Origin of the sequence: Nocardioides sp. (genome assembly GCF_030149505.1) — a bacterium.
GTDB lineage: Bacteria > Actinomycetota > Actinomycetes > Propionibacteriales > Nocardioidaceae > Nocardioides.
The window spans coordinates 1-56,112 of sequence record NZ_JASBRN010000035.1 but is presented as its reverse complement, the minus strand read 5'-3'; the positions used below and the strand labels follow the sequence as shown (position 1 = coordinate 56,112).

58 protein-coding genes (1 of these 58 only partly in view) are annotated in these 56,112 nt (G+C 71.3%); 30 read left to right on the top strand and 28 right to left on the bottom strand.

Translation table 11 applies throughout. From position 1 onward, the window contains the following. Positions 1 to 919, bottom strand: partial view of an IS256 family transposase gene (locus Q1V71_RS06600; RefSeq protein ID WP_300641973.1) — the 5' portion only. The gene continues 329 nt to the left of window position 1, outside the view; only the first 919 of its 1,248 coding nucleotides appear in the window; its start codon is at positions 917 to 919; the stop codon falls past the left edge of the window. A gap of 1,059 nt (positions 920 to 1,978) precedes the next feature. Between Q1V71_RS06600 and Q1V71_RS06595 the strand changes: the two genes are divergently transcribed. From Q1V71_RS06595 to Q1V71_RS06545, 11 genes are all read left to right on the top strand, one after another. Next, positions 1,979 to 2,242, top strand: a complete 264-nt coding sequence (locus tag Q1V71_RS06595; protein ID WP_300641971.1) for an SHOCT domain-containing protein — start codon at positions 1,979 to 1,981, stop codon at positions 2,240 to 2,242. 95 nt (positions 2,243 to 2,337) lie between these two features. Then, positions 2,338 to 2,496 (top strand): hypothetical protein, encoded by a 159-nt coding sequence (locus Q1V71_RS06590; RefSeq protein WP_300641969.1) that lies wholly within the window; start codon positions 2,338 to 2,340, stop codon positions 2,494 to 2,496. Beyond that, positions 2,493 to 2,915, top strand: coding sequence for a DUF305 domain-containing protein (locus Q1V71_RS06585; RefSeq protein WP_300641967.1), 423 nt, complete (start codon positions 2,493 to 2,495; stop codon positions 2,913 to 2,915). The genes Q1V71_RS06590 and Q1V71_RS06585 overlap by 4 nt, the downstream gene beginning before the upstream one ends. 58 nt (positions 2,916 to 2,973) lie before the next feature. Further along, positions 2,974 to 3,318, top strand: coding sequence for an NADH-quinone oxidoreductase subunit A (locus Q1V71_RS06580; RefSeq protein ID WP_300389076.1), 345 nt, complete (start codon positions 2,974 to 2,976; stop codon positions 3,316 to 3,318). Between the two features lie 95 nt (positions 3,319 to 3,413). Further along, entirely contained in the window at positions 3,414 to 4,553 is a 1,140-nt protein-coding gene (locus Q1V71_RS06575; RefSeq protein ID WP_300641965.1) for a hypothetical protein, read from the top strand. Continuing rightward, on the top strand, positions 4,546 to 5,511 hold the full coding sequence (locus tag Q1V71_RS06570; RefSeq protein ID WP_292608315.1) for an NADH-quinone oxidoreductase subunit H: 966 nt from the start codon (positions 4,546 to 4,548) through the stop codon (positions 5,509 to 5,511). The genes Q1V71_RS06575 and Q1V71_RS06570 overlap by 8 nt, the downstream gene beginning before the upstream one ends. Before the next feature lie 2 nt (positions 5,512 to 5,513). Further along, entirely contained in the window at positions 5,514 to 6,077 is a 564-nt protein-coding gene (locus Q1V71_RS06565; RefSeq protein WP_300641962.1) for an NADH-quinone oxidoreductase subunit J, read from the top strand. Continuing rightward, positions 6,074 to 6,376: an NADH-quinone oxidoreductase subunit K gene (locus tag Q1V71_RS06560; RefSeq protein WP_300641959.1), complete on the top strand. Its 303-nt coding sequence runs from the start codon at positions 6,074 to 6,076 to the stop codon at positions 6,374 to 6,376. Before Q1V71_RS06565 ends, Q1V71_RS06560 begins: the two co-directional genes overlap by 4 nt. Positions 6,377 to 6,384: 8 nt before the next feature. Then, positions 6,385 to 8,310: a proton-conducting transporter membrane subunit gene (locus Q1V71_RS06555; RefSeq protein ID WP_300641956.1), complete on the top strand. Its 1,926-nt coding sequence runs from the start codon at positions 6,385 to 6,387 to the stop codon at positions 8,308 to 8,310. A 2-nt stretch (positions 8,311 to 8,312) separates the two neighbouring features. Continuing rightward, positions 8,313 to 9,803 (top strand): NuoM family protein, encoded by a 1,491-nt coding sequence (locus tag Q1V71_RS06550; RefSeq protein WP_300641953.1) that lies wholly within the window; start codon positions 8,313 to 8,315, stop codon positions 9,801 to 9,803. A 4-nt stretch (positions 9,804 to 9,807) separates the two neighbouring features. Next, a complete protein-coding gene (locus Q1V71_RS06545) occupies positions 9,808 to 11,226 on the top strand; it encodes a proton-conducting transporter membrane subunit (protein WP_300641950.1) in 1,419 nt (472 codons plus the stop codon). A gap of 43 nt (positions 11,227 to 11,269) precedes the next feature. Here the strand turns inward: Q1V71_RS06545 and Q1V71_RS06540 are convergent, their stop codons facing one another. Beyond that, entirely contained in the window at positions 11,270 to 12,196 is a 927-nt protein-coding gene (locus Q1V71_RS06540) for a cation:proton antiporter (protein WP_300641948.1), read from the bottom strand. Between Q1V71_RS06540 and Q1V71_RS06535 the strand changes: the two genes are divergently transcribed. Further along, positions 12,180 to 12,515 (top strand): class I SAM-dependent methyltransferase, encoded by a 336-nt coding sequence (locus Q1V71_RS06535; protein WP_300641945.1) that lies wholly within the window; start codon positions 12,180 to 12,182, stop codon positions 12,513 to 12,515. The two genes, Q1V71_RS06540 and Q1V71_RS06535, sit on opposite strands and share 17 nt — an antisense overlap. Positions 12,516 to 12,767: 252 nt before the next feature. Here Q1V71_RS06535 and Q1V71_RS06530 read toward each other — a convergent pair whose 3' ends face one another. From Q1V71_RS06530 to Q1V71_RS06485, 10 genes are all read right to left on the bottom strand, one after another. Beyond that, positions 12,768 to 13,712, bottom strand: a complete 945-nt coding sequence (locus tag Q1V71_RS06530) for an ATP-binding cassette domain-containing protein (RefSeq protein ID WP_300641942.1) — start codon at positions 13,710 to 13,712, stop codon at positions 12,768 to 12,770. After that, positions 13,709 to 14,806: an ABC transporter permease gene (locus Q1V71_RS06525; RefSeq protein ID WP_300641940.1), complete on the bottom strand. Its 1,098-nt coding sequence runs from the start codon at positions 14,804 to 14,806 to the stop codon at positions 13,709 to 13,711. The genes Q1V71_RS06530 and Q1V71_RS06525 overlap by 4 nt, the downstream gene beginning before the upstream one ends. A 71-nt stretch (positions 14,807 to 14,877) precedes the next feature. Next, a complete protein-coding gene (locus tag Q1V71_RS06520; protein ID WP_300641937.1) occupies positions 14,878 to 15,939 on the bottom strand; it encodes an ABC transporter permease in 1,062 nt (353 codons plus the stop codon). Between the two features lie 102 nt (positions 15,940 to 16,041). After that, positions 16,042 to 16,365 carry a hypothetical protein gene (locus tag Q1V71_RS06515; RefSeq protein ID WP_300641935.1) on the bottom strand — a complete coding sequence of 108 codons (324 nt, stop codon included), beginning with the start codon at positions 16,363 to 16,365 and terminating at the stop codon, positions 16,042 to 16,044. After that, the gene (locus Q1V71_RS06510) at positions 16,362 to 16,607 is read right to left on the bottom strand and encodes a YgaP-like transmembrane domain (RefSeq protein WP_030485949.1); all 246 of its coding nucleotides are present in this window, start codon (positions 16,605 to 16,607) and stop codon (positions 16,362 to 16,364) included. The genes Q1V71_RS06515 and Q1V71_RS06510 overlap by 4 nt, the downstream gene beginning before the upstream one ends. A 167-nt stretch (positions 16,608 to 16,774) precedes the next feature. After that, positions 16,775 to 17,419, bottom strand: coding sequence for an ATP-binding protein (locus tag Q1V71_RS06505; RefSeq protein WP_300641931.1), 645 nt, complete (start codon positions 17,417 to 17,419; stop codon positions 16,775 to 16,777). An 11-nt stretch (positions 17,420 to 17,430) separates the two neighbouring features. Next, on the bottom strand, positions 17,431 to 18,063 hold the full coding sequence (locus Q1V71_RS06500) for a hypothetical protein (RefSeq protein WP_300641929.1): 633 nt from the start codon (positions 18,061 to 18,063) through the stop codon (positions 17,431 to 17,433). Between the two features lie 54 nt (positions 18,064 to 18,117). Continuing rightward, positions 18,118 to 18,576 (bottom strand): hypothetical protein, encoded by a 459-nt coding sequence (locus tag Q1V71_RS06495; protein WP_300641927.1) that lies wholly within the window; start codon positions 18,574 to 18,576, stop codon positions 18,118 to 18,120. A 2-nt stretch (positions 18,577 to 18,578) separates the two neighbouring features. Then, positions 18,579 to 20,117, bottom strand: a complete 1,539-nt coding sequence (locus Q1V71_RS06490) for a multicopper oxidase family protein (protein WP_300641925.1) — start codon at positions 20,115 to 20,117, stop codon at positions 18,579 to 18,581. Between the two features lie 63 nt (positions 20,118 to 20,180). Further along, positions 20,181 to 20,426, bottom strand: coding sequence for an SHOCT domain-containing protein (locus tag Q1V71_RS06485; protein ID WP_206051916.1), 246 nt, complete (start codon positions 20,424 to 20,426; stop codon positions 20,181 to 20,183). A 237-nt stretch (positions 20,427 to 20,663) separates the two neighbouring features. Here Q1V71_RS06485 and Q1V71_RS06480 point away from each other — a divergent pair, with 237 nt between their 5' ends. From Q1V71_RS06480 to Q1V71_RS06440, 9 genes are all read left to right on the top strand, one after another. After that, positions 20,664 to 21,347, top strand: a complete 684-nt coding sequence (locus Q1V71_RS06480; protein WP_300641982.1) for a response regulator transcription factor — start codon at positions 20,664 to 20,666, stop codon at positions 21,345 to 21,347. Then, the gene (locus tag Q1V71_RS06475) at positions 21,344 to 22,468 is read left to right on the top strand and encodes a cell wall metabolism sensor histidine kinase WalK (protein ID WP_300641921.1); all 1,125 of its coding nucleotides are present in this window, start codon (positions 21,344 to 21,346) and stop codon (positions 22,466 to 22,468) included. Before Q1V71_RS06480 ends, Q1V71_RS06475 begins: the two co-directional genes overlap by 4 nt. A 131-nt stretch (positions 22,469 to 22,599) precedes the next feature. Then, positions 22,600 to 22,926 (top strand): hypothetical protein, encoded by a 327-nt coding sequence (locus tag Q1V71_RS06470; RefSeq protein WP_051707258.1) that lies wholly within the window; start codon positions 22,600 to 22,602, stop codon positions 22,924 to 22,926. Next, a complete protein-coding gene (locus Q1V71_RS06465; RefSeq protein WP_300641916.1) occupies positions 22,919 to 23,302 on the top strand; it encodes a hypothetical protein in 384 nt (127 codons plus the stop codon). Before Q1V71_RS06470 ends, Q1V71_RS06465 begins: the two co-directional genes overlap by 8 nt. 22 nt (positions 23,303 to 23,324) lie before the next feature. Next, a complete protein-coding gene (locus Q1V71_RS06460; RefSeq protein WP_300641914.1) occupies positions 23,325 to 23,948 on the top strand; it encodes a peroxiredoxin in 624 nt (207 codons plus the stop codon). Between the two features lie 133 nt (positions 23,949 to 24,081). Further along, positions 24,082 to 24,366 carry a metal-sensitive transcriptional regulator gene (locus Q1V71_RS06455; RefSeq protein ID WP_179530457.1) on the top strand — a complete coding sequence of 95 codons (285 nt, stop codon included), beginning with the start codon at positions 24,082 to 24,084 and terminating at the stop codon, positions 24,364 to 24,366. Between the two features lie 191 nt (positions 24,367 to 24,557). Next, positions 24,558 to 24,773 (top strand): heavy-metal-associated domain-containing protein, encoded by a 216-nt coding sequence (locus Q1V71_RS06450; protein WP_030485937.1) that lies wholly within the window; start codon positions 24,558 to 24,560, stop codon positions 24,771 to 24,773. 53 nt (positions 24,774 to 24,826) lie between these two features. Then, a complete protein-coding gene (locus tag Q1V71_RS06445; protein ID WP_300641911.1) occupies positions 24,827 to 27,172 on the top strand; it encodes a cation-translocating P-type ATPase in 2,346 nt (781 codons plus the stop codon). After that, positions 27,169 to 29,658, top strand: coding sequence for a heavy metal translocating P-type ATPase (locus Q1V71_RS06440; RefSeq protein WP_300641909.1), 2,490 nt, complete (start codon positions 27,169 to 27,171; stop codon positions 29,656 to 29,658). Before Q1V71_RS06445 ends, Q1V71_RS06440 begins: the two co-directional genes overlap by 4 nt. A gap of 109 nt (positions 29,659 to 29,767) precedes the next feature. On the opposite strand, the gene Q1V71_RS06435 is transcribed toward Q1V71_RS06440, so the two are convergent. The 5 genes from Q1V71_RS06435 to Q1V71_RS06415 form a co-directional block, all read right to left on the bottom strand. Next, positions 29,768 to 30,493: a DUF3152 domain-containing protein gene (locus Q1V71_RS06435; RefSeq protein ID WP_300641907.1), complete on the bottom strand. Its 726-nt coding sequence runs from the start codon at positions 30,491 to 30,493 to the stop codon at positions 29,768 to 29,770. A gap of 118 nt (positions 30,494 to 30,611) precedes the next feature. Next, entirely contained in the window at positions 30,612 to 31,448 is an 837-nt protein-coding gene (locus Q1V71_RS06430; RefSeq protein WP_300641905.1) for a F510_1955 family glycosylhydrolase, read from the bottom strand. Positions 31,449 to 31,521: 73 nt separating this feature from the next. Continuing rightward, positions 31,522 to 32,076 (bottom strand): DUF305 domain-containing protein, encoded by a 555-nt coding sequence (locus Q1V71_RS06425; RefSeq protein WP_300641903.1) that lies wholly within the window; start codon positions 32,074 to 32,076, stop codon positions 31,522 to 31,524. Between the two features lie 123 nt (positions 32,077 to 32,199). After that, positions 32,200 to 34,209, bottom strand: coding sequence for a fatty acid desaturase (locus tag Q1V71_RS06420; protein WP_300641901.1), 2,010 nt, complete (start codon positions 34,207 to 34,209; stop codon positions 32,200 to 32,202). Positions 34,210 to 34,388: 179 nt separating this feature from the next. Beyond that, the gene (locus tag Q1V71_RS06415; RefSeq protein ID WP_300641899.1) at positions 34,389 to 35,180 is read right to left on the bottom strand and encodes a hypothetical protein; all 792 of its coding nucleotides are present in this window, start codon (positions 35,178 to 35,180) and stop codon (positions 34,389 to 34,391) included. Positions 35,181 to 35,386: 206 nt separating this feature from the next. Here Q1V71_RS06415 and Q1V71_RS06410 point away from each other — a divergent pair, with 206 nt between their 5' ends. After that, a complete protein-coding gene (locus Q1V71_RS06410; RefSeq protein WP_300641897.1) occupies positions 35,387 to 36,634 on the top strand; it encodes an IS256 family transposase in 1,248 nt (415 codons plus the stop codon). Positions 36,635 to 36,812: 178 nt separating this feature from the next. On the opposite strand, the gene Q1V71_RS06405 is transcribed toward Q1V71_RS06410, so the two are convergent. After that, positions 36,813 to 38,414: an ATP-dependent DNA helicase RecQ gene (locus tag Q1V71_RS06405; protein WP_300641894.1), complete on the bottom strand. Its 1,602-nt coding sequence runs from the start codon at positions 38,412 to 38,414 to the stop codon at positions 36,813 to 36,815. 84 nt (positions 38,415 to 38,498) lie between these two features. Beyond that, positions 38,499 to 39,551, bottom strand: a complete 1,053-nt coding sequence (locus tag Q1V71_RS06400; protein ID WP_300641891.1) for an alcohol dehydrogenase catalytic domain-containing protein — start codon at positions 39,549 to 39,551, stop codon at positions 38,499 to 38,501. Between the two features lie 81 nt (positions 39,552 to 39,632). On the opposite strand from Q1V71_RS06400, the gene Q1V71_RS06395 reads away from it, so the two are divergent. From Q1V71_RS06395 to Q1V71_RS06380, 4 genes are read left to right on the top strand one after another with little or no spacing between them, the layout of a single operon-like run. Continuing rightward, positions 39,633 to 40,631 carry a metal ABC transporter substrate-binding protein gene (locus tag Q1V71_RS06395; protein WP_300641889.1) on the top strand — a complete coding sequence of 333 codons (999 nt, stop codon included), beginning with the start codon at positions 39,633 to 39,635 and terminating at the stop codon, positions 40,629 to 40,631. A 17-nt stretch (positions 40,632 to 40,648) separates the two neighbouring features. Further along, the gene (locus Q1V71_RS06390) at positions 40,649 to 41,449 is read left to right on the top strand and encodes a metal ABC transporter ATP-binding protein (protein ID WP_300641886.1); all 801 of its coding nucleotides are present in this window, start codon (positions 40,649 to 40,651) and stop codon (positions 41,447 to 41,449) included. An 8-nt stretch (positions 41,450 to 41,457) separates the two neighbouring features. Beyond that, positions 41,458 to 42,315, top strand: coding sequence for a metal ABC transporter permease (locus Q1V71_RS06385; RefSeq protein ID WP_300641883.1), 858 nt, complete (start codon positions 41,458 to 41,460; stop codon positions 42,313 to 42,315). Then, entirely contained in the window at positions 42,312 to 42,782 is a 471-nt protein-coding gene (locus Q1V71_RS06380) for a Fur family transcriptional regulator (RefSeq protein WP_300641880.1), read from the top strand. Before Q1V71_RS06385 ends, Q1V71_RS06380 begins: the two co-directional genes overlap by 4 nt. 9 nt (positions 42,783 to 42,791) lie before the next feature. Here Q1V71_RS06380 and Q1V71_RS06375 read toward each other — a convergent pair whose 3' ends face one another. The 5 genes from Q1V71_RS06375 to Q1V71_RS06355 form a co-directional block, all read right to left on the bottom strand. Further along, entirely contained in the window at positions 42,792 to 43,994 is a 1,203-nt protein-coding gene (locus Q1V71_RS06375) for a HAMP domain-containing sensor histidine kinase (protein ID WP_300641877.1), read from the bottom strand. Between the two features lie 18 nt (positions 43,995 to 44,012). Continuing rightward, a complete protein-coding gene (locus Q1V71_RS06370; protein ID WP_300641874.1) occupies positions 44,013 to 44,753 on the bottom strand; it encodes a response regulator transcription factor in 741 nt (246 codons plus the stop codon). Positions 44,754 to 44,769: 16 nt separating this feature from the next. Then, complete coding sequence (locus tag Q1V71_RS06365; RefSeq protein ID WP_300641871.1) at positions 44,770 to 46,575, bottom strand: Ig-like domain-containing protein; 1,806 nt, start codon at positions 46,573 to 46,575, stop codon at positions 44,770 to 44,772. 156 nt (positions 46,576 to 46,731) lie between these two features. Continuing rightward, positions 46,732 to 47,373: a signal peptidase I gene (locus tag Q1V71_RS06360; RefSeq protein WP_300641869.1), complete on the bottom strand. Its 642-nt coding sequence runs from the start codon at positions 47,371 to 47,373 to the stop codon at positions 46,732 to 46,734. Between the two features lie 115 nt (positions 47,374 to 47,488). Next, positions 47,489 to 48,091, bottom strand: a complete 603-nt coding sequence (locus Q1V71_RS06355) for a hypothetical protein (protein ID WP_300641866.1) — start codon at positions 48,089 to 48,091, stop codon at positions 47,489 to 47,491. A 188-nt stretch (positions 48,092 to 48,279) separates the two neighbouring features. On the opposite strand from Q1V71_RS06355, the gene Q1V71_RS06350 reads away from it, so the two are divergent. After that, positions 48,280 to 48,615, top strand: a complete 336-nt coding sequence (locus Q1V71_RS06350; protein WP_300641863.1) for a YnfA family protein — start codon at positions 48,280 to 48,282, stop codon at positions 48,613 to 48,615. A gap of 174 nt (positions 48,616 to 48,789) precedes the next feature. On the opposite strand, the gene Q1V71_RS06345 is transcribed toward Q1V71_RS06350, so the two are convergent. Then, positions 48,790 to 50,511, bottom strand: coding sequence for an N-acetylmuramoyl-L-alanine amidase (locus tag Q1V71_RS06345; RefSeq protein WP_300641860.1), 1,722 nt, complete (start codon positions 50,509 to 50,511; stop codon positions 48,790 to 48,792). 392 nt (positions 50,512 to 50,903) lie between these two features. Here Q1V71_RS06345 and Q1V71_RS06340 point away from each other — a divergent pair, with 392 nt between their 5' ends. Together Q1V71_RS06340 and Q1V71_RS06335 are read left to right on the top strand one after the other, a co-directional pair. After that, a complete protein-coding gene (locus Q1V71_RS06340; protein ID WP_300641857.1) occupies positions 50,904 to 51,800 on the top strand; it encodes a DUF1295 domain-containing protein in 897 nt (298 codons plus the stop codon). Continuing rightward, complete coding sequence (locus Q1V71_RS06335) at positions 51,793 to 52,917, top strand: FAD-dependent oxidoreductase (protein ID WP_300641854.1); 1,125 nt, start codon at positions 51,793 to 51,795, stop codon at positions 52,915 to 52,917. Before Q1V71_RS06340 ends, Q1V71_RS06335 begins: the two co-directional genes overlap by 8 nt. Positions 52,918 to 52,925: 8 nt before the next feature. On the opposite strand, the gene Q1V71_RS06330 is transcribed toward Q1V71_RS06335, so the two are convergent. From Q1V71_RS06330 to Q1V71_RS06320, 3 genes are all read right to left on the bottom strand, one after another. After that, positions 52,926 to 53,267 (bottom strand): STAS domain-containing protein, encoded by a 342-nt coding sequence (locus Q1V71_RS06330; RefSeq protein ID WP_300641851.1) that lies wholly within the window; start codon positions 53,265 to 53,267, stop codon positions 52,926 to 52,928. Between the two features lie 90 nt (positions 53,268 to 53,357). Continuing rightward, the gene (locus Q1V71_RS06325; protein WP_367280129.1) at positions 53,358 to 53,843 is read right to left on the bottom strand and encodes a gluconokinase; all 486 of its coding nucleotides are present in this window, start codon (positions 53,841 to 53,843) and stop codon (positions 53,358 to 53,360) included. 29 nt (positions 53,844 to 53,872) lie between these two features. Continuing rightward, positions 53,873 to 54,145, bottom strand: coding sequence for a hypothetical protein (locus Q1V71_RS06320; protein WP_300641849.1), 273 nt, complete (start codon positions 54,143 to 54,145; stop codon positions 53,873 to 53,875). Between the two features lie 160 nt (positions 54,146 to 54,305). Here Q1V71_RS06320 and Q1V71_RS06315 point away from each other — a divergent pair, with 160 nt between their 5' ends. Further along, complete coding sequence (locus Q1V71_RS06315; RefSeq protein ID WP_300641846.1) at positions 54,306 to 56,081, top strand: ABC transporter ATP-binding protein; 1,776 nt, start codon at positions 54,306 to 54,308, stop codon at positions 56,079 to 56,081. Positions 56,082 to 56,112 lie beyond the last annotated feature (31 nt).

Genomic DNA, 56,112 nt, shown 5'->3' with positions numbered 1-56,112 from the left:
GGAGCTTCTCGGCGACGTAGTCCAGGAGTCGGTCGAACTGGGCGTGCACGGCTGTGGCGTCGGGCTGGTCGTAGACGCTGTGCAGCATCGCTTTGACCGCCGGCCACATCGACTTCGGCGTCACGGCCATGAGGTTCGCTGCGTAGTGGGTGCGGCAGCGTTGCCAGGCCGCGCCAGCCAGGTTGGCTGCGACCGCCTCGACCAGACCGGGGTGGGCGTCGCTGGTCACGAGCCGTACCCCGGACAGGCCGCGGGCGACCAGGTCGGCGAAGAACTCGTTCCACGCCGCACCGGTCTCGGATGTGGCTACGCGCATCCCCAGGACCTCACGGTGCCCGTCGCCGTTCACGCCGGTGGCCAGCAACACCGCGGCGTTGATCACCCGTCCGCCCTCGCGGACCTTCATCGTCAGCGCATCAGCTGCAACGAACGTGAACGGGCCAGCGGCATCGAGGGGACGGTGGCGGAACTGCTCGACGTGCTCGTCGAGCTCGGCGGCCATTCGGGAGACTTGCGACTTCGACAGCGAGTCGATGCCGAGGGTCTTGACCAGCTTGTCCATCCGCCGCGTGGACACCCCGGCGAGGTAGCAGTCGGCGACCACGGTGATCAGCGCGGTCTCTGCTCGCTTGCGGCGCTCGAGCAGCCACTCGGGGAAGTAGGTGCCCTTGCGGAGCTTGGGGATCGCGACGTCGATGGTGCCGACGCGGGTGTCGAGGTCACGGTGGCGGTAGCCGTTGCGCTGCGCTGTCCGGCCCGGGGTGGGGCGGCCGTACTCGGCGCCGACCACGGCGTCGGCATCCGCGCACAGCAGGGCGTTGATCATCGTCTGCAACAGCGAGCGCATCAGATCCGGCGACGCTTCGGCGAGGGCTTCACCAAGCAGGCGTGCAGGGTCGACAATGTGAGGAGCGGTCATCGTGATGACTCCGTTCGAGAGTGCTGTGAGAGGTTCGCTCGAAGGATCACGCGGTGGCCGCTGCTTCGTCATCCGTACACACCGGTGACGATCTCGGCGACCGCGCTACACCACTATCGGGGACTCAACTTGGGCGCCCGAGTCTTCCCCGTTTCGGGCGCCCACCACTCGGTCGGACAGCCCGCGAAGCACAGGGTCTCTTCTGGAACGTGCATCGCAGTGACGTCGTAACAGGTGGCTTTGGGAGGTTGCTGTGCGCACGGTCGAGACGCGGTACGCCCTGCCTGCTCGTGTCGGCCCATGTGTTCGGAGACCAAGTGGAGTCGGTTCTGGGGGCGCTGGTTCGACCGCCGCCCTCAGACTGTGCGCGACGCGTGTCTCTCTCCCCCCGACTCTCACACCCGTACAGGCGTGCCGCGCTCGTGATGGCGCTGATGCTGCGCCTGATCTCCAGGGTAGGAGGCGCGTACGTGGAGGCAATTCCTGGATCTCGGCGGCCGCGGAGCGTGCCGTTCAAACCCGCACGTTCGCTCGATGCAGGCCGAGTCGCCGCAGAGTTGCAGTTGCGTCGAATGGGTCTGCATGACCTCCAGTCACCCCCTCACCACGCGAGGCTGACGTCGAGTGCTGACTGACGTCGAGTACTGCCATGGGTTTGCCATGCCCCTGGCCCTGTGGGCTCCTGTTCAACGGCCTTCGTGGCAGACCGCGAACACCCCGAACATCCGTGCAGTCGTACGGGTGAACTGGAACGTGGTGGGTACTGCTCGAAGGATGCCGCCGGCGTCCGCGCCGCATGCGAGCGGCGTCTCCGATCGCGACCAAGTAGGAGGATCAGTGACACATCGGGAGATGCTCAAGGCCTATCCCGGGGACGTAGGGAGGACTTCGGCGGCGGTCGGACCGTCTACCACTGTCACATCCTCGACCACGAGGACCGGGGAATGACGGGCACCGTCCTGGCCAATTGACCACGTCGGCGGGTCGCCGCGTAGAGCGGGCCGCCGGCCAACAGAACGGAGCCCTCGGGGCTCCAGAATCGGAAGAGGGGTGAGACGCATGTACGGCAACGGAGGGGGCATGGGCTGGATGTGGTTCATCTGGCCGATCATGATCCTGGTCCTCGTCCTCGTCGTTGTGCTGCTGATTCGCGGCAGCGGCGGAGGCACGAATCGCAGCAGTGGCGGCGCGCCACCGCCTGGACCAGGGACCGGGAGAACTCGAGCGCAAGAGCTCCTCGACGAGCGCTACGCCCGGGGCGAGCTCACCGACGAGGAGTACCAGGACCGTCTCCGTCAGCTCCGAGGCGACAGCGACCAGTAGGCACAGACGGAACCACTCCGCCGGATCGCCGACGACAAGCACTGGTGCCACAACCGGCGATGCGGATGCGTACCCCGGATGAGAGGAGTCCCAGCATGACCACGAAGTCCGAGAAGAACCAGTCCTCCGAGCACGAGCAGCACACGAAGCACGAGCGCAAGATGTACCTCATCTTCGCGGCCATGATCAGCACGTCGACGGTGACGATGTTCCTGCTCACCTACACCAACGCGCGTTCACCTGGTCGCACATGACGTTCAGCGAGGAGCGGGTCTACATGGCCATCCTCATGGGGTCGGCGATGGCGCTCATCATGCTCGGCTTCATGTGGGGGATGATGTACAAGAACGTCGAGGTCAACGTCGCCATCATCGTGGCCGCGCTCGTGATGGGGGGTTCTGCGTTGTGGCTGTCCCGGTCGCAGACCTTCGTGCAGGACGAGTCCTACATGAAGGGCATGATCCCGCACCACTCGATCGCGATCCTCACCAGCGAGCGGTCCGAGATCGAAGACGTGCGTGTGCGCAAGCTGGCCGACGAGATCATCAAGGCTCAGCGCATCGAGATCGCCGAGATGAAGTGGCTGATCGAGGACATCGAGAAGAACGGTGCCGCCACCACCGTGGAAGAGGCCAAGCAGCGCCCCGTCCCGGACTTCGAGGCGAGCCGCTGAGCACGGATTGCCGTCCATAGCCAGCCAGTGGCGAGGATCTGAACGCGAGAGGAGAGTCATGTACGCAGGGGTTGTCGTGATGGCGAGCGCGGTCGGGGTGCTCGTGCTCGGGCTGTACGCGCTGAACAGGCTCACCGCCGTAGCGCCGGACTCGCTAATCGTGCTTCCGTTCGAGTCGGGCTGGGCCCCCGAGCAGCACGCACTGTCGCGATACCACGTGCGCTGGTACCTCGCGACGCTGCTCTTCCTCGCCTTCGACGTCGAGATGCTGTTCATGTATCCCTGGGCGGTCGTCGTCGCACAGGTCGGCGTGACCGCGGTCGTCGAGATGTTCCTCTTCTTGGCCGCCTTGTTCGTCGCCGTGCTCTGGGCATGGCGGGAGGGGGCACTGCGTTGGGTCTGAGTGACGCGATCGCACGGAGCGCTTCCCGGCACGCTCACGCTCTGGTCGTCGAGGTGCCGGGCTCGTGGCGCACGCGAGTGGCGGCGGAGCGCAACGTGGCCGCCCGTGGATGGCGCCTCGCCATCTCACCCGCGGACGCCGACGTGCTCGTCGTGTGCGGCGAACCCGGGCCGGGGCTCGCGGAGGCGATCGAGGGCATCTGGCACCAGATGCCGGGACCTCGGGTGCGCGTTCACGTGCACGCGGGCGACGAGGTGGGTGCTCGACTGGACGAAGCACACACCGGCCTGCTCGACACCCACCGCCACCGCCGTGACGCGCAGCAGCGTCCCACCGCCTCCGAACTCCTCGCCGAGCAGGCCGGATCTCGAGCCGAGAGTCATGGTGGCCATGGAGACACGGACCACGGTTCAGCCGGCGGCCACGAAGGCATGGACCACGAGGGCCACGAGGGCATGGACCACGGCAGCCATGAGGGCATGGAGCACGGCAGCCATGAGGGCATGGACCACGGCGGCCACGAGGGCATGGACCACGGCGACATGGAGATGTCACCGGGAGGCATCCCTCTCGCGGAGGGCGGCGAGGACCGAGATGGGCTCGAGATGGACGTCTTACAGGTGCGTCTCGGGCCTGTGCTGCGGGACTGGCCGGCCGGTTTGGTGTTGCACTGCTCGCTTCAGGGCGATGTCATTGTCGAGGCACAGGCCGAGCTCGTCGACGGGCGTGCCCGCCAGGATGACGACGTTGTCGGGCCGGCCCGCGGCATCGACAACATCGCCTCGCTGCTGGCGTTGGCGGGGTGGGACGACGCCGCGGCAGAGGCCCGAAGGATCCGCGACACCGCCCTGGAGTCCGGAGAGGGGGCGGCGGGGTCGGAGCTCGAGCGTCTGCGCCGGAGGGTCCGTCGTTCGTGGACGTTGCGCTGGTCGCTGCGAGGCGTCAGGCGGCTGAGCGACAAGGAGGCCCACGCCCGGAGGTTGCCGGCCGACGCGGTCGGTGACACCTACGACCGGCTGATGGGCATGTTGGACCGGGCGGTCGCCGGTGTTGCCGCGACCGCCGCCGGTGACATCGGCACTCGGACGAACGACGCCGGCCGCACACTCTCGACCGACCACCTGGCACATCTGGTCATGGGTCTTGATCTCGCCACGGCGCGACTGGTCCTCGCCAGCCTCGACATCCACGAGCTGCTCGCCGGACAGGCGGAGCACGAGGTGTCCCATGGATGACCCGACCTCAATGACCGACTCGCCGATCACCACCGTTGCACCCGGCTGGGCGATCGTCGCGTTGGGGATCCTGGGCGCGCTGGCCGTGACCGCTGCCGTGCTGGACGGTGCCCTCGCCGCGCGTGCGCGGGGCGGCCCGGGCGGGAAGATGGGCGGGCCGGTCCGGCCGTTCGGTGAGGCGGCCCGGCTGATGCGGCAGCGACGTCGTACCACCGTCGAAGCCGACCGCCTGCTGTGGCGCATCGGGGGGGCCGGGCTGCTGGTGACGGCGGCGCTGATGGTGACGGTCGTGCCGTTGGGGGAGTGGACCATCTTCGACCTCGACGTGGGCGTCATGTGGTTCAACGCCATGGACGTGATGGTCTGGGCGCTGGTGTGGTTGACCGGGTGGGGTGCGAACTCGGCACACTCGCTGGTCGGCGGCTACCGGTTCCTGGCGCACGGACTGGGCTACGAGCTTCCGTTGATGTTCGCCCTGGTCGCTCCGGCGATCGCCGCGGAGACCCTGAACGTGGGCGCGGTCGCGGCGGCCCAGGAGGGCCTCTGGTTCGCTGTCTGGATGCCGGTGGCGTTCCTGGTCTACCTGCTCGGGGTCGCGGCCTTCTCCGTGTGGGGGCCTTTCGCCCCGGCGATCGGCACGGACGTCTCCGGTGGCGCACGGGCGGAACTGTCGGGCGTGGACCGGTTGGTGTTCGAGGCGGGGCGATACGCGCTGCTGGCCGCCGGCGCCGCGTTCGCGGTTCCGATGTTCCTCGGCGGCGGCGCCGGTCCGCTGCTGCCGGGCTGGGCCTGGGTGTTGGTGAAGACCGTTGCCCTGCTCGCGGTCCTGGTCTGGCTGCGGCGGCGGCTGCCGGCCTTCCGCCCCGACAAGTTCATGGAGGTGGGCTGGATGCTGCTGCTCCCGGCCGTGCTGCTGCAGGACCTGGTCGTCGCCGTCATCGCCGTCTGGAGGTCGTGAACGTGCTCACCGACATCGCCTTCTGGGGGATCGGGCTCGTCGCGGTGCTCGGCGGCGCCGCGGTCTTCTACGTCGATTCGATGGCTCGAGCGACGTACGCCCTCGCCCTGTCCTTCGTCGCGGTCGGCATGCAGGTGCTCTTCCTGCAGCAGAACTACGTCGGCGTGGTGACGATCCTGATGATGGTCATGGAGATGGCGATCATGGCCGTCTACATGGTCATGTTCATGGGGATGAACCCCGCTCTGATGCCGATGAGCATGGTGCACAGCAACAAGACCGCCATCGCCGTCGCCCTGACCACGTTCCTGGCGCTCGCGACGGGCGTCCTGATGGTCGACTGGCCCACCCGCCGGGGCAGTCCACCGCCGGACGTCACCATGGCGCTGGGGGAGTCGTTGATGGGCCCGAAGATGCTGGTGATGGCCGTGATCAGTCCGGTCATGGTGGCCACCATCGTGGCCGGGGTGGTGCTCGCGGCGCACCGCACCCGCTACGACCGGTTCGGCGATGACCTGAAGCAGCGCCCCGCAGACGACCCCCAGCCCGGAGGTGTCGGCAGATGACCTTGGAGGCGACCCTGCTCCTCGCCGCGGCGATCTTCAGCGTCGGGCTGTACGGCGCGATCTCCCAGCAGGTGGTGGTGATGGTGATGATGGGCCTTGAGCTCATGATCAACGCTGTCATCCTCGCCGCTGCCGGCGTCTGGTGGTTCCTCGCTCCCGCCCCGACCGGGCAGGTCCTCCTCATGGTGATCATCGCCGCGATGACGGTTGAGATGGCGATGGGCTTCGCGGTCGCCACGCTGCTGCATCGTGAGCGTGGTGCCGACATGACCGACATGGCCACGGACCTGTCGGGGTGACCATGTCCATGTCCGAGACTGCTCTCTGGCTGCTCGTGCTGCTGCCCGCCGTGGTGGGAGGCGGCCTCGCCCTCTCCCGCCTCGAGCGGGCGGCGGCCGCCGTGTCGCTGGCCACGGCCTTCACCACAGCCGCACTGTCGGTGGTGGTTGCCCTCGAACGGCCGAGGGTGTCGGTCCCGTTCATGGCCGGCAGCGATCTCGCCCTCGGGGTCGATGCGCTGTCGGCCTTGGTCGCACCGACCGTGGCGGTCGTGAGCCTGCTCGTGCTCGTGTTCTCGGCCGGCGAGATCCGGGAGTCACAGGCCCGGTTCCACGGACTCATGCTGCTCTTCGCCTCCGCCGCTCTCCTGACGGCTACTGCCGAGACGCTGCCCGCGCTGCTGTTCGCCTGGGAGGTGATGGGCGCGACGTCGTTCGCACTGATCGGGTTCTGGTGGCGCGACGACCACCGGGTCTCCGCCGGCATCACGGCGTTCGTGACCACGCGCACGGCGGACGTCGGCCTGTACGTCGCGGCCGGAGCAGCGCTCGCCGGTGGAGCCGGTCTGGCACTGGCTGACCTGCCCGCAAGCAGTGAGGGGTGGCGGCACGTCGTCGCGGCGGGTGTCCTGGTCGCAGCTCTCGGCAAGGCGGCGCAGCTGCCGTTCTCGTTCTGGCTGTCGCGGGCGATGGAGGGTCCGAGCCCGGTCAGCGCGCTGCTGCACTCCGCCGCCATGGTCGCCATGGGCGGCTACCTGCTGCTGCGCACCGAGCCGCTGATGGCCTCGACGGGCTGGGCCGCGCCGGCTGCTGCCTGGGTGGGCGCGCTCACCGCGCTGCTGCTCGGCGCGGTCGCCGTGGCGCAGCAGGACCTCAAACAACTGCTTGCCGCCTCCACGTCCGCCCAGCTGGGGTTCGTGGTCATGGGCGCCGGGCTGGCCTCGGTGAGCGGGGGAGCGGCACACCTCGTCGCCCACGCCTCGACCAAGGCGCTGCTCTTCCTCGCCGCCGGGGCCTGGCTCACCGCGCTCGGCACCAAGCAGCTCGTCGGCCTGCGGGGCGTGGCTCGGCGGTGGCGGCTGGTCGGCTGGGCCGCCACTGCCGGTGCGCTGTCCCTCGCGGGCGTCGCCCCGCTGGCGCTGTGGGCTACCAAGGACGCGGTCCTCGCCGCGGCGCTGGCGGACTCACCGTGGCTCTACGCCGTCGGTCTCGCCGCGGCCGCGCTCTCGGCGGCCTACGCCGGCAAGATCCTGGTGATCCTGTGGCGACCGCTTCGCGAGCGGGAGCACGCCGAGGTCGAGTCGCATCTCGACGAGGAGGAGCGGGGCACCCGCCACGTCGGCATGCTGGAGCAGGCGCCGCTGGTCGCACTCGCGCTCGGCGCAGTGGTCCTCGGAGTACTTGCGCTGCCGCCGTTCGGCGACACGGTCGCGCGCGCTCTCGGCGAGGAGCCGCTCCACCCGACATGGGCGGAGATGGCCGCGTCGGTCGTGATCGCACTAGGGGTGCTCGCGCTCGTGTGGTGGCGTCCCGTGCCGGAACCGGGCTGGGCCCTGGCCTGGCTGGGTCTCGAGCGCGCAACACAGGCCCTCGTCGTCCGCCCGAGCCTCTCGCTGGCAGAGGCGCTGGCGCGTTTCGACGACCGCGTCCTGGACCGTGGCGTGGCCGGGTCCGCCGCGGCCGCGCTCGGTCTGGCGCGTCGGGCAGCGACGTTCGACGACCGAGTGCTCGACGGTGCGGTCGAGACAACGTCCCGGGCGTCGCTGTGGACCGCGGCTCGCGCGGCACGGGACGACGACCGGTGGTTCGATGGGGCGGTCGAGGGGCTCGCTGCGCAGCTGCGCCGCCTCGGCCGGCTCGCACGTCGTCCGCAGACCGGCCAGCTGCACCAGTACTACATCCAGGCCGTCGCGGTGCTCGCGATCGGCGTCCTGCTCCTCGTCACGGTGAGGTGAACGTGCTCAGTCTGATCGTCTTCCTGCCCCTGGCGGCCGCTCTGGCCCTGCTCGCGCTTCCGCGGCTCGGCGACACGGCCGCACGGTGGACCTGGGTCGCGGTCGCAGCCGCCGACCTCGCCCTCGTGGTCGCGGCGTGGCTGCGCTACGAGACGCCCACGGCCGGACGACTCGCCTTTGAGGAGCAGGTCGAGTGGATCCCCGGCGTGAACAGCAGCTACCACCTCGGCGTCGACGGGTTGTCCCTGCCGCTGGTCGCGATGACCGCGGTGATCTTCCTCGCCTGCGCGATCTTCGCGCTGCGCGAGACCGACCGGCCGCGTCTGCAGGCTGCGCTGTTCCTCTTCCTGCAGAGCGTCAGCATGGGCCTGTTCGTCGCCGCCGACCTGATCCTCTTCTTCGTCTTCTTCGACCTCTCGATCGTCGGCATGTACTTCGTGATCGCCGGCTGGGGGCATGGCAACGCCGCCCGGTCAGCGATGAAGTTCTTCCTCTACACGTTTCTGGGCTCCCTGGCTCTGCTCGTCGGTTTCATCGGCCTCTACATCGCCGCCGACCCGCACACCTTCGACATGGTCGAGCTGGCCGAGCAGACCCCGTTCGCCGGGTCGTCGCTGGCCGGTGGGCTGGTGCTGGCCGCGATCCTGATCGGACTGGCGGTGAAGACCCCGACCGTGCCGTTCCACACCTGGCTGCCGCCGGCCCACACGGACGCGCCGGCGATCGGCTCGGCGGTCTTGGCGGGCGTGCTGCTGAAGATGGGCACCTACGGGTTCGTGCGGATCGCGATGCCGATGCTGCCCGAGGCGTGGCGGGACTGGGCGTGGGTGATCATCGTCGTTGGCATCGTGTCTGTCGTGTACGGCGCCCTGGTGGCCCTGGCCCAGACGAACGTCAAGCGGATGGTCGCCTACACGTCGGTGAACCACATGGGCTACATCGTCCTCGCCGTCGGCGCCGCAGGGCTCATCGCCGACGACACCGCGCAGGCCCGGTCCATCGCGGTCACCGGCGCCGTCACGCAGATGGTCAGCCACGGACTGATCACCGGTGCGCTGTTCCTCCTCGCCGGCGTCCTCCAGGACCGCGCAGCGACCTACGACATGGACTCCTACGGCGGCCTGGCCGGACCCGCGCCGCGGTTCGCCGCGTTCTTCGCCGTCGGCGCCTTCGCCTCTCTGGGCCTTCCCGGGCTGTCCGGCTTCATCGCAGAGTTCCAGATCTTCACCGGCAGCATCGCCGCCGCCCCCGTCACGGCCATCGCGCTCGTGGGCATCCTCCTCACCGCGGCGCTGTTCCTCCGCGCGCTGCAGCGGATCTTCACCGGCGAGACCCGCGGCCGCTCGGTCGGCTTCACCGACCTGCGCGCCGCCGAGGTCTGGTCGGTCGGCCCGCTGCTGGTGCTCTCCCTTCTCATCGGAGTGTTCCCCCGACCACTGCTCGCCGTGATCGAGCCTGCGGCCGAGGTCGCCGTCGAGCTCGTCGGAAGGTAGGCCCGTGGGCTCCGAGATGGCCATGCGGCCACTCCTGCTGCTGCCGGAGATCGTGGTGTTCCTCGGCGGGCTCACGGTCCTGGTCAGCGGGTCCTTCCTCCCGCGGACCCGCCAGTGGGTCACCCGCGTCATCGCCGCGGTCGCGCTGGTCGCCGCCGCCATCCTGGCCGCGGTCGACCTTCCCGGCCTGGCCCAGCCGGCGATGGAGGGCACCTTCACCGTCGACACCGCCACCGGAGTGGCGCGGATCGTCGCCGTCGTCGGCACGCTGATCGTCCTCGCGCTGGCCTCCGACGAGATCGCCGGCTCGCCACGGGAGAGCGAGACCTACGCACTCTTCCTGTTCTCGACCACCGGCACGCTCGTCCTCGCCGGCGCCGACGACCTGCTCGTCGTCGTGGTCGGGTTCCTGCTCGCGAGCATCCCGCTCTACGGCCTGATCGGCATCGCACGCACGCCCCGCGGAGCCGAGGCGGCCATGAAGACCTACCTGCTGGGTGCCCTGTTCGGCATCCTCCTGCTGCTCGGGGTCACGCTGCTGTACGGAGTCTCCGCGACCACGTCGTACGCCGACCTCACGGACCGACTTGCTGAGGCGCCACAGGGCGTGGTCGCGGCGGGCGTCGTGGCGGTGCTGGGTGGCTTGATGTTCAAGGCCGGCGGCGTCCCGGGGCACTTCTGGGTCCCCGATGCCGCCGAGGGTGCGGGCGGGGCGGTCGCGGCCTTCCTCACCACCGTGCCCAAGATCGGCGCGATGGTCGCCGCTTACCGACTCATCGCCATGCTCCCCGACACCCTCGCCTGGCCGCTGCTGGTCGCCGTCCTCGCGGTCGCCAGCATGACGCTCGGCAACTTCGCCGCCTACTGGCAGAGCGACCCCCGGCGCCTGCTCGGCTGGTCCACGGTCAGCCAGGTCGGCTACCTGCTCGTGCCGGTCGCGGTCGCCGGGCGCAGCGACCTGGCCCTGCCCGCCCTGCTGCTCTACCTCGCCGGCTATACCGTCACCAACCTTGCGGCATTCGCAGTGACGACCGCCTTCCCCGACCGGCGCGACCTCGACTCCTACCGCGGCATGGGCCGAGCCCGGCCATGGCTTGGTGCATCCCTGGTGGTGGCGCTGCTCGGCCTCGTCGGCACCCCGCCGACCGTCGTCTTCGCCGGCAAGCTCACCACCACCGCCGCCGCCTGGGACGGCGGGCTGGCCTGGCTGGCCGTGCTGGTGTTCGTCAACACCGTGGTCAGTCTCTTCTACTACCTTCGGTGGATCGCGTCCGTCTACGGCCGAGGGGAACCCCCCGCGCGGACCCTGCCAGCAGCGTTCGTTCCTCGTGCTTGGTCGGCGACGACGGCGGTGGTGACCGCGGCTCTCAGCCTCTTGTTCGGCATAGGCGCAGGCGTCCTCTGGAGTGTCGTCTCGATGTGACGGGTATCCCCAGGTGGGGAACCGCCGGCCACGTGGCGGAGGGTCAACCCTCGAGCATTGGCTGTCCGGTCGGGGTCTGGCCCGTGAGGCGTCGGTAGAGCAGCCGGCCGGCCGAGGAGGTCACGCCATGGGCCACGGTGCTCACGACCACCACCATGATCCCGGCGGCCATGACAGTCTCAGGGAGGCCGAGCTCTTCCGCCTCGAGCGTCAGGTAGAACACGGCCGAGACACCGACCGGCCCGAACCACCCCAGGTACAGCCCGTCGGGCCAGCCCAGGTTCAGCGGTCGTTTGAGCAGGAGCAGCACGGGGAGTCGACGGAGCAGGAGCACGGCGAGAGCGAGTGCGATCGCCGTCCACCCGAGCTCGCCCCAGACGGTCCAGGGGAGGGTGGCGCCCAGCAGCACGAACATCGGCAGGACGGCGAACCGATTGACCGCCTCGTCGATCTCGACCTCCGCCGTACGCTCGCTGCCGGTGCTGGTCAGGTTGAAGGCGAGCCCCGCGACGAACGCCGCGAGCACGCCGTCGAGATGGAGCACCCCGGAGAGTCCCAGTACGAGCAGGGCGAGCAAGACGGTGAAGAGCAGCATCGGGCCGTGGGCTGTCGCCCCGTGTGCCTCCCCGGCGCGCAGTGCGCGCCCGCCGAGCCAGCCGGCGAGCACACCGAGAGCGACAGCGCCCAGTACCTGCCAGAGAGCGTCCGCAGCTGCCTGTCCAGCACTCATCGGTCCAACAAGCGCGACCGCGGCCAGCACGAACGGCAGTGCCAGTCCGTCGTTGGCGCCTGACTCCAGCGAGAGGATCTGCCGGGCACGGGCCGGTAGGTCCTCCTCTGCGGGCTTGCCGGTGACCACGCTGGAGGCGAGGACCGGGTCGGTGGGGCAGATCGCTGTCCCGAGCAGCAGCGCAGCGCCAAGCGTGACCCCGAGGATCCCGGCGGTCAGGCCTGTGGAGATCAACGCCATGGCCGGCATAGCCACCCGGATCTGGCGCGCCCAGGTAAGAGCGCTGCTGCCATGGGCGTTGGACGGCATCTCCCTCGAGCGAGCGTCCGTCCTGGAGCTCGGGCCGGGCCCGGGACTGACCACAGACTGGCTGGTGCAGCAGGTGGGATCGCTGACGTGCCTGGATTACGACGCAGCCGATGCCACGGCGCTCGCACGAAGACACCCGGGGGTGGACGTGCGACATGGTGACGCGACGGCGCTTCCATTCGCGTCAGGCTCGTTCGACGCGGTGGTCTGCTTCACGATGCTGCATCACCTGCCCACGGCGGCGGCGTAGGATCGCCTGTACGCCGAAGCCGGCCGGGTCCTGCGCCCGAACGGCAGGTTGGCGGGCTCGGACAGCCGGTGGGGTCCGCTGTTCGCGCTGGCACACATCGGCGACACCTGCACCTTGGTCGACCCGGAGGAACTGCCGGCACGGCTGAAGGCTGCCGGGTTCGGTCTCGTCGAGACCGACACGCGACGGGACGCGTTCCGGTTCCGGGCGCAAGTCCGCTGATGACGACTGCCGACCCTGCGGCAGCACGGCCTAGGTGGACGCTGGCCGTGGGGTGAATCGCTCGGGCTTGGTGACAAATTCCCGTCGGCAGGCGTCAGAGCAGAACCACCACTGCTCGCCGCGCCAGCTCGCGTGGGGTCCGTTCGGCTCGACCTGCATGCGGCAGACGGGATCGACGGCAAGCGCGGCGACGTGGCGGAACTGCCCGTCCTCCAACCAGAGCACGCGGTCGGCGATCTCTCGGAGTCGATCGTCGTGGCTCACGATGACGATCGAGCGGCTGTCCTCGTCAGCGAGCTGGCGCAGCAGCCGGGCGAGGTCTCGGCCGCGAGAGGCGTCGAGGTTGGCGGTGGGTTCGTCCGCGAGCAGAACGGGTGGGTCATTGGCGAGCGCGCGTGCGACTGCGACGCGCTGTTGTTCGCCGCCGGACATCTGGGAGGGCCGCGCCGCTGCCCGGTGGGCAAGGCCGACGCGCTCGAGCAGCTGGGTGGCGCGGTGGCGGGCGGCGGATCCGGTGGTGCCGGCGAGATTGGCGGCAACTGCGATGTTCTCGGTGGCCGTGAGTGCGTCCAAGAGGGCGTAGTCCTGGAAGATGAACCCGAAGGTGCGCGACCGCAGCACAGGGAGCTCCTTCTCACGCGCCGCGGCGATGTCCACGTCGACGCCGTCACGGCTGGTGACGGTGATGGAGCCTGCGCTCGGACGCAGCAGTGCGCCGAGCATCAGCAGCAAGGTGGTCTTGCCCGATCCGGACGGCCCCATCACGAGGAGCACTTCCCCGGCGGCGAGGTCGAGGTCGACTGCTCGCACGGCATCCACGGCGGTCTCGCCCGCCCCGTACGTCTTCGTGAGCCCTCGAACGGTCAGCACCCCGGACCTGGTCGATTCACCGTGGGGCCTGTTGTTGCCCGGTGACCGGAGCACTGGGTCGGGGACCGAGGCATTGCCGGAGGTGGTGGGGGCGTTGGTATTCATCGTGTCTCCCGGAAGGCGGTTGCCGCGTCGAGCGCGGCAATGCGGCGCAGCGGCCACAGGGCGGCGATGAGGCCGACCAGGAGCGCTGTGGTGGTGGTCTGTGCGACGGCGGCGGTGGTGATGGAGATCTGGACCGCTGGAGCGGCGAGTGGCAGCAACCACGCCAGCCCCAGCGCGGCTGTGGTGGCGACGGTGGAGGCGAGTACGACGGTGAGCAGCACCTGCATCGCCACCGCTGCCGCGAGCCGAGGTGTGCGGGCGCCGAGAGCCTTGAGGACGGCGAAGTCCCGCAGCCTGTTCAAGGTGGCCGTCATCAGTCCCAGGGCGATGACGGCGAGCGCGATGACGAGCCCGATGGAGGACATCAGCCGGAGCAGGTCAGCGCTCATATCGGTGACGATGCGGGCTTCGGAGTCGGCGAACTGCTCGCGGGTCTGGGCCGTGACGCCACCGACTTCGGCCTCGATCCGGTCCGTGACCGCTTCTGGGTCGGCGCCTGGGTCCAGCCCGGTGAGGACGTACGAAACGCGGTCGTCGTGGATCCGGCCGAACTCGCTGAGCTCGACGAAGACGGTGGTGTTGGTGATGCTGCTGCCGCCGGTGGAGAAGCCGACAGCGCGCAGGGACGAGCCCATGACCGTGAACTGGTCGCCGACCTGGACTCCGAGCTGTTTGGCTGCCTGCTCGTCCAGGACGGCCTCGCCGGCGGCCGGTGTGCGGCCGGCCACAAGGCGTGTGGGGTCGCCCCGGCGGGTGCGGGTGTCGTAGCCGATGAGGTAGGACAGCTGCCGGCCCTGTGGTCCGGCTACCGAGCCGGAGGCGAACGCGATCGGTGCGGCCCAGGCAACTCCCGGTATGTCGGCGACGCGCTCGGGGGTGTCCGCGGGGAGCGTCGAGGCGGACATGTGCATGGTGCGGACCCCGGCCTGGGAGACGAACACGTCGGCCGGGGAGGTGCGGATGTAGTAGGTGACGCGGTCGACGGCCCCGGCGAAGATGCCGCCGAGGACGAGGACCAGTAGCAGGGAGGCGGCCACGCCGAGGACGGTCAGCGTGGCGCGGCGGCGGTCGGCGAACAGGAAGCGGCGCCCCACGGGCACGGCTCCTGTCGCGAGGGCGCGTCGTGGGTGATCGGATCGCGGCGGAGTTGGTTGCGTGGTGGTGGTCATCGTCCGCTCCGGAATGCGGAAGCTGCGTCGAGCCGGTTGAGTCGGCGTGCCGGTAGCCATGCGGCGAGTAGTGCCATCGTGACCGCTGCGGCGGCGGTCTGGGCGATGGTGCCGGAGGTGAGCAGCACCGGGAATGCGGGTCGCCACCAGGCGAGGACTTCCCGGGTGATGATCAGCAGGACGATCGCGGCCAGTGTGCCGAGCACCGTCAGTGCCACGGTCTCGGTCACCGCGATTCGGCGAAGCCGGCCGGGCGTGGCGCCGAGGGCCTTGAGGACGCCCAGGTCCCGCTGTTGTTCGGTGACCCGGGTGTAGGCCACGAGCGCGACGATCAGGGTGCCGGCTGCGAAGGCCACGCCCACCATGAGCCGTACCGGCGAGCCGTAGATGTCGGTCGCCAGTCGCAGGGACGCCTCCCGCAGTTCGGCAGGAGTGCGCACGGTGTACCCCTCGTCACGCAGCTGCGCTGACACGGCATCGGGGTCCGCGGTCGTGACCAGCACCGCTCCGGTGGTGCCGGTAGCCCGCAGCATCTGGTCCATCCCGGCCGTGGTGGTGAACAGCAGGGGGGTCATGAACAGTGCGGTGTCGTCGGTGAGGCCGACCACCCGCATCGGGTGTCCGAGAATGGGCAGCCGATCGCCGATGGCAAAGTCGTGTTGTTCGGCCCACAAGGCATCGATGGCCACCTCGTCGGGGGCGTCGGGGGCACGGCCATCGGTGAAGGCCCAGGGGCCACCGAGCCCGCTGCCGGGTTCGTAGGCGACCGCGGCCACGGCAGCCTTGCCGTGCGACAGCTCGAGGATCTGATACATCGTGCGCAGCGGCGCGGCTCGTGTCACGCCAGGGGCCTGGGCGATGGCGTCCACGGCCGGCGCCGGCAGAGCGCCGGGGTCGGCGAAGAGGTTGCGCGTTCCGGCCGGGACGACGACCAGGTCGGCACCGAGGTGGTCGTCGTAGGTGGTGACGCGGTCCTGGACGCCGACCCAGAGTCCGGCCAGCAGCAGCATGAGCATCAGGGCGAGCCCGATCCCGGCGGCTCCGGCGGCGGTGCGCACCGGACGCGTCGTGAGAAACCGGCGGGTGACCGGGACCGAGGCTTCAACCCTGGCCTTCATGTCGGCTCACTTCCGTTTGCCGAGCGTGGCTCGACGTTCGTGCTACTTGTGGCCGTGACCGCCGTGCCCGCCGTGTCCGCCGGGCATGGCGAACATCATGGCCGCCATCATCGCGGTGCACAGCAGGGCGGTGACGATGATGCCGGAACCTGCAACGCCGGTGAGGAAGAGCAGACCGGCGATGGCGAGCATCGGGATGCAGCAGACGATCATCATCAGCCCGTGACCACCGTGCGCTCCGTGGGTGCCGCCGTCTGGCTCCTGTCCGGCGTGGTGGGTCTCGGTCGGTGTCGAGGACTCTGGCTGGTAGGGCAATTGCCGAGAGTTCCTGAGGGATTCGCGGTCCATGCCGTTCGGCGTGCTCATGACGTCCTACCCTTCAGGGATGCGGGCACGTGGCCGAGCTTGGCGTAGAGCGGGCAGTGTCCGAGCGCTCCGGTGACGACCAGGTCGAGGCCTGCCAGTACGAGTAGCAGCTCGAGGACGACCGCCAAGGTGGAGGCGGCGCCGCCCAGCAGGAACGCGCCGGCGATCGCGGCGAGACCGCCGATGGCGACGCGAGCGACGCGTTCGGCGGGGGTGATGTTGATGCTCCAACGGTTACTCATGACTTCCTCCAACTTCGGTGGACCGCTGGTCTCCTCGGTCCACTTCGAGGGTCTCGCCGCGGGGTGAAGGTGACCGGCGCCGTCTTGTGAAGGTTCGCTGAAGAACCACGTGGCGTCGAAGTGCTCGGAGGGGCTGAAGGGCGGCGAGTCACCGCGGCGGCCACATGTCAGGTGGGAGGGAGGGTGGGTGCGGCGTTGAGGTCCAGGTGGCTGGCGCAGCAGGCAGGGAGCTCTTCTCGCAGCAGGTCCAGGGTTCGGGTCGCCTTCTCGAGGAAGTCGCCGGTGGATGGGATGACGTGGCGATGGGGGTGGCGCTGCCAGGCCTCCAGGATGCGGGCGTCGACATCGGCCGCACTGAGCGCCGACTCGATCCGCAGCGGGTTCTGGTGGTTGTACCCCTGGTCGGCGGTGGGCGTGCGCAGATGCAACACTGCGTCGTACCGACGCAGCTCGGTGTCCATCGTGGTGGCCGTCGAGGCCCAGAAGTCATCCGGTGGCCCGGGCCAGTACGCGATCCCGTCGACCGTGCCGCGGTCGCACAGCACGATTGCCGGATTGTGAGCGTCCCCGGTCGCCTCGAGTTCCTTCTGAACGTGGAAGATCGCCCGTTGCGCCGCGCGTCGACACTCCGCGTCGTCGTCGCGTGGGAACCCGCCACCGAAAACGACCCCTGCCGACTCCGGCAGGATCCTGACGTGTCGGCACAGGGAACGGCGCACGAGTTCCAGGACGGCCGTCTTGCCCGCACCCGGCCCGCCGGTGAGCACAACCCGGCGGGGTACATGTGGCTGGTCGCACTCGCACTCGGCCATGACGCGCCTCCTTACGGGACGGGGAGGTGATCCGAAGCATCGTGGCCGAGCCCCCACTTCTCCATCAGCGCGAGGACAGCGAGTCCCTCGTCGTGGATCTGCGCGTGGCGCAGCACCTGCCAGTGTGCGTGGAGATAGGCCTGGAGGTACTCCACGACGTGGTTCATGGGCACGGTCGTCCACGGACCATGAGGTTCTACCTGGCCCGGTGTGCCGCCGAAGGCCACCACCCGGATCTCATGCCCGGCCCTCGTGGCTGCGCGGCCGTGGTCGAGCAACCGACGCGAGACGTCTCGGGCCTCCTGGGCGGGGCAGCACCCGAAGCGCGCGAGCGCGACCTCTAGTGTCGCCGTGTCGCGCAGAGCAGGGTTCAGTCGCGCACGACCTTCCTTGACCTCGCCCACGATCATGTCGGCTCGACCAGTCGGCGCGCCGAGGGCCGGGTCAACCTCGGAGCTCAGGCGCTGGGGACCGGTTCCTGAGCGCCGGTGGATCAGGTCGTGGCCGGCACCGGGTAGGCGATAGGCCAGGACGTCGAGATCGGTGACGGTGCGCACCTGGCCGGCGCGCAGACTCTCCAGGACCGGGTGCTCGACGACGGTGAAGTAGCCATTGACGTGCAGGTAGGCCTGCACCAGGGCCACTGCGGTGTCCATGGGGACCTCCTCGGTGACTCGTGCCGTTGTCGTGAGGGCTCGTCAGTCGTGGTGACCCTCGTGCTCGTCAGGGTCGGGGGTCTGCATGGGGGTGCGGTCCCGGTCCGGACTCGGATCGTCGTTGCTGATGGCCGGGCCGATGACGAACGCCGAGAGCGAGAACATCAGCGCGAACACACCCAATGCGAGGGCGGGCGCCTTCCAGGAGTCGAAGCGCCGGTAGAGGCGCCGAAGCAGGGGCAGGGAGAACACCAATCCCAGCACGGCGAACAGGACGTTGCCGGTGGCGCCGGTCACCAGTACCGCTCCGCCGAGGAGCCCGACGTGGTGCAGCAGGTGGGGGAGCAGGCCCATGATGCCGCCCACCACAGCGGTCACCGCACTCCAGGCGGTGGCCAGGACGCCCCGGCTCTGCGGAGCCTCGTCGGCAGCTGCTTGGGCGCGGGACTCGTCGAGGCGGTCGTCCGCTACCTCCCCGGCGACAGCGTGGTGGTCGGACATCGTCACTCCTGTGCCTGGTAGGAAAGCGTGGACATCATGCCGGTCTCGGCGTGGTAAATGTTGTGGCAGTGGGTCGCCCACTGTCCTGGGTTGTCGGCTTCGAGGTCGACGTCGAGGGTCGCCATGGGGCGCACGATGACCGTGTCCTTGCGGGCTCCGCCGCCCCTCAGCGCGAAGGTGTGGCCGTGCACGTGCATGGGGTGGAACATCATCGACTGGTTGACGAAGCGCAGCCGGACCCGCTCACCCTGAATCAACCGCAACGGGTCGGTGTCGGGGAAGGTCTTGCCGTTGATGGTCCAGCGGTAGGGCGCCATGGTGCCGCCCAGGACCAGGTCGTGGGTTCGGTCGGCCGACCGTCGGTCCAGGCGGGCCGACTCGACCGCCGACAGCGCCGTGCCGAGCAGTACCTTGCCCGACAGCTCGCGGACCTTGACGTCAGCCGCGGGCGGGCGACCGGCGCCGGTGCGGATCACGGCCAGCGCCTGGCCTTGTTTGCCCTCGGCCGAGGCAACCAGCGCGAACACGCCGTCGCCGATGGTGACGGTGGCGTCGAAGCGCTCGCCCATCCCGATCAGTAGCGCGTCGGTGGGCACCGGCACGACGGGGAAGCCGTCGCTGTGCGTGACGGTCATGCGGTGCCCACCGACGGCGACCCGGAACGCCGTGTCCGAGCCGGCGTTGACGAAGCGGATCCGAACGCGTTGACCCGGCTTCGCCGACAGCGTGGCCGGATCGGCGGCTGTCCGGCCGTTGAGCAGGTAGTACGGGTAGGTGATATCCCCGGCACCACCGAGCAGGGGCGACCGCATGACCTCCATCCCACCCATAGAGCCCATCGAGCCGTGGTCCATCCCCTCCATGCCCGTGCCGCCCATGTCGTGCATGCCGCCCATGGAGTCGTCGCCGCCGGCTTGCTGCAGGTCGGAAAGGACCTGGTCCGGGGTGCGGCCCGTCCCGTCGACCCAGTCGTCCAGGACGACGATCCACTCGGCGTCGTACTCACCGGGCTCCTGAGGGTCGTCGACGACCAGGACGCCGTACAGGCCGCGGTCCAGCTGAACTCCGGAGTGCGGGTGGTAGAAGTACGTGCCCGGGTGAGGTGCGGTGAACTCGTAGCGGAACGTCTCTCCCGCGGCGATCGGATCCTGGGTGAGTCCGGGCACGCCGTCCATGTCGTTGCGCAGTGCGAGGCCGTGCCAGTGCACGCTCGTGGCGTCCGGGAGCTGGTTGGCGACGTCGACCCGGAGCACGTCTCCGGCGTCGACGCGGAGCAGCGGTCCCGGCGCGGTGTCGCCGTACGCCCACGTGCTCACGGTCTGGCCACCCAGGTCGAGGGTCACCGGCTGGGCCGTGAGGCGCGCGGTGACCACCCGAGCTCCGGGCTTCCGGCGCGCCGCCTCCGCCGCTGCTACCGCGTCGGCGGCGGGCCCGACCGCTGTACCAGTGGACCGATTGCAAGCGGCGAGGCCGCCGAGGGCGGCCACGCCTGCGAGCCCGGCGGCCCCGCGAAGGACGGCGCGACGAGTGATCTCGGACAAGTGGGGGCTCCTGACTCAGGTTCGGCGAGAGGCGAGATGTGCGAGGCGGGAAGGGGCGAGCGGCTAGTGCACCGAGGCACGCAGCACACTGCTGCGGGCGTGGTACTCGTCTTCGTCGATCTCGCCTCGGGCGAACCGCTCGTCGAGGATCTGCATCGGGTCGCGGCGGTCCGGGGTGGACCCACCGGGGCGCTGCGTGCGGAACAGGGCGAGAACGGCAAAGACCACCAGCGCCCAGAACGCGACCATGGCCACGGTCATGATGATCCAACCGCCCCAACCCATGCCGTCGTGGTACCAGCCCATCATCGTCCTCAGCTCCTTCGCTTGGCTTGGTGACTCCCACGATTGCCCGGACACCACTGCGTCCCGGTCGCGTTCATGTGAAGGTCCGCTGAAGAACGTGCCCTCGCCGGTGCTGACCTACGGCTGGCCGGGCAGCGGACTGAGACCATGGCGGGTATGGGCGAGGACGTCATGGACGAGAAGGCCGGCTCACCGGCAGGGGGTGCCGCGGGTGGCCGCCCCCGAACCGGTCTCCGGGCGATGGTGGTCGAAGACGAGACGCAGCTGGCCGGACTCATCGGCAGCTACCTCGAGCGCGACGGCTTCGAGGTGGCGGTGGTCCATGACGGGCTCGAGGCGGTGGAGGCCGCCCGCGCCGTCGACCCGGACGTCGTCGTGCTGGACCTGGGTCTGCCCAGCCTGGACGGGGTGGAGGTCTGTCGGCAGCTGCGCACCTTCTCCGATGCCTACGTGGTGATGCTGACCGCACGCAGCGAAGAGGTCGACACGCTCATCGGGCTCTCGGTGGGGGCTGATGACTACCTGACCAAACCGTTCAGCCCCCGGATCCTGATGGCCCGAATCCAGGCCATGCTCCGCAGGCCCCGCCCATCAGGAACCTCGTCCGATGCCTTGGAAGGTGCCCGCGCCTTCGGTCCGCTCGTCATCCACCCGCTGGGACGCGACGTGTGGCTCGACGGCGAGCCCGTGGCGCTCACGCGCACCGAGTTCGACCTCCTCGCCGCCCTGACCGAGCGGCCCAGGATGGCGTTCAGCCGCCGCCAGCTCATCGACGCCGTCTGGGGACCCTCGTGGGTCGGTGACGAGCACCTGGTCGACGTGCACGTCGGCCACCTGCGCCGCAAGCTGGACGACGACGCCACTCAGGCCCGATTCATCCGGACCGTCCGTGGCGTCGGCTACCGGATGGGCACAGGGCAGTGACCAGCCCCCCACTCCTGGCGGACACGGTCCGTGCCCGGCCGCGGTTCGCCACTCGGCTCCTGGTCGCCCAGGCCCTGGTGCTGGTGGCCGGCGCCCTGACCACTTGGTTGGTCGCCTCCGTCGTCGGACCCAGCATCTTCAGCGACCACCTCCAGCAGGCCGGTGACACCCACACCGCCGAGGAGACTCGTCACGTGGAGGAGGCCTTCGCCTCGGCGCTGGTCCTTTCGGTCTCTCTGGCGCTGCTCGCCTCGGTCCTCGCGGCGTTGGCGGTCTCGTGGTACTTCAGCCGGCGGGTGCAGCGCTCGATCGGCAACGTGGCCGCCGCCGCAGCGGACATCGCCGCCGGACGGTACGACGCCCGGGTGCCCGACCCGGGACTGGGCGGCGAGTTCGCCTCCCTCGCACTGACCTACAACCGCCTCGCGGAGAGGCTCGAAGCGACCGAGTCGACTCGACGCAGCATGCTGGCCGACCTGGCCCACGAGATGCGCACGCCCCTGGCCACGATCGACGCGCACCTCGAGGCCGTCGAGGACGGCATCCGAGCCCTGGACGACGACACGCTCGGGGTGATCCGCGGCTCGACGGGCCGCCTGCGGCGCCTCGCCGAGGACATGTCCGCCGTCTCCCAGGCAGAGGAGGGGATCGACGTGACGCTGCGACCGATGGCCGCCGCTGACGTGGCTGCCGCGGCCGCCGACGTCGCCCGCGACCGGTACGCCGCCAAGGGGGTAGACCTGCGCACCGAGCTCGCCGATGCCGGCCAGGTCCGCGTCGACGCCGACCGGTTCGGACAGGTGCTCGGCAACCTGCTCGACAACGCCCTGCGCCACACTCCGGCGGGCGGGACCGTGACCCTGGGCTGCCGACGGATCGACCAGTGGGTGGAGTACCGCGTCGCCGACACCGGCCAGGGGGTGGCAGCCGAGCACCTGCCGCACCTGTTCGACCGGTTCTACCGTGCCGACTCCGCCCGCGACCGTGGCCATGGCGGCTCAGGCATCGGGCTGGCCATCGCCCGCGCCCTCGTCGAGGCACATGGCGGCGGTATCTCGGTGACCAGCGCCGGACCCGGACTCGGGGCCACGTTCACGGTACGGCTACCTGGCCTCCGGTAGGGCCTTCGGGCCCGGACATCCGGGGCCAATCGCCGGGCATCTTCAGCGAACCTTCACACCACCTCGCCACTTTTCCCCGAGCACCCCGTCGACGCTGGACCGTGTCGAACCAGCGCGCACGAGGGGAAGCCATGTCATCACCCACGCCGGCATTCGAGCCGCTCCGGATCACCGTCGTGGACAACGAGGCCTGCCACTTCTGCGAGGACGCCCAGCGGGCGCTTGCGACGCTGGCAGCCAGCTACCCGCTCGCGGTCGACACGGTAGCTGTGCGCAGCGAGGCCGGCCAGGCGCTGATGGCACGCCACCGCGCGCCGATGAGCCCCCTGGTTCTCCTCGACGGCACCTTCTTCAGCAGCGGACGTCTGCCACGACGCAAACTGGAGAAGCTCCTCAAGAGCAGGTACGGCGACGCACCGAGCACCGCCTCCGCGGCGAGGGGGGCCAACCATGGGTGACCTGCTGACAACTGGCTCGGTCCTCGCCGCGTTCTTCGCCGGAGGCGTCGCCCTGTTCGCACCGTGTTGCGTCGCGTTCACGGTCATGGGTGGCTTCGTCATCTACCTGGCCAACACCGGCCAGATGACCGGTGGCCCCGGATTCCAGGTCTCCATCGGCAAGGGGCTGTCCGAGGTCCTCGCCCGCATCGAGACCTGGACCGACCCGGTCCCCGAGCCGGTGCTCGGACTCGCCGTGCTGGCCCTCGCCGCAGTCTTCGTCATCGCCACGCTGCGTGACCGACAACGACCGGACGCATCGACCGACGCGGAGCCCGACGAGGATCCCGCCTGCCACGGCCCGGGCGTCGGCGCCCACCCCGACAACCACAGCTGACCCGGACCCTGGAGGAAACATCATGTCGCACAAGGCCGCCGAGCAATCCCGTAACGAACGCCGTCAGTGCGCGGAACAGGCCGCGCGGGCATCCGGTCGTCGCCGCCGCCTGCGCATCATGATCGGCACGGCCAGTGCATTGGCTCTGGTCGCCGCGGTGACAGCCATGATGCTCACCTCGCGCCCCGAGTCCTCCGACGCGATCCGCACCGCCCCCGAATTCACCCTCACCGACACCGGCGGCTCCGAACACACCCTGGCTCAACACCGCGGCGAGAACGTGCTCCTGTACTTCTCCGAGGGCGCCGGGTGCCAGTCCTGCATCGTCCAGATGGGCGAGATCGAGAAGCAAGCGGCAGCCTTCCAGAAGCTCGACGTCACCGTGCTGCCGATCGTGATGAACACCCGCGAGCAGATCACCGCCGACATGACCGCCAGCGGAGTCACCACACCGTTCCTGCTCGACGACGGCACGGTCTCCGAGGCCTACGGAACCCTCGGCAAAGGCATGCATGCCGGACTGCCCGGGCACAGCTTCGTGCTCATCGACAGGCAGGGCCGACAGCGCTGGTACGGCGAATACCCCTCCATGTGGCTGGCACCCCAGGACCTGCTCGACGAGATCCGCAGCAACCTCAGCGCCTGACCACCGAGGCAGAGCCGATCTCGATGAAGGTTCGATGAAGGTCTCTCCGGCCACCTTGTGGGAGTACCCCATGGGGGTATAGTCAACTGCGAAGGCAGACACCCCGTCCGGGTATAGGCAGAGGAGGGTCGCGATGGCAGCCGAACCGGGATACCTCACCGAGAAGCAGGCAGTGCTGACCCGGCTGCGCCGCATCGAGGGCCAGATTCGCGGCCTGCAGCGCCTGGTGGACGAGGAGCAGTACTGCATCGACATCCTCACCCAGGTCTCGGCGGCGACGAAGGCCCTCGAAGGCGTGGCGCTCGTTCTCCTCGACCAGCACCTCGAGCACTGCCTGACCCACGCCACCGACCCCGCCGAGGCCCAACAGAAGCTCAACGAGGCCTCCGCAGCGATCCGACGACTCGTCCGCTCATGACCGACCCGACCAACCAAGGAGCACCCATGCCCGCCCCACACACCAGCCACGAACTCCAGTTGGCCGACAGCCCCCCGAACGGCGGTGGCTGCGGCTGCGGAGGATGCGGCTGCGGCGCCAACACCGAGACCGGTAGTTCCACCGGCACCACCATCGAATCGACCGCCACCGCCGCAACGAAGGGAAACGAAATGACCACGACCAGCTACGACGTGACGGGGATGACCTGCGGCCACTGCGCCAGCGCCGTCACCAGCGAGCTCAAGAGCCTGGACGGCGTCAGCGACGTCTCCGTCGACCTCGTCGCCGGCGGGACCTCGTCGGTCACCGTGACCAGCGCCCAGCCCCTCGATCGGGCGCAGGTCGCCGCAGCCCTCGACGAGGCCGGCGACTACCACCTCGCCTGACGGGCCAGGCCCCTCACGTCCGAAGCGCGATCCATCCCCCAGGAGGCACAGTCATGACCCAGCAGACCACCGCGTCCGACACCGTCAACGACATCGAGCTCGCCATCGGTGGGATGACGTGCGCCTCCTGCGCCGCGCGGATCGAGAAGAAGCTGAACAAGCTCGACGGCGTCACCGCCACGGTCAACTACGCCACCGAGAAGGCCAAGGTCAGCTACCCGACAAACCTCAGCCCCGACGACCTCGTCACGGTGGTGGAGGCCACCGGCTACACCGCGACTGTGCCGGCCCGGGCGCCCAGCGGTGACGAGGGCGTGGCCACCCCCGAGCCGGACGATCGGGACCGAGAGGCCGCGGGGTGGTGGCAGCGCCTGGTGGTGTCGGCCGTGCTGACGGTGCCGGTGCTGGCCATGTCGATGATCCCGGCGCTGCAGTTCGACAACTGGCAGTGGATCTCGCTGACCCTGGCCTCACCCGTCGTTGTCTGGGGTGCCTGGCCGTTCCACCGAGCCGCGGTGACCAACGCCCGCCACGGCGCCGCCACCATGGACACCCTGATCTCGGTCGGCGTCACCGCCGCCTGGCTGTGGTCGCTGTGGGCACTGCTGTTCACCCACGCCGGGATGACCGGGATGCGGATGCCGTTCGACCTCTTCCCCGACGGCGAGGCGGACGTCCACATCTACCTCGAAGTGGCGGCCGCGGTCACCACCTTCATCATCGCGGGCCGCTACTTCGAGGCCCGCGCCAAGCGCCAGTCCGGTGCGGCGTTGCGCGCCCTGCTCGACATGGGCGCCAAGGACGTCGCCGTCCTCCGTGACGGCGCAGAGGTGCGCGTGCCCGTGAGCCAGCTGGCGGTCGGGGACCGGTTCATCGTGCGTCCGGGGGAGAAGGTCGCCACCGACGGTGTCGTCGAGGACGGCACGTCGGCCGTCGACGCCTCCATGCTCACCGGAGAGCCGGTGCCCGTCGAGGTCGGGCCCGGCGACTCCGTCGTCGGTGCCACCGTCAACGCCGGCGGTCGCCTCGTCGTCCGGGCCACCCGCGTCGGAGCCGACACCCAGCTGGCCCAGATGGCACGGCTGGTGGAGGAAGCCCAGAACGGGAAGGCCGAGGTCCAGCGCCTCGCCGACCGGGTCTCGGCGGTCTTCGTTCCCATCGTGATCGCCCTCTCCCTGGCCACGCTCGCCGGTTGGCTGCTGACCGGTCACAGCGTCACCGCGGCGTTCACCGCCGCAGTGGCGGTCCTGATCATCGCCTGCCCGTGCGCCCTCGGGCTGGCCACCCCCACCGCCCTGCTCGTCGGCACCGGCCGCGGCGCCCAGCTCGGCGTGCTCATCAAGGGCCCCGAGGTGCTCGAGTCCACCCGGGTGGTCGACACCATCGTCCTGGACAAGACCGGCACCGTGACGACCGGACGGATGGAGCTCGTACAGGCCGTCCCCGCCGACGACGTCGACGTCGCCGACCTGCTCCGGCTGGTCGGTGCCCTCGAGAACGCCTCGGAACACCCGATCGGTCAAGCCATCGCCACCGGCGCCAGCCAACGCCTCGACGCGCAGCTGCCCGACGTCGAGGGATTCACCTCGACCCAAGGCCTCGGCGTCGCCGGGGTGGTCGACGGCCACGCGGTCGTGGCGGGTCGGCCCGGCTGGCTCGCCCAGGAGTGGAGCCAGCCCCTCGCCCCGCGCTTGGCACAGGTGGTCGATGCGGCCGAGCAGGAAGGCCGGACCGTGATCGCCGCCGGCTGGGACGGCGCAACCCGCGGCGTGCTGGTCGTCTCCGACGCCATCAAGCCCACCAGTGCCCAGGCTGTGGCCGAGCTCAAGGAGCTCGGACTGAGGCCGGTGCTGCTCACCGGAGACAACGAACGCGCCGCCCGCGCGGTCGCCGCCGAGGTGGGCATCGACGACGTCATCGCCGAGGTCCTTCCGGCCGACAAGGTCGCCGTCGTCGAACGTCTCCAGCGTGAGGGCCGGACGGTGGCGATGGTCGGGGACGGCGTCAACGACGCCGCCGCACTGGCGACCTCCGACTTGGGCATCGCTATGGGCACCGGCACCGACGTGGCCATCGAGGCGTCCGACCTCACCTTGGTCCGCGGCGACCTGCGCGCGGCCGTCGACGCGATCCGGCTGTCCCGCCGCACCCTGCGGACGATCAAGGGCAACCTGTTCTGGGCCTTCGCCTACAACGTCGCGGCGCTGCCTCTGGCCGCGCTCGGCTTGCTCAACCCGCTGATCGCCGGTGCCGCGATGGCGTTCTCCTCGGTGTTCGTGGTGTCCAACAGCCTGCGGCTGCGCCGGTTCCAGGCCGTCTCCACGCAATCGACCGAGACGCCACACCTCGAGCACGACTCGACCAGGACCAACCTTCCCAAAGTGGAGGCAGGACGATGACCAAGCACGAACACCACATCGGCCACGACGACCGCGATGCGCGGGGTGACGGGAGATCGACCGCGGTCCTCGAGGTGTCCGGGGTCCAGTGGGCGACCAGCAAGAACGTCGCGGAGGCGGTGCTGTCACGCCAGCCTGGCGTGCTCTCCGTCGACGCCAACCCGGTCGCCCAGACCGCCACCGTCACCTACGACCCGAACCGCACCAGCATCAGCGAGCTGCTGGACTGGGTTCGGGAGTGCGGCTTCCACTGCGCCGGGCAGTCTGTCCCCAGTCACGTGTGCGACCCGATGCTCGAACCAGGTCATGATCACCACGCTGACCACGCTCAGCAGGCCGCGCATGGCGAGCACGACCCGCATGCCAGCCACGACAAACACGCCGGCCCCGCCGGCCCGGCATCGCCCGTCTCGTCACCGCACGACGCGATGGGCCACGGCGGACACGGCTCGATGTCGATGGCCGACATGGTCCGCGACATGCGCAACCGGTTCCTGGTCGCCGTGCTGCTCGCCGTACCCGTCTCGTTGTACTCGCCGATGGGGCGCGACATGCTCGGCTTCGACGCGGCCGCCCCGTTCGGGATGCGCGATGACATTTTCGCCCTGATCCTGTCGCTGCCGGTCATCTTCTACTCCGCCTGGATCTTCTTCGACGGTGCCTGGCGAGCACTCCGAGCCAGGACCCTGGACATGATGGTGCTGGTGGCCGTAGCAGTCGGCGCCGGCTGGCTCTACTCCCTCGGAATCACCCTTACCGGTGGCGGCGAGGTCTTCTACGAGGCCGCGGTCATGCTCACCGCATTCGTGCTGCTCGGCCACTGGTTCGAGATGCGAGCACGAGGCGGCGCCAACGACGCCATCCGCACCTTGCTGGACCTGGCCCCTCCGATGGCGACCGTGCTCCGCGAGGGCGAACCCGTCGAGGTCCCCACCTCTGAGGTCCAGGTCGACGACCTGCTCCTCATACGGCCCGGGGCGAAGATCGCCACCGACGGCACCGTCGAAGAGGGCGAGTCGGAGGTCGACGAGTCCATGGTCACCGGCGAGAGCCTCCCGGTGCACAAGGCACCCGGCGACCAGGTCATCGGCGCCACTGTCAACGCCAGCGGCACTCTCCGGGTACGCGCGACCAAGGTGGGTGCCGACACCGCACTGGCCCAGATCGTCGCCCTCGTGCAGCAGGCCCAGAACTCCAAGGCCCCCGGACAACGGCTCGCCGACAAGGCCGCGTTCTGGCTGGTCCTGGTCGCCCTGGTCGGAGGAGTCGGCACCTTCCTGGTCTGGCTCGCGGCCGGCGCGAGCGTACAGACCGCGCTACTGTTCGCCATCACCGTCGTCGTCATCACCTGCCCCGACGCCCTCGGCCTGGCCACGCCGACAGCGATCATGGTCGGCTCCGGTCTCGGGGCGAAGCGCGGGATCCTGTTCAAGAACGCCACCGCGATCGAGTCCTCCGCGCGCATCGACACCGTCGTGTTCGACAAGACCGGCACTCTCACCAAGGGCGAACCCGAGGTCACCGACGTAGTGGTCGGCGACTTCGATCACGACCGGGTGCTGGCCCTCGCCGGCGCACTCGAACGCGAGTCCGAACACCCGCTCGCAGACGCCGTCGTGCGGTACGTCGACGCCACCGATGTCCCGCGCCTGCGTGCCACCGGCTTCCGCAACGTCACCGGCATAGGCGCCCTCGCCGAGGTCGACGGCCACCAGGTCGCCATCGGCAACCGACGCCTGATGGAGTCCGAAGGCATCACCATCGGCGACCTCGGCGCGCGGCGCGACGAGATCGCCTCCGGAGGCCGCACGGCGGTTTTCGTCGCCGTCGACGGTCGAGCCGTCGCCGTGCTCGGCATTGCCGACGCGGTCCGCGAAACCTCGGCTGCCGCGATCGCGGCGCTCCATCAGGCGGGCATCAGGGTGGCCATGCTGACCGGCGACAACCGCGCCACTGCCGAGCGGATCGCCGAGGAACTGGGAATCGACGACGTCATCGCCGAGGTGCTGCCCGAGGACAAGGCGCACCAGGTTCAGCTGCTGCAGGCGCATGGCCGCACCGTGGCAATGGTGGGCGACGGCGTCAACGACTCGCCCTCGCTCGTGCAGGCAGACGTCGGGATCGCAGTCGGCGCGGGCACTGACGTCGCGATCGAAGCCGCGGACGTCGTCCTCATGCGGTCCGACCCGCTGGACGTGCCGGTGGCGCTGACGATCGGCCGGGGCACGCTGCGCAAGATGCGCCAGAACCTCGGCTGGGCGGTGGGCTACAACGCGATCGCGCTCCCCATCGCGGCAGGCGTGTTCGAGCCCGCCTTCGGCTTGGTGCTGAGGCCGGAGGTCGCGGCTTTGTCGATGTCGGGGTCCAGCTTCTTGGTGGCGGTCAACGCGCTGTTGCTGAAGCGCCTTCGGCTGCCGGTTCAGCCGGTCGCCTCGTCGGATTCAACGGCTTCGATGGGAGCTGTGGAGCACGCGGGGCATGAGTAGGGGTGTCATCGCCAAGGTCCTTGGGTTGGGATTCAGCATCTGCTCGGGGCCGTGAGGGCCAGGCTCCTCTATGGACCCCCGCACGTCTCCGGTCCGACCAGAAGGTGGATCAGTGCCCGACGAGGTCCACGCGGGCGGGCCACGGGTTTGGTTTGCAGCCCTCCAGGCCCTTGGTCTGTTGCAGCATCACTGGCGCGATCTCGCCAGGTCCGGGACAGCCGACGTGGGGATTGCCCAAGGCGTGGCCCGTCTCGTAGTTGATGACGTAGCGTCGGTATGCCACAAGGTCACCGGCGTAGCCGTCTGCACCGAACTGCCACCGCCAGGCGTTGAGGACGACGTCGTCACCGTTGCGGCAGGACAGCCGTCCGTCGGTGTCGAGTGGTGCACAGAGTTGATCGGCCGTCTCCGGGGTGGCCAGGACGATGCGGAGGTCGGCATGGCCTTCGACGCGGACGAGCGTGTGTCGCGTCGCCCAGCCGCGCTGATCAGACAGGGTGGCTTCGACCAGCCGCGCCACATCCACGGTGCTGAAGGGCAGGCCCTGCTCGACCTCGACCCGGTAGGTCACCCCGTCCTGCGGCCCGAGCAGTGATGCGGCGGCGACTTCGAAGGTGCCGGGGCCGCGTTCCGGAATTTGAGTGGCGGGGGTGGGGGGCCCACTCGGATCTGGGTCACGATCTCGACCGACCGCGACCTCACCGTCTGGTCGCTCGCCCTTGAGAGTCGGGTCAGGGTGCGGCGCGGACGGTGGCGGGGACGCAACTATAGTGCGGCGGCCCGCCTCCCCGGTGTTCGTTGCGCCGGGGATGAGGAACGCGGCGGGCACAGCCACGGCGGCGGTCGTTGCCAGCACCGCCAGGCCGGTGAGCCCTCTCGTGGCACGCCGCGGCGCGCGATGGGAACCCGCGCGTCGATGCGTGGCTCTGCGGTTACTCATCGTCCCTGGACGATCACAGGACGCGGGTCCATGTGTCGCCGTCATCGGTGGACCGGTAGACGGCCGTTTCGGTCGCGGCGAACCAGCCCTGGGCGCTGATGGTGAATGCGGCCGGTTGGCCCTCGATTGAGCCGACCTCGCGCCAGGTTCGGCCGGTGTCGGTGCTGACCCGGACGACGCCGTCGGGGTCGATACCGGCCAGGTTCCCGTCCGGAGTGGTGTCGAGGTACATCGTGCTCGGACCGCCGAGTTCTCGGGTCTCCCCGGAGATGGCGTCGATGCTGTGGAGTTGGCCGTTGCCGTCGGTCGCGATCAGCGCGACGCTCCCATTGACCGTCGCGACGCTGATCAGCGGACCTTGGAACACCTCGTCGAAGTTCTTCCGGTCCACGGTTCGCAGCAGGCGGCCGGAGGTCGCGTCGTATGCGTAGAGGGCGTCGCCGGCGGGTTCGAGGATGTGAAAGTCCGCCTCGCCTTGGAGAGCCAGCGGCGTCCAGCTCTCTCCGGCATCGGTCGACTCGATCAGTCCCAGGTGTGCGGGCAGGTCCTCGCGCAGGTCCGGGTGCCCGCTCCCGAGGAAGTGGCCAGGACCCACGACCGTGAACGCCATCGTGTCCTGGTAGCGGTCGGCAACCCGGCTGGGCTCTCCATCGCTCTTGACGCGGAAGAGCCCAAAGTGGGTGGCGACGTAGAGGCTGTCGTCGGCCGGGTCGACGCCGAGACCATGGATGTGGCCGAGGCCGGGGTCCTCACTGGGCGGTGCAGTCGTCGAGGTGTCTTGGGAGCAGGCTCCGGTGAGGAGAGCGGCGCCGACGAGGACGGCAGCTAGGGGAAGGTTGGATCGCTTCAAGGCGGTGGCTCCGAGGTGTCTGGTGGTGCCGGGCAGCGGAGTAGCTCCGTCCTGCCCGGCACCGGGATCGAGATCAGGGCTTCAGCAGGTCCTGCATCGTCTGGATCTCTTCCGCCTGCGTCGTCTGGATCTCCTTGGCCATGTCGACGGCCTCGGGGAACTCGCCCTCGGACTGCTCGGTCTTGGCCATCTCGATCGCGCCCTCGTGGTGCTCGATCATCATGGCGAGGAACATCTGGTCGAACTCCGCTCCGGCGGCCGTCTCGAGGTCGGCCATCTCGTCTTCCGTCATCATTCCGCCCATGTCGTCGGACGACATGTCGCCGTGATCCATGCCGGACATTCCGTCGTCCGGGACGTCCTCGCCCCAAGACTCCAGCCAGCCGGTCATGGTCTCGATCTCTGGACCTTGCGCTGCTTCGATGTCGGCGGCGAGGTCTTTGACCTCCTGGCTTTCAGCGCGTGATTCGGCGAGGTCGGCCATCTCGATGGCCTGCTGGTGGTGGGGGATCATCTCCTGGGCGAAGGTGACGTCGGCCTCGTTATGGCTGGCCGCGGTGTCAGTGTCGTCGTCGTTGCCGCAGGCGGCAAGGGTGAACAGCGAGGCGTGCCCGCCACGTCCCAACACCCATCAGGCAAAGCCCAACAGCCACCGGCTTGAACCAGAACACCACACAACGTGGTCCTGAGGACTCGAGTCCCTCTACGCCGCCGACGCGGTCCTGCTGCGCGCCGGTGCTCGGACGCCGAGTCAGTCGTCGTAGCTGACCCGCAGCTCCTCGGTGACCGGGTGCGCCTGGCAGGTGAGCACGTAGCCCGCGGCGCGCTCGGCGTCGTCGAGGGCGTGGTCCTGGTCCATGACGGCGCGGCCGAGCAGCACCTTGGCGCGGCAGGTGCCGCAGGCGCCGCCGGCGCAGGAGTACGGCGCGTCCAGGCCGCGCGAGAGGGCGGCGTCGAGCACGGTGTCGCCGGAGGAGCGCAGGGCGAAGGAGGTCTCCTCGCCGGCCAGCGTCACGGTCACCTGGCTCTCGACGTCGAGCTCGAGGTCGGCGTGGGTCTCCTCGGTGTGGAAGACCTCGGAGGCGACGCGGCCGCCACGCGGGTCGAGCTCGGCCCCGAGCTGCTCGACCAGTGCCGTCGGGCCGCAGAGGAACCAGGCGTCCACCCGCTCCGGCGCGAGGGTGGCCAGGAGGGCGGCGTCGATGCGGCCGCGGTGGGACCCGCCGTCCTCGCGGGAGAGCACGTGGTGGACGACCAGCCGGCCGGCGTACGTCGCAGCGAGGGCGTCGACCTCCTCGCGCAGCATGGTGGAGGCGGTGGTGCGGTTGCCGTAGACCAGCGTCGCGGTGCTGCCCGGCTCGGCCTCGAGGGTGGCGGCGAGGATCGCGAGGACCGGGGTGATGCCGGAGCCGGCGGCGACGCCGACGTACGAGCCGACTGCCGTGGGGTCGGTGTCGTGGCCGAAGCGACCGGCCGGGGTCATCACGTCGAGGATGTCGCCGGCGTCCAGCCGCTCGTGGACGTAGCCGGAGAAGACGCCGCCCTCGATCCGCCGCACGGCGACGCGCAGCGTGCCCTCGGGGGAGGGGAGCAGGGAGTAGGACCGGCGCAGGTCCTGGCCGTCGACCATCGCGCGCAGGGTGACGTGCTGGCCCGCACGGTGCCGATACGCCGCTCGCAGGTCCTCGGGGACGGTGAACGTCACGGCCGTGCTGTCGGCGGTCAGCCGCTCGACCGAGCGCACGCGCAGCGGGTGGAAGTGCGGCCGGGTCGAGCCGCCCGCGGCGGTGGCAGCGGAGCCGTCCGGCACGGCGTCGTACGCATCGGTGAGGCGTCGCCAGGTGCGGTACTCCGACGGGGTCAGCGAGCGGCCGAAGACCGTCGAGATCGCGGCGTTGCGGTCGAGGTAGGCCTGCTCGTTGCGCCGCCAGGCCCGCACGTAGCGGTAGAAGGGGATGCTGGGGTGCAGGTGGTGGACCAGGTGGTAGTTCTGGTAGACGAACAGCGGCGTCATCCACCCCTCGCCGCCGACCCGCACGCGCGTCGCGCGGTACTTGTCCTGGCGGCTGGTGAACGGCAGCCCGTGGTGCGGCAGGTAGTCGAACCACCAGGCCAGCACCCCCAGCCCGAGCCGCTGCGGGATCAGGAAGGCGACCGCCAGCGCCGTGCCGTGGCCGGTGAGGAACAGTGCCGTGAACCCGCCCACCACACCGAGGAACATGATCGAGGTCGCCACCACCTCGCCGCGGGGGCGCTGGGGGATGCGGCGCAGGTAGAAGACGAAGTACCAGAGGTCGATCGTCATCCACCGGAACGGCAGCTGCCACCACGGCCCCTCGCTGGTCCACGCGTCCGGGTCGACCGACTTCTGCTCGTTGGTGTTGCGGTGGTGCTCGATGTGGATGAACCCGATCATGCCGAACGTGCCGTACGGCGCCACGAACGGCACCGACAGGTGACCCATCAGGTCGTTGAGCCGGTCGTTGGTGCTGACGGCGTGGTGGGTCGCCTCGTGCAGCACGCTGAACATCAGGAACGTCACCGCCGTGCCCATCGGGATGGTCACCCACGGCGACCACCCGGCGACCAGCACGCCGTAGAGCTCGAGGGCGAAGAGCGCCAGCGTGGCGACGTACAGCGCCAGGGTCGGCCAAGCGACCGGCGGCACCCGCTCCCCGGGGTCCGGCAGGCCAGAGACCGGCTGCGGGTCGGCACTGGTCGCGAGGGGGCGCGTGGGGGAGGAGGTGGCGGCGTCGGACATGGGGAGGGCTCCGGTCGTCGGGGATCCCGCCAAGTTTGACAAATGCTGATCATTTGTCAAGCACCGGTCGGGGTCGCGCAGGTGGTACGCCGACGGCCGGCCCCCGCGAGGCGGGGACCGGCCGTGGCGGTCAGGTCAGGCCCTGGTGGGCCCGGGCCTTGGTGATGGCGGTGCAGGTGTCAGGCAGCGATCCCGGGGAAGGGGAGCTCGGGCAGGCCGGGGATGCCCGGGATGCTCGGCAGGCCGCCGCCGATGGCGTCGCAGATGGCCTGCGGGAGGCCGGCGTCGCACAGGGGCTGGATCGGGCTGGAGCCGCCGTCACCGCCGCCGGGCGCGCCCGGGATCTCGGGGAGACCCGGGATCGAGGGGCCGCCGGCGGCCGCGTCGCAGATGGCCTGGGGCAGACCGGCGTCGCACAGGGGCTGGATGGGGCTCGTGCCGTCGCCACCGCCGGGAGCGGGGGTGCCGGCCGCGTCGCAGATGGCCTGGGGCAGACCGGCGTCGCACAGGGGCTGGATCGGGCTCGTACCGTCGCCACCGCCACCGGGCGGGACGGGGATGGAGCCGAAGGCGTCACAGATCTGCTGCGGGGCACCCGCGTCGCAGAGGGCCTGGATCGGGCTGGCGGCGGGGGGCTCGGGCTCCTCGCCGGGCTCCTCGGCCTGGCACTCGGCCAGGCGCCGCTCGGCCTTGTCCAGCTTGCGCTCGGCCTTGTTGCGCTTCTTCTCGGCGCGCGCCTCCTTGGCGCTGTTGCCGGCCTGCTGCTGCTTGTCGAGCTGGCGCTCGCGCTTCTCCAGCTGGCGCTCGGCCTGCCGGACCTGGGTGCGCTCGGCGTCGCACGCCGCGCGCTGGGTGGAGACGGGGGCGGCACCGGTGGCCGCCGAGGCCGTGCCCGTGAGGGCGACGGCGAAGCCGAGGGTGAGAGCGACCGCCGAGAGCAGGACGGCCAGCTTCTTGAACGCATGACGCATTGAGTTTTCCTCCTGAATGGCCCCCTCCCATGTGGGGTGCCGTGCGCGCAGCGTAAAGCGAGGTCGACGTGACCTGAGTTGAGTCCCCGATAGTGGTGTAGCGCGGTCGCCGAGATCGTCACCGTCGTGTACGGATGACGAAGCAGCGGCCACCGCGTGATCCTTCGAGTGAACCTCTCACAGCACTCTCGAACGGAGTCATCACGATGACCGCTCCTCACATTGTCGACCCTGCACGCCTGCTCGGTGAAGCCCTCGCCGAGGCGTCTCCGGATCTGATGCGCCAGCTGTTGCAGACGATGATCAACGCGCTGCTCTCGGTTGACGCCGACGCCGTGGTCGGCGCCGAGTACGGCCGACCCACCCCGGGCCGGACCGCGCAGCGCAACGGCTACCGCCACCGCGACCTCGACACCCGCGTCGGCACCATCGATGTGGCGATCCCCAAGCTCCGCAAGGGCACCTACTTCCCCGAATGGTTGCTCGAGCGCCGCAAGCGTGCCGAGACCGCGCTGATCACTGTCGTCGCGGACTGCTACCTCGCCGGCGTTAGCACGCGGCGGATGGACAAGCTGGTCAAGACCCTCGGCATCGACGCGCTGTCGAAGTCGCAGGTCTCGCGGATGGCCGCCGAGCTCGACGAGCACGTCGAGCAGTTCCGCCACCGTCCCCTCGATGCCGCTGGCCCGTTCACCTTCGTCGCCGCCGATGCGTTGACGATGAAGGTCCGCGAGGGCGGCCGGGTCATCAACGCCGCGGTGTTGCTGGCCACCGGCGTGAACGGCGATGGCCACCGCGAGGTCCTGGGGATGCGCGTGGCCACCGCTGAGACCGGTGCGGCGTGGAACGAGTTCTTCGCCGACCTGGTCGCCCGCGGCCTGTCCGGGGTACGGCTCGTGACCAGCGACGCCCACCCCGGCCTGGTCGAGGCGGTCGCAGCCAACCTGCCTGGTGCCGCGTGGCAGCGCTGCCGCACCCACTACGCAGCGAACCTCATGAGCGTGACTCCGAAGAGCATGTGGCCGGCAGTGAAGGCGATGCTGCACAGCGTCTACGACCAGCCCGACCGGCCGGCGGTGCACGCCCAGTTCGACCGGCTCCTGGACTACGTCGCGGAGAAGCTGCCGCAGGTCCACGACCACCTCGACCACGCGCGTGCGGACATCCTGGCCTTCACCGAATTCCCCAAAGACGTGTGGACCCAGATCTGGTCCAACAACCCCGCCGAGCGCCTCAACCGCGAGATCCGCCGCCGCACCGACGCCGTCGGGATCTTCCCCACCCGCGAAGCCATCGTGCGCCTCGTCGGCGCGGTCTTGGCCGAGCAGACCGACGAATGGGCCGAAGGCCGCCGCTACCTCGGACTCGAAGTCCTCGCACGCTGCCGCGTCAACCCCATCCCCACCACCGACACCGAGATCGGAGCCGACCAACTGCCAGCACTCACTGCCTGAACCCCCAGCGAAGGAACGCAGCGCTACACCACTAGCCGGGACTTGACCGTGACCTGGCTCACCTCGGGGCGACGGACTCATGATGTGGACCGGCAGCCCTGTCAGATCTAGACCACCTTGACGGCGGCCCGTTAGGCACACCCCCTGGGGCATGTCGGGCGGTGGGCCTCGCTGGGCCTCAGGCGGGGCGGAGCAGCGAGCGCTCCCGGACCAGCGCCGTCGACAGCGTCCGATAGCCGACGCGGTCGAAGAGCACCGTCACGGTGTCCCGGGTCAGGTCGGTGACGGTCCCGCGACCGAACCGCCGGTGCCGCACCTCGCTCTCCGCCGCGATCCCGTCGAGGTCGGCGAGGACGCGCAGCGGTGTCGGCCCGCTCTCGCTGGCGCAGGTCCCGCACCGGCCGCACGGGTCCTCGGCCCGGTCGCCGAAGTGGTGGCGCAGGACCAGGTCGTAGCAGTGCGTCGAGTCGGCGTACTCCCGCACCCGCTCGACCTGCGTGCGGCGCAGGGTCCGCTCGGCGTCCGCGCGACGGCGTACGACGTCGGCGAGCCGCTCGACGTCCCAGGCGGGGTCCGCGCCACCGGCCTGGAGCAGCGCGAGGACCCGCCCGGTGGTGCGACGGCCGAGCCCCGTGGCCCGGGCGAGAGCCGCGGCGTCGGCCGCGGGATCGGCCCGCCAGGCCTCGGCGACCCGGCGCACCGAGGACGAGCGCGGTCGGCCGCCGGCGAAGAAGTGGCCCAGGGCCAGGTCCTCCTCGCGGAAGAGCAGCTCGGCCTTCGCGGGTCCGCCGTCGCGGCCGGCGCGGCCCGACTCCTGGTAGTAGACGTCCAGCGACTCCGGCGCCTGCGCGTGCAGCACCCAGCGGACGTCCGGCTGGTGCACGCCCATGCCGAAGGCCGACGTGGCCACGACCACGTCGACCTCGCCCCGGTGGAACCGCTCGTGCACGTCGTCGCGCACGCGGCGGGGGAGACCTGCGTGGTACGCCGGGGCGCGCAGCCCCAGCTCGGTCAGCGACGCCGCGAGCGCCTCGACCGAGCGTCGGGTGCGCGCGTAGACGAGGCCCATCCCGTCCTCGCGCAGCGCGGCGACCCGCTCGCCGACGAGTCCGGCGCGGTCGGCCTCGTCGTGCAGGCGCACGACGCCCAGGGACAGCGAGGGTCGCTCGAAGCCCAGCACCTGCTCGTCGCAGTCGGCCAGGTCGAGCACCCGGCGCACGTCCTTGCGCACCGAGGACGATGCGGTCGCGGTGACGGCCACGGTCGGCGGTCGGCCCCAGGCCTCTCGGACCGCGCCGAGGCCGGCGTACGCCGGGCGGAAGTCGCTGCCCCACGTCGACACGCAGTGCGCCTCGTCGACGGCCAGCAGCGCCGGCGGGTGCTCGTCGAGCAGGTCGCGCAGGGGGCCGCCCTCGAGCTGCTCGGGGGAGGTGAGCAGGACCCGCAGCGTGCCGGCGCGCACGGCTTCCTCGACCCTGGCCCGGTCGGCGGCTCCCTCGCCGCTGGTCCACCGGGCGGCCACCCCCTCGCCGGCGTGCTCCTCGAGGCTGCGGACCTGGTCGGCGGCCAGGCTCAGCAGGGGCGTGACGACCACGCAGAGCGCGTCGCAGGCCAGCGCCGCCAGCTGGTAGACCAGCGACTTGCCGGAGCCGGTCGGGGCCACCAGCAGCACGTCGCGGCCGGCCAGCAGCGAGCGCACCGCGGCCAGCTGGGCCTCGTGCGGCTCGGGCACGCCGAGGCGGGTGGCGGAGAGGTGGACGAGGTCGGGCTGGCTGCTCACGAGCCGGGAAGTACCCAGGTCGGGACGTTCCACGGCCACCCGTCCGGGCACACCCTGGTCGCTCGGGCACGAGCCGCGCGGGACTCAGCGGGTCGGGTCGATGACGGTGATGCCGGCGACGGGGACGGTGTCGAAGACCGGGAGCAGCTCGGCGGCCTCGGCCAGCCCGATGGTGCGCTCGACCAGTCGCTGCGGCGCGAGGGTGCCCGCCACGACGAGGTCGAGCATCCCGGGGTAGTCGACCGCGGCCATGCCGTGGCTGCCCAGCAGGTCCAGCTCCCAGGCGATGACCCGGTCCATCGGCACCCGCGGGTGTCCGTCGATGGCGGGCAGCAGGCCGACCTGCACGTGCCGGCCGCGGCGGCGCAGCGAGTGGATCGCGGTCGCGGCGGTCTGCTCGCTGCCGACCGCGTCGACAGCGACGTGGGCGCCGCCGGCGGTGAGGTCCGCCAGTCTCTCGACCAGTGCCTCGGGGAGGTCCTCGCCACCGTCGGCGAGCAGCACGTGCTCGGCGCCGAGCGAGGAGGCGACGTCCAGCGCGCCCCGGTGTCGGTCGACGGCGACCACCCGCGCCCCGAGGGCACGGGCCACCATGACCGCGCTCAGCCCGACCCCACCCGCGCCGACCACGACCACCCACTCGTCCTCGCGTACCCGCGCCCGGGCCACGAGGGCGCGGTACGCCGTCGCGAAGCGGCACCCCAGCGAGGCGGCGGTGGTGTCGTCGACCGGGTCAGGGAGCGCCACGAGGTTGGTGTCCGCGGCGTGCAGCGGCACCAGCTCGGCGAAGGAGCCCCAGTGCGTGAAGCCCGGCTGCTGCTGGTCGGGGCAGACCTGCGCGTCCCCGGCCGCGCACCACGCGCACCGCCCGCAGCCGCACACGAACGGGACCGTCACGCGGTCACCCGACGCCCAACGTCGTACGCCGGCGCCGACCGCCACGACCTCGCCGGCCAGCTCGTGGCCCGGCACGTGCGGCCACGCGATGTCGTCGTGACCGGCCCACGCGTGCCAGTCGCTGCGGCACAGGCCGGTGGCCCCCACCCGCACGACCACCCCGCCGTCGGGCGCGACCGGGTCGGGCACCTCCCGGACCTCGGGCTGGGCTCGGACGGCGTCGATCACCACGGCTCGCACGCGGTCATCCTGCCGCAGTCGTCCTCCGCCTTCCTGCAACCCCTTCGCAACAGCAACCTGGTCTCGACTACTGTCCTGCCCATGACGCGCCCCCGCTTCGCCGGTCTCGCCCTGCTCGCCCTCGCCCCCGCCGTGGCGGCATGCTCGGAGGGAAGCGACGTCGCCGGCGACGGCGAGCTGCGGATCGTCACGACGGTCGCGCCGATCACGTCCATCACCGCGGCGGTCGCGGGCGACCGGGCAGAGGTCGAGGGGCTGGTCCCGGAGGGCACCAACTCCCACACCTTCGAGCCGCCCCCGAGCGCGGCCGCGCAGCTCGAGGAGGCCGACCTGGTGCTGGTCAACGGCCTGCAGCTCGAGGACCCGACGATGGAGCTGGCCGAGGAGACGATGAGCGAGGGCGCCCGCCTGGTCGAGCTCGGCACGGAGGTGCTGCCGGAGTCGGAGTACGTCTACGACTTCTCCTTCCCCGAGGAGGAGGGCAAGCCCAACCCGCACCTGTGGACCGACCCCACCTGGGCGATCCGCTACGCCGAGCTGGTCCGCGACACCCTCGTGGAGGTCGACCCCGACGGGGAGGCGACGTACGACGAGAACCTCGAGGCCTTCACCGCGCAGGCCACCGCGCTCTCCGACGCGCTGCGCGCCGACCAGGAGTCGGTGCCGGTCGAGGACCGCAAGCTGCTGACCTACCACGACGCCTACGCCTACTTCGCCCGGACCTACGACTGGACCGTGATCGGCGCGATCCAGCCCGACAGCTTCGACGACCCGACCCCGCGGGAGGTGGCGGGGATCATCGATCAGATCGAGGCCGAGCAGGTGCCCACCATCTTCGGCTCGGAGGTGTTCCCCTCCGACGCGCTCGAGGAGATCGGCGACGCGACCGGTGCGCGCTACGAGGACACCCTGCGCGACGACGACCTGCCCGGCGAGCCGGGGGAGCCGGAGCACTCCTGGCTCGGACTCATGCGCTACAACTACGTCACCATGATCACCGGCCTGGGCGGCGAGGCGCAGGAGCTCTCCGTCCTCGACGTCACCCCGGCTGTCCCCGACACCGCGACCTACCCCCAATGAGCCCGAGCGAGGCACGCGTGACCCACCCCGAGGTCGCACCCGTCCACGTGCTCGCGCCCGCCACCGAGCTGGTCCGTGCCGAGCGCGCCGGGGTCTCGTACGGCGACACGCCGGTGCTCGCCGGGGTCGACCTGACCCTGCGGGCCGGCGACTTCGTGGGCGTCGTGGGCCCGTCGGGTGCGGGCAAGACGACCCTGCTGCGTCTGCTCCTCGGCACCCAGCGGCCGACGACCGGGACGGTGCGCCGCGCCCCGGGGGTCCGGGTGGGCTACGTCCCCCAGCTGGAGACCGTGAGCTGGAACTTCCCCGTGACCGTGGGGGAGTGCGTGCTGATGGCCCGCAGCGGCCGGCTGCTGCCGTGGCCGTCCCGCGCCGAGCGCGCCGACGTCGCCGCGGTGCTGGAGCGGCTGGGCATCGGCCACCTGGTCGACCGCCACATCCGGGAGCTCTCGGGCGGCCAGCAGCAGCGGATGTTCCTGGCCCGCGCGCTCCTGCGCGAGCCCCAGATGCTGCTGCTCGACGAGCCCACCAGCGGCATCGACGTCGCGACCCGACACGACATGCTCCACCTGCTCGGTCACCTGCACGACGACGGCATGACCATCGTGCTGACCACCCACGACCTCAACGGCGTGGCCGCGCACGTGCCCGACCTCGTCGCCCTGCACGGCACCGTCGTGCGCCGCGGTGCGCCGCTGGACGTGATGACCCCCGAGGTCCTCGAGCAGACCTTCGGCGCCCCGATGGACGTCCTGCAGCACCTGGGCATGCCGGTCGTCCTCGACCGCCACGCCCCCGGCCGCCCGCACGGGGCCTGAGGCTCGCCGTGCTGGAGACCCTCCTCGAGCCCTTCGCGTACGACTTCTTCGTCAAGGCCGTCGTCGTCGCCACGCTGGCGGGCGCGCTGTGCGGGCTGGTCGGCGTCTACGTCATCCTGCGCGGGATGAGCTACATCGGCCACGGGCTGTCGCACGCGATCTTCGGGGGGTTCGCTGCGAGCAGCGTGATCGGCGTCAGCTACGTCCTGGGCGCCGGCATCTGGGGCTTCGCCTCGGCGCTGGCCATCAACCGGGTCTCGCGCTCGCACCGGATCGGCGCCGACGCCGCCATCGGCGTCATCACGACGGCCTCCTTCGCCCTCGGCGTCGCGCTGCTCACGGTCTTCGGCAACCGTGGCCCGAGCTTCGACGCCGCGCTCTTCGGCAGCATCCTGGGCATCTCCAGCACCGACGTCTGGACCCTCGTCGCCGTCAGCGTGCTCACCGTCGGCGTGGTCGCCACCCGCTACCGCGCGCTGCTCTTCGCCACCTTCGACCCCGAGGTCGCCGACGTGAGCGGCGTGCGGGTCGCCCGCACCGACGCGCTGCTCATGCTGGTGCTCTCCCTGGCGATCCTCTCCACGCTCTCGGTCATCGGGGTGACGCTGGTCGCCGCCACCCTGGTCATCCCCGCGGTCGTCGCGCGGATGCTCACCCACCGCTTCGCCACGATGCTGTGGCTCTCCACGGCCATCGGCGCCGTCTGCGGCCTCGTGGGGATGAACCTCAGCTACCACCTCGACGTCCCCTCCGGCACCACGATCGTGCTCACCGGGGCCGGCCTCTTCGTCGTCGTGCTGACCCTCACCGGCGTCGGTCGGCTCGGCCGCACCCAGACCCGATCCGGCACCCCGGCGGTCCTGTGAGCACCCGCGGGCAGGACCCGGTGGCCGCCACCGTCGAGCGGGTGGTGGCCCACCTGCGCGAGCACGGCCACCGCATCACGATGCCGCGCCGCGCGGTCGTCGACACCCTGGCCCGGGCCGAGGGCCACCCCACGGTCGAGCAGATCGCCGCCGACGTGGCCGAGCGCTGGCCCGGCATGCACCTGACCACCGTCTACCGCACGCTGGAGACCCTCGCCGAGCTCGGCGTCGTCACCCACGTCCACCTCGCCGCCGGCACCGCCTACCACCTGGCCGACCCCGCCAGTGCCGGCGCAGGCACGCACCACGTGCACGCGCAGTGCCGCAGCTGCCGCCGGGTCATCGACCTCCCCGACGGCATCCTCGACGGCGTACGCCGCGAGCTGGCCGCCTCCGAGGGCTTCGCCCTGGAGCCGCACCACGTCGCGCTGTCGGGGCTGTGCCGCGGCTGCGCGGCCACGGGCTGAGTCGCCGGGCTACCGCCGCGGCAGCACCACGACCAGGCCGTCGGGGCTGTCGGTGCCGCCGCTCGTGCGTCCGCCCAGCGTGGCCACGACACCGCGGGCCCGCTCCAGCGCCGGGGCGTCGGTCGAGGACCGCTGCGCCGACTCCACGCGGACCGTCACCCGCACGTGCCGCTCGGCGCCCTCCACGCTGAGGAGCACCCGCTGCGCCTGCTGGGTGAGCACGGTCAGGAGCACGTCGTCGAGGACCTGCTCCAACGGGCCCGGCGTGAGCTCGAGGGAGGCGTCGCCGTCGAGCTCGGCCTCGAGCTCGACCCCGGCGAGCGACAGGGTGTCGGCCCAGCGCTGGGCCAGGGCCGGGACGACCAGGGAGAGCGGCAGGTGGGCGCCGGCCACCACCGGGTGGCTGCGGGTCTCCTCCAGGACGTCGCCGACCGCCTTGTCCAGCCGCTCGACCGTGCGGGCGGCCAGCGCCGCAGCCTCGACGAGGTCGGCCGGGGCGTCGTCGCGGTCGACCAGGTCGTGGAGCGCCAGGCTCAGGCTGGTGAGTGGCGTGCGCAGCTCGTGGGAGGCCCGCAGCGCCAGGTCGCGCTCACGCTCCAGCGAGCCGCGCAGCTGGGCGGCGGCGCCGTCGAGCGCCTCGCCGATCGCCCGCGCCTCACCGATGCTGGTGTCGGGCAGTCGCAGGTCGAAGCGACCACGCGCCAGGGCGTTGGCGGCCTTCGCCAGCTCGGCGAAGGGCCGGGCGAGCCGGGTGGCGACGAGCACGCCGACGAGCACGGCGACGACGACGAGGATGCCGCCGAGCGCGAGGAGCGAGGGGAGGGCGGCGGAGGCGGTCGAGTCGGCGTCCCGCAACGGCGCGCTGACCTCGACCACCACCCCGTCGACGGTCGCGGAGGCCGAGACGGCGGCGTCGGCGTCGGAGTCGCGCCACAGCGGGCCGGTGATGCGTGAGGACGACCCGTCGGCGACGGTCACCACCACGGCGCGGTCAGGGACGGCGAAGGGCTCGAGCGCGGCGGCGGCCGGCGCCGGGGCGTCCTCCTCCAGGCCCTGCCCGAGCAGGGTGGCGACCACGAGGGCCTCGCGCTGCACCTGCTCGCGCAGCTCGTCCTCGGCCAGGTCGGCGATGCTGACGGTCCGGAAGGCCACGAACGAGCCCACCAGCAGGACGGCCAGGAGGCCGAAGGCGAGAGTCAGGCGGGAGCGCAAGGCGCCCCCGCCCCGCGGCTAGGCACCCGGCTCGCTCTCGAGCCGGAAGCCGACGCCGCGCACCGTGACGACCTCGGCGGTGGCACCGGCTTCCTCGAGCTTGCCGCGCAGGCGGCCCATCGTCACGTCGAGGGTCTTGGTCGAGCCGAACCAGTTCTCGTCCCACACCTCCGCCATCAGCCGCTCGCGGGTCACGACCGCACCCCGCTCGGCGTCCAGCAGTGCCAGCACGTCGAACTCCTTGGTGGTCAGCGTCAGCTCCTGCCGGCCCACCCACGTACGCCGGGCCGCGACGTCCACGCGCAGGGCGTGCTCGTCAGCGGTGGGGGCGGCTGCGGGTGCGGCGGGCGCGGTGCCGGCGGGAGCCTCGGCGGGGGCGTCACCCGCCCCGACGGTGCGGGCCGCCCGACGGGCCAATGCGCGCACGCGCGCCTGCATCTCCGCGATCGGGAACGGCTTGGCGAGGTAGTCGTCGGCGCCGTAGTCGAGGCCGACCACCCGGTCCAGCTCGTCCGAGCGGGCCGTGAGGATCATGATCCCGCCGTCGTACCCCTCGTCGCGGGCCTGGCGGCACACGTCGAGGCCGTCCATGTCCGGCAGCCCGAGGTCGAGCAGCACCACGTGCGGCGAGCGGCGGATCTCGGCCAGCCCCTTCTCGCCGGTGTCGGCCCAGGTGACCTGGTAGCCCTGGCGCTCGAGCATCCGCTTTAGGGTGAGGGCGATGTCGACGTCGTCTTCCACGATCAGCACGGTCGTCACCTCCGCAGGATAGGGGTCAGAGGTCGCGGTCACTCGCGCCCGACTCGGTCGCGGCAGCGGTCGACACGGCCAGGTTCGCCGTGCTGCGGATCGAGGCCAGCGGGGTCCAGACCATGGCTCCGGCGGCGGTGCTGGTGCTGAGGTCGCCGGAGGTGACGGCTCCGAAGGTCAGCACCACCGTGGTGGTCGTCGCGCCGCCGGCCGTGACCTTGGTGGCGGTCATCGAGGCGGTGACGGGAACCGTCTTCTTCTTGCGGACCAAGTTCTGCGGGAAGGCGACCGTGCCCAGGCCCGGGATGCTGACGCGGTCCGTGGCGGCGGTCGGGTTGGCGGCCCGGTCCAGCATGGAGACGGTGACGGTCACGGACGTGCCGTCCCAGTTGCTGCGGATCGACCCGAGCTGGACGTCCCCGGCGAACGTGAAGGTCAAGGAGTCGCCGCCGTCGACCTTGCCCAGGAGCCCACCGTTGGCGGCCTGGACGTCCAGGGCGCGCAAGGGGCTGTTGTCCACGGTGACGATGACGCTGGGTGAGGCGACGCTCTGGTTGCCGGTCAACCCGGCGTACGTCATGGTGGCGCGCAGCTCCCAGGAGCCCGAGACGATGGCCGCGGTGGCCCAGTCGCAGGTGTACGGGGCCGTGGGGTCCGTGCACAGGCTGGTCCAGTCCGAGTTGCCGACGGGTCGGGCCTCGAAGAGGACGCCGCTGACGGTGCGACCGGCTGTGACGTGGTCGGTCGTGATGGTCTTGGTGCCGGTCACCCTGTCCCCACCGAGGGGCGAGGTGATGGCGATGCTCGGCATGGCGTTGTTCACGCTGCGACTGATGACCGCCGAGGTGGTGCTGTTCCCGACGACGTCGGTCGCGATCGCTCGCAGCTGGTAGCCGAGCGCGCCGTCCAGCCCTGTGGTGTCGAAGGCGCAGCGGTAGGGCTCGACCGTCACGGTGCACAGCGGGGTCCAGGTCGCCGCGAGGGTGGGCTTGTAGGACAGCTCGACCTGGCGGATGCCGGAGTCCTCGTCGAGGGCGGTGGCGATGACCTGGACCGTGCCGCTGAGCGGTGTGGGGGCGTCGACCGCGACGGTCGGGGCGAGGTTGTCGACGGTCACGTCGGTCTGGACGTCGACGAGCTTGACCTGCCCACCGCCGGACCCGACCACGCTCTCGACCTGCACGTCGTAGGTGTCGGCCAGGGTGCCGGTCGCCCACGTGCAGGTGGGGGCGAGACCGGTGAGGCCGGTGCAGGAGCCGATGCTCAGCCAGTTGCCGGTCGTACCGGCCAGCCGGTAGGTGAAGGTGCTGGTGACGGTCCGAGTGCCCGCTCCGGTGACCGAGGCGCGCAGCACGACGTCGCCGCGGACGTCGTCCGGGATCGTGGCGAGCTCGACGGCGGCGGGGTTGGCGACGCGGGTCGTGATGGTGGCCGACGTCGTGGTGCTGCCGACGTTGTCGGTAGCGATGGCCCGCAGCTGGTAGTCGCCGTCGGCGACGGTGAGGGTGTCCCACGTGCAGGAGTAGGGGGTGGTCTGGTCGCTGCACAGCGACGTCCACGTGCTGGACCCGGCGGCCGCGTACTGCACGACCACGCGGGCCACCCCGCTCCCGGTGTCCGAGGCTGTGGCGGAGACCGCGACGGCGCCGCTGACGATGGTCGGCTGGGCGGTGAGCGAGACCCGCGGCGGGTAGTAGTCGCGGGCGGCGCCCACGCTCACGGAGCCCGACGTGCCGGACGTGAAGGTCGCCCCGGTGAACCAGGTCGTGCCCGCGACCAGCAGCACCGCGGCCAGCACGGTCAGCAGGCGGCGCGACGGGCGGCCGATCATGCTGGGCCGCTGAGGTGCACGGTGGTCGGACACGGGGAGCTCGTTTCCTGGGGGAGGGGGAGTGCTCAGAGTCTGTCGCGCGGCGACTCACGCCGACACCACACGCAGGACACCGCCGCACCAAGGTTCGGCAACGGCGGTGGCGTGGGTGGCGGGTCAGGCCGGGACGAGGTCGGTGACGTCGGGGACGGCCCCGGGACTGCTGTCGGTGGCGTCGTCCGCCCGGTCGACGGCTGCGTCGTCCTCGCGCCGGCTGCCGGGGCGGAGTGCCCGAGCCAGCTCGACGAGGCTCCACAGCGCGATCAGGCCCGCCGGGATGCCGATCAGGGCCATGCGGGTGCCACGGTCGGCGAGGGCCATGAAGGCGAACCCGACGTACGGGACGTGGGTGACCACGCGAGGCTGGGTGGCTGCGGTGAGCTGGAAGGTCCAGGGGTCGACCTTGGCGTTGGCGTCGCCCTGGGTGCGGTACTCGTCCCCGTCGATCTCGACGATGCGGTGGGTCACCAGCGTGCTGATGCCGGACTCCGCCGGAGGGACATAGGTGATGACGTCCCCCACTGCGAGCTCCGAGGTGGGCACCACCTCGGAGAAGACGACCGACCCGAGGTCGTAGGTCCCCTCCATCGACCCGCCCATGATGACGTAGCGCTGGAGACCCATCAGGCTGGGCACCAGGAAGCCGAGGGCTGCCAGGAAGGTGACGGCGAGACCGACGTTCACGAGGAGGCCGCCCGCGCGAGAGCCACGGTTGCGAGCCTTGTGGCTCGCGGTGGGCGTGGCGCTGATGATCGTCATGGGACGGACCTCTCGGTGTCGCGGTGGGACGGGGGGCTGGATCGGGTCCGGTGTGTCGGCCCGCCGGTGCCGGGGCGGGCCGACCCTCCTCAGGGACCGGGGTGCTGCTGGTGGATCAGTTGCCGGAGCCGAAGCCCACGGCGTTGTTGAGCGTGCCGATGAAGCCGCGGTTCTCGCCGGCGGTCTGGGTCGAGACCCACTGGAAGCCGGCCAGTGCGTCCTTGCCCTCGTTGGTGTTGTTCGTCGTCTCGACCAGCGTGACCTCGAAGTTGACGGTGATCTGGCCGCCGAGGGCGCTGCCGGCACCGTCGGGGTCCGCGGCGAGCGAACCGAGCTGGTAGGTGGCGCCGTCGACCATGTCGCCGAAGTTGCCGTCGAAGACGGGCGAGGTGACCCCGGCCACGGTCTTGGTCAGCTTGAGCTTGAGGTCGCCGGGGATGAACGGGTTGGTCGCGGTGACCCCGGTCTCGGCAATCGTCAGCGTCGAGGGCAGCGAGCCGGTGTTGGTGATGGTCACGGAACCGGTCACGACATCGCGGTCCTTGATGTTCGTGATGGCCAGGCTGGTCTTGTCGTTGACGTGGGTGACCGCGCCGGAGGTGACCGAGGTGGTCGAGGCGGTGGTCGAGGTGAAGCTCGCACCCGAGCCGACGGCGACGGTGCCGGCGACCATCAGGGTGGCGAGGGGGACGAGGACCTTGCGGCGGTTGGCAGCCATGGTGTTGCTCCTGGGGAGGTGGGGGAGCCGCTCGGTGCGGCTCCGGTTGATGGGTAGAACTCTGGTCGGGCCGGGACCACGGGCCGCTCACGCGCACGCCTCCTCCACACCACGTCTCGGCAACATCGGGGCACTGCTCGCCTCCTCGGCCACGCGAGGGCAACAGCGCGGCCTGGGAGGATGGGCCCATGGACACCGCGCGGTCGATCGTGCTCTTCGCTGCCGCGGCGCTCGCCGAGATCGGTGGCGCCTGGCTGGTCTGGCAGGGCGTGCGCGAGCACCGCGGCTGGCTGTGGATCGGCGCGGGCGTCATCGCGCTCGGGATCTACGGCTTCGTGGCGACCCTGCAGCCGGACGCGAACTTCGGGCGGATCCTGGCGGCGTACGGCGGTGTCTTCGTCGCCGGCTCGCTGCTGTGGGGGATGGTCGTCGACGGGTTCCGGCCCGACCGGTGGGACGTCAGCGGCGCCCTGGTGTGCCTGGTGGGCGTGGCGCTGATCATGTACGCCCCGCGCTCGGCCTGAGACTCGGTTGATCGCCACGGTCCCGGGAGATCGGGTGCGGGTCGGTGCCCGGGCCGGCAGGCGCCCCGGGCGCGACCGGAGTGCCCCTGACGCTCCAGGTGCGTCACCAGCACTCCGGTCGGCGGCCGTCGCGGAAGGACGGCACCCCGCCGCGGTCGGCGCGGCCCACGAGCCCTACGGCCTGACCGTCCGCCGCACTTCCCGCGCCTGGAACCGCCGGTCGCCGGAGTAGGTGACGACCAGCCGGGTCGCCTTCGGCCTGAGCGGCTGGCCGCGGCCGAACCAGATCGGCTTGTCGAGGTCGCGCACGCGGCGCTCGACGGTGCGCCCGCCGATGGTGAGCGAGACGCTGCCGGTCGGCTCGACGCTGATGCCGTCGGGGCTGGTGACCGAGACCTTGGCGCGCAGCCGGCCACCGCGGCGGCGGGTCTTGACCTGCAGCTCGACAGGGGACTGGACCCGGCCACCCTCCACGACCTGGAGGACCGGGTCGCGCCCGGGGGCCGAGGTGGTCACGCGGACCGAGAGGCGGCGACCGAGGTCGGCCTCGCGGCACAGGTAGCGCCACGTCGTGGCGTCCGGCACGGGGGTGCCGTCGCGCAGCCACTGGTAGCGGGACCGGGCGTTCTCGGGGTCGTAGCGGCCGGCGACCATCTTCAGGGCTCGACCGACCAGGGCGGCGCCGGCGACGTCGGCGGGCTGCTGCACCACGACGTTCGAGGGTGCCGGGGGCTTCGTCATCAGCTCGTGCGCGCGGGCCCGGATGTCGGGGAGCCTGCGGTAGAGGTTCGAGCCGGGGCAGGAGGTGTCGTTGGTGTCGCGGTGCCCGTCGATGACGCGCAGCGTGGCCATCGCGCCGGAGCGGTACTTGTCCGAGCCCTCCGAGCGCACCGTCGTACGTCCCCGGGCCTTGCGGTCGTGCAGGTCGAGCTTCCAGGCGGCCACCGCGGCGACGCCGCGCACGACGGCGTCGGGGGCCTGGACCTGCTCGTAGTTGCCGATCGCGGCGATGCCGCAGGAGTCGGAGTTGAAGCCCAGGGTGTGCGCGCCGCGCACGTTGCGGGCCACGCCGCCCGCGCGGCCCTCCCAGATCCGGCCGAACTTGTCGACCAGGAAGTTGTAGGCCAGGTCCGACCAGCCCAGGCTCTTGGTGTGGTAGCGGTAGAAGCCGCGGATCAGGGCCGGGACGTCGGTGCGGCTGTAGTCGTTGCCGCTGGCCGTGTGGTGCACGTGCACCTGCTCGATCGTCGACTCGTAGCTAGGCCGGCCGTTGCGCCACGACTCCTCGGCGCCCCAGCGCGCCCGGGAGGCGATCTCCGGTCGGGGCGCCTGCACGTCGTCGGCGGCGGTGGAGCGCGCCGCGGTGATCCCCATCTCGTCCTCGGGGCGGGAGGCGGGGTGGAGCAGCACCAGCCGCATCCCCGGGGGTACGGCGCCGGCGACCCGGACCTGGACCGACCGGCTCGGGCCGACCCACCAGGCCGCGGTGCCGTGCCGGTCCGCGCGCCACGCGTCGGACTCGGGCCGGTCCTCGAGGACCGGCATCCGGGTCCAGTCGGTCCAGCCGTCGCTGCGACGGGCCCGGGCCCACACCTGGGGAGAGGCGTCGCCGCGCCAGGTGACGCCGACCATCGAGTAGAGCGAGGTCGGCAGGGCGTCGGTCTCCCGCACGCCGCCACGGGCCGCGCCCAGCTCGAGCGGGACCTCGAGCGCCGCGATGTCGGACCCGTCGTCGGCCGAGAGGACCAGCGCGCCGCCGGGGCGGTCCGCGGGGCCGTCGTCGTGCTGGGTCAGGCGCACCGCGGTGCCAACGGCGCCGACGCCCACCGCGGCGGCGACGCCGGCCTTGGCGAGGGTGCGGCGACTGGTCGGGGTTTGGGGGGTCGGCTCAGTCACGTCCCGCATGGTCGCAAGACCGACCGGGTGATCGTGGGAGGTCGCCCGCGTGGCGGGTGTGACGTGTGGGGTCAGTGGGATCCGACCCAGGCGGGGCCGAGGGCACCGGGGACGGCCCACGCCGAGGCCCCCGGGGCAGCCGAGACCCGCACCGCGGCGCCGACCGGGGCGGCCTCGTGGAGCGGCAGCTCGACCTCGACCGCATGGCTCGGGCCGGCCGCCGCAGCGGTCTACCGGCGGCGCCGCCGCCGAGGGCGAGCAGGTCCCACACCTGGTCGGGGAGCCGGTCGCGGTCGGGGAGGCTGCTCAGCGGGCCATCATGGCCGGGCCGGGGAAGCGGATCGGTCCAGCGGTGCTGGACGACGTGATGTGGAACACGTTCTAATTCGGCCATGCACGACACCAGCGCACCCGTCCGCAGCCGCGGGGCCTCGCTCGCCATCGTCACCGTCCTCTACGTCGTGGCGGTGGCGGCGGCCCTGGCCTGGCTCGAGCTCGGCCCGGACACCGAGTGGCTGCTGCTCGACACGCTCCTCGCCGACCTGGTCGCGACGCTGGTGGTCTTCGCGGGCAGCCGGATCGTGCGCAACTCCTCCTGCTACGACGCCTACTGGTCGGTCATCCCGCCGCTGCTCGCCGTCTACTGGTGGCTCGAGCGCGACGCCGGCGCGGACGGCGTGCGCTACGCGCTGCTCTCCGTCGTGCTCTGGCTCTGGGCGGTCCGGCTGACCGCCAACTGGGTCTACTCCTGGCCGGGCCTGCACCACGAGGACTGGCGCTACCCGCTGCTGCGGGACAAGAACCCCGCGATGGCGGTGCCGGTCGACCTCATGGCGATCCACGTCTTCCCGACCCTCCAGGTCTTCGCCGCGATGGTGCCGGTCTACTACGTGACCCGCTCCGACCGGGCTTGGGGCGTGCTCGACGTCGTGGCGCTGGTGGTCGGGGTCGGCGCCGTGCTGCTCCAGCTGGTCTCCGACACCCAGCAGCACCGCTTCGCCCGCACCAAGCAGCCCGGCGAGTCGCTCACCACCGGGCTGTGGGCGTGGTCGCGGCACCCGAACTACCTCGGCGAGATCCTCATGTGGACCTCGCTGGCGCTCTTCGGGCTCTCCGCCGCGCCCGAGGTGTGGTGGTGGCAGGTCCTCGGGATGGTCGCGATGGTGGCGATGTTCCTGGGGGCGAGCATCCCGATGATGGAGCAGCGCAGCCTCGAGCGGCGCCCGGGCTACCAGGACGTCATCGACACCGTGCCGATGCTGCTCCCGCGCCCGCCGCGCCGTGGCTAGCGGCGGCCCGGCCCGGACCCGGGTCCTGGTCGCCGGTCTCGGCGACACGGGGGTCCTCACCGCCGGCGCGCTCGCGCGGCACCGCGACCTCGCGGTCACCGGCGTCTCGCCGACGACGGGGCTGGTCAGCGGCCAGGAGCTCGGGCTGCGGCTCGCCGACCCCGGCGCCTGGTCGCGCGACTACCGGATCGACTACCGCGCCTTCCGCCGCCTCGACCCCGTCGACGTGGTCCACGGGCGGCTGGTGTCGGCCGACCTCGACGCCCGCGAGGTCACGGTCGAGCACGCCGACGGCACCACCGGCACGCTCGGCTGGGACGTGCTCGTGGTCGCGACCGGCGTCGCCAACGGGTTCTGGCGCTCCGACGGGCTGCGCGACGACGCGGCGGTCGCCGCCGACCTCGCCGCCCGGCACGCCCAGGTCGCGGCAGCCGCCACGGTCGCCGTGGTCGGGGGCGGCGCGGCCGCGGTCTCGGCGGCGTACAACCTGGCGGTGCGCTGGCCCGACAAGCAGGTCTCGCTGTGGTTCCCCGGCGAGCGGGCGCTGCCGCAGCACCCCGGCCGCACCTGGGCGAAGGTACGCCGGCGGCTGGAGGAGGCCGGGGTCGCGCTGCACCCGGGCCACCGTGCGGTGCTGCCGGACGGAGACGAGCCGTGCGCCGGCCCGGTGCGCTGGAGCACCGGTCAGCCCGACGCCCCCGCCGACCTGGTGCTCTGGGCCGTGGGGCGGGTGCGCCCGCACACCGGCTGGCTGCCGGCCGAGGTGCTCGACGATCGGGGGTTCGTGCGGACCGGGCTCGACCTGCGGGTGCCCGGGACGGACGGCGTCTTCGCGATCGGCGACGTCGCCGCCACCGACCCGCTGCGCTCGACCGCCCGCAACTTCCAGCACTCGGTCCTGGCGCGCAACGTCCGCGCCCACCTGGCGGGGGAGCCGCTGCGCGAGGTCACGCTGCCCGGGCGGCGCTGGGGCTCGGTGTTGGGGCCGCAACGCAGCGGTCTCGAGGTCTTCGACAAGGGGGGTCGGGCGTTCCGGATCCCGCGCGCGGTCGTCGAGCGGGCGCTGCAGCCGCTCGTGGTGAAGCGGGGGATCTACGGCGGGGTGCGGCGCGGCTGAGGGGTCGCTCAGGCGTCGGGCAGGGCGATGTCGAAGACCTTGTGCAGCCCGGTCATCGTGAGGACCCGCCGCGGCTGGGTGTCACCGCAGACCAGCACCAGGCCGGTGCCGCGCGAGGTCAGCCAGCGCCGGGCCGCCACGAGCGCACCGATGCCGACGGAGTCCAGGAAGCTCACCCGCGCGAGGTCGACGACCACGAGCGGAGCTCCCACGACCTCGGGGTCGAAGAGGGCCTGGCGCAGCTCCGGGGCGGTGCGGACGTCGATCTCGCCGGAGCAGACGACGACGGTCCGGTCGGGGTGCTGGACGACCTCGAGGAAGACGTCCTCGGGGGCGGGGGTGCTGGTCACTGGACTCCTGCGGTGGGGGAACGCCTCAGGATGACGCGGTGTCCGACGCTGGGGATATACCCCTCGGGGCGAAGTCCTCCAGGTGGGCGCTCAGTCGGGCAGCAGCGCGAGGACGTGCTCGACCAGCGCGTCGGGTGGGAGGGCGACGTCGACGCGGACCCCGGCCTCGTCCGGGTCCAACGGCTCGAGGGTCGCCTGCTGGGAGGCCTGCAGGGAGGCGGGCATGAAGTGGCCGCGGCGCGCGGACTGCCGCTCGGCCACCAGCGCGGGGTCGCCGTCGAGGTGCACGAACCACGCGGACGGGGCGTGCGTCCGCAGCCGGTCGCGGTAGGAGCGGCGCAGCGCCGAGCACGCCGTCACACCGCCGTCGGGGTGCGCGGCCAGCCAGGCGCCGACCGCGTCCAGCCACGGGCGACGGTCCTCGTCGGTCAGCGGCTCGCCCGCGCGCATCCGGTCGACGTTGGCCGCCGGGTGCAGGTCGTCACCGTCCACGAACGGCACGTCGAGCCGGGCCGCGAGGGCGGACCCGACGGTCGACTTCCCGCTCCCGGACACACCCATCACCACGAGGAGCACGATCGGCTACCCGGGCGTGCGGCTCAGGCTCAGGACGGTGCGCCGGCGGGCGCAGCGGCCAGCGGGGCGCCCGGGCCGTCCAGCACCGGGCGCAGCTGGTCGGTCAAGGACTCCAGCTCCACGGCGTACGACTCCGGCGAGCGGCGGCGCGCGCGCAGCTCGCGAACCAGCGACATCGCCTGCAGGCGCGCCCGGGCGGACGTGGCGGGATCGTCCCGCTCGACGCGTGTCGCCGTGCGCTCGAAGTCCAGGCGAGCCGCGGTCGCGCGCGCATCGCCGGAGACGTCCTTCGAGAAGTCCACTGTGGTCCACCCCTCCCGGATCACTGTCCGTGTCGCTGGCCCCCGAGATCGCCGGGGCGAGGGCAAGCGTAGGTCCTGGTCGGCCGGTGGCCAGCACCGGCGAGGCCAACAGGAAGACTGCTCTCCCGTGACCTCCGCCGCACCCGCAGCCAGCACGTCCGTGACGTCTGTCGAGCACCCCCTGCGGGCGCTGTGGCAGCGCCACCAGCAGCACCGGCCGCGCCTGGTCGCGGCGGTGGTCGCCTCCACGGTCAACAAGGTGGCCGACGTCATGCCCGAGCTGCTGATCGGCGCGGCGGTCGACGTCGTCGTCCGCGGTCAGGACTCGCTGGTCCAGCAGGTGCTCGGCGTCGACTCCCGCTACGCGCAGCTGGCCTGGCTGGCCGTCATCAACGTGGTGGTCTGGGTGGTGGAGTCGCTGTCGCAGTACGTCGCCGACGTGCTGTGGCGCGGGCTGGCGCAGTCGGTCGAGCACGAGCTGCGCGTGGCGGCGTACGACCACGCCCAGCACCTGCACCTGGGCTGGCACGAGGCCCGGTCGTCGGGGACCACGCTCGCGACGCTCAACGACGACGTGAACCAGCTCGAGCGGTTCCTCGACGTGGGGGCGCCTGCGATCCTCCAGACCTTCCTCAACGTCGTGCTGGTGGGGGCCGTCTTCGCGTTCGCCTCGTGGCAGCTGTGGCTGCTGGCCTTCCTGCCGATCCCGCTCATCGTCGTCGGGTCGCTGGTCTTCCAGCGCCGCCTCGAGCCGCTCTACGCCCGGGTGCGGGAGACCGTCGCCGACCTCTCGAGCGTGCTCTCGGCCAACCTCGGCGGGCTGGCCACGATCAAGGCCTTCACCGCCGAGGACCGCGAGCGCGAGCGTGTCGAGGAGGCCTCCCTGGCCTACCGCGCCGCCAACGTCGCGGCGATCCGCTCCTCGGCCGCGTTCGTGCCGCTGGTGCGGATGGCGATCCTCGCCGGCTTCACCTGCACCCTGCTGCTCGGCGGCTGGGCGACGCTGCGCGGGGACCTGGAGGTCGGGCTCTACTCCGTGCTGGTCTTCATGACCCAGCGGCTGCTGTGGCCGCTGACCGAGGTGGCCACCGTCCTCGACCTCTACCAGCGCGGCCGCGCCTCCACCGCGCGCATCCTGGCGCTCCTCGCCGAGCCGGTCGAGGTGCCCGCCGGCAGCGCCGCCCTGGCACGGCCGGTGCGGGGCGCTGTCGAGCTGCGCCGCGTGCGGGCGGGGTACGCCGAGGGGCCCGACGTCCTGCACGACGTCGACCTGGTGGTGCCGGCCGGGGAGACCCACGCGCTGGTCGGCTCGACCGGCTCCGGCAAGTCCACGCTGCTGCGGCTGCTGCTGCGCTTCGACGACCCCCGGGCCGGCCAGGTGCTGCTCGACGGCCAGGACGTGCGCGACCTGGACTGGGACTCCCTTCGAGGCTCCATCGGGTACGTCGCCCAGGACGTCTACCTCTTCGCCGGGACCATCGCCGACAACATCGCCTACGGCCGCCCCGACGCCACCCGCGAGGAGGTGCGGGCCGCGGCCGAGGCGGCCGCCGCGCTGGAGTTCGTCGACCGGATGCCCGACGGGCTCGACACCCTCGTCGGGGAGCGCGGCGTGACCCTGTCAGGAGGCCAGAGGCAGCGGCTCGCCCTGGCCCGGGCGCTCCTGCGCGACCCGGCGGTCCTCGTGCTCGACGAGGCGACCAGCGCCGTCGACAACGAGACCGAGGCCGCCATCCAGCGCTCGCTCCGGGTCGCCACCGAGGGCTGTACGGCGATCGTGGTCGCCCACCGGCTGTCCACCGTCCGGCACGCGCACCGGGTGCACGTCCTGGACGCGGGGCGGATCGTGGAGTCCGGCACCCACGACGAGTTGATCGCGCTCGACGGCGCCTACGCGGCGTTGTGGAAGGTGCAGACCGGCGAGCTGGTCCCGTAGACGCTCGGGGCCGGATCTGGTTCAAATTTGC

What these genes read in the sequence shown, in the direction of transcription:
- Q1V71_RS06355 (WP_300641866.1), bottom strand. Translation starts at nt 48,091, where the DNA reads ATGGCTGCCAACCGCCGCAAGGTCCTCGTCCCCCTCGCCACCCTGATG.
- Q1V71_RS06465 (WP_300641916.1), top strand. Translation starts at nt 22,919, where the DNA reads ATGGGTGACCTGCTGACAACTGGCTCGGTCCTCGCCGCGTTCTTCGCC.
- Q1V71_RS06480 (WP_300641982.1), top strand. Translation starts at nt 20,664, where the DNA reads ATGGTGGTCGAAGACGAGACGCAGCTGGCCGGACTCATCGGCAGCTAC.
- Q1V71_RS06585 (WP_300641967.1), top strand. Translation starts at nt 2,493, where the DNA reads ATGACGTTCAGCGAGGAGCGGGTCTACATGGCCATCCTCATGGGGTCG.
- Q1V71_RS06360 (WP_300641869.1), bottom strand. Translation starts at nt 47,373, where the DNA reads ATGACGATCATCAGCGCCACGCCCACCGCGAGCCACAAGGCTCGCAAC.
- Q1V71_RS06560 (WP_300641959.1), top strand. Translation starts at nt 6,074, where the DNA reads ATGACCTTGGAGGCGACCCTGCTCCTCGCCGCGGCGATCTTCAGCGTC.
- Q1V71_RS06410 (WP_300641897.1), top strand. Translation starts at nt 35,387, where the DNA reads ATGACCGCTCCTCACATTGTCGACCCTGCACGCCTGCTCGGTGAAGCC.
- Q1V71_RS06555 (WP_300641956.1), top strand. Translation starts at nt 6,385, where the DNA reads ATGTCCGAGACTGCTCTCTGGCTGCTCGTGCTGCTGCCCGCCGTGGTG.
- Q1V71_RS06350 (WP_300641863.1), top strand. Translation starts at nt 48,280, where the DNA reads ATGGACACCGCGCGGTCGATCGTGCTCTTCGCTGCCGCGGCGCTCGCC.
- Q1V71_RS06595 (WP_300641971.1), top strand. Translation starts at nt 1,979, where the DNA reads ATGTACGGCAACGGAGGGGGCATGGGCTGGATGTGGTTCATCTGGCCG.
- Q1V71_RS06495 (WP_300641927.1), bottom strand. Translation starts at nt 18,576, where the DNA reads ATGTCCGACCACCACGCTGTCGCCGGGGAGGTAGCGGACGACCGCCTC.
- Q1V71_RS06460 (WP_300641914.1), top strand. Translation starts at nt 23,325, where the DNA reads ATGTCGCACAAGGCCGCCGAGCAATCCCGTAACGAACGCCGTCAGTGC.
- Q1V71_RS06450 (WP_030485937.1), top strand. Translation starts at nt 24,558, where the DNA reads ATGACCACGACCAGCTACGACGTGACGGGGATGACCTGCGGCCACTGC.
- Q1V71_RS06440 (WP_300641909.1), top strand. Translation starts at nt 27,169, where the DNA reads ATGACCAAGCACGAACACCACATCGGCCACGACGACCGCGATGCGCGG.
- Q1V71_RS06420 (WP_300641901.1), bottom strand. Translation starts at nt 34,209, where the DNA reads ATGTCCGACGCCGCCACCTCCTCCCCCACGCGCCCCCTCGCGACCAGT.
- Q1V71_RS06365 (WP_300641871.1), bottom strand. Translation starts at nt 46,575, where the DNA reads ATGATCGGCCGCCCGTCGCGCCGCCTGCTGACCGTGCTGGCCGCGGTG.
- Q1V71_RS06540 (WP_300641948.1), bottom strand. Translation starts at nt 12,196, where the DNA reads ATGGCGTTGATCTCCACAGGCCTGACCGCCGGGATCCTCGGGGTCACG.
- Q1V71_RS06470 (WP_051707258.1), top strand. Translation starts at nt 22,600, where the DNA reads ATGTCATCACCCACGCCGGCATTCGAGCCGCTCCGGATCACCGTCGTG.
- Q1V71_RS06485 (WP_206051916.1), bottom strand. Translation starts at nt 20,426, where the DNA reads ATGATGGGCTGGTACCACGACGGCATGGGTTGGGGCGGTTGGATCATC.
- Q1V71_RS06515 (WP_300641935.1), bottom strand. Translation starts at nt 16,365, where the DNA reads ATGAGCACGCCGAACGGCATGGACCGCGAATCCCTCAGGAACTCTCGG.
- Q1V71_RS06580 (WP_300389076.1), top strand. Translation starts at nt 2,974, where the DNA reads ATGTACGCAGGGGTTGTCGTGATGGCGAGCGCGGTCGGGGTGCTCGTG.
- Q1V71_RS06415 (WP_300641899.1), bottom strand. Translation starts at nt 35,180, where the DNA reads ATGCGTCATGCGTTCAAGAAGCTGGCCGTCCTGCTCTCGGCGGTCGCT.
- Q1V71_RS06570 (WP_292608315.1), top strand. Translation starts at nt 4,546, where the DNA reads ATGGATGACCCGACCTCAATGACCGACTCGCCGATCACCACCGTTGCA.
- Q1V71_RS06505 (WP_300641931.1), bottom strand. Translation starts at nt 17,419, where the DNA reads ATGGCCGAGTGCGAGTGCGACCAGCCACATGTACCCCGCCGGGTTGTG.
- Q1V71_RS06445 (WP_300641911.1), top strand. Translation starts at nt 24,827, where the DNA reads ATGACCCAGCAGACCACCGCGTCCGACACCGTCAACGACATCGAGCTC.
- Q1V71_RS06530 (WP_300641942.1), bottom strand. Translation starts at nt 13,712, where the DNA reads ATGAATACCAACGCCCCCACCACCTCCGGCAATGCCTCGGTCCCCGAC.
- Q1V71_RS06340 (WP_300641857.1), top strand. Translation starts at nt 50,904, where the DNA reads ATGCACGACACCAGCGCACCCGTCCGCAGCCGCGGGGCCTCGCTCGCC.
- Q1V71_RS06455 (WP_179530457.1), top strand. Translation starts at nt 24,082, where the DNA reads ATGGCAGCCGAACCGGGATACCTCACCGAGAAGCAGGCAGTGCTGACC.
- Q1V71_RS06395 (WP_300641889.1), top strand. Translation starts at nt 39,633, where the DNA reads ATGACGCGCCCCCGCTTCGCCGGTCTCGCCCTGCTCGCCCTCGCCCCC.
- Q1V71_RS06510 (WP_030485949.1), bottom strand. Translation starts at nt 16,607, where the DNA reads ATGAGTAACCGTTGGAGCATCAACATCACCCCCGCCGAACGCGTCGCT.
- Q1V71_RS06590 (WP_300641969.1), top strand. Translation starts at nt 2,338, where the DNA reads ATGACCACGAAGTCCGAGAAGAACCAGTCCTCCGAGCACGAGCAGCAC.